Source organism: Streptomyces aurantiaciflavus (genome assembly GCF_049808595.1).
In the GTDB taxonomy this organism is placed as follows: domain Bacteria; phylum Actinomycetota; class Actinomycetes; order Streptomycetales; family Streptomycetaceae; genus Streptomyces.
In genome coordinates this window covers 1-57,014 of the sequence record NZ_JBNCAQ010000004.1, presented here as the reverse complement: position 1 = coordinate 57,014, position 57,014 = coordinate 1, and the positions used below count along the sequence as shown (strand labels likewise).

Here is a 57,014-nt window from a genome sequence, read left to right as displayed (position 1 = left end):
GTCGCACCTCCGGTCGGGAAGCGCCTCTCCAGGGGGCTCCGCACGGGCACGCGTGTGTGCCGGAGGATGACGCTGTTCCCGCTCGTTGCCGGTGTACGGCACGATGAAGGTATGGCACCCAGTAATGATCATCCCGGTGAGCAGGCGGCGCAGGACCCCATCAAGTTGATCGCGATCCGGGAGACCGCGCTCTCCCTGGACGAGGTCTTCACGGCCGTCGGGGACGACGCGGCCGGTGGGACGGCGCTGTTCGTGGGGACGGTGCGGAACCACGACGGGGGTGCCGACGTCGACGCGCTCGGGTACTCCTGCCATCCCACCGCCGAGGCGGAGATGCGGCGGATCGCGGAGAAGGTGGTCGCCGAATACCCGGTGCGGGCGCTCGCGGCCGTGCATCGTGTGGGGGACCTGGGGGTGGGGGATCTCGCGGTCGTCGTCGCCGTGTCGTGTCCGCACCGCGGGGAGGCCTTCGAGGCCTGCCGGAAGCTGATCGACGACCTCAAGCACGAAGTGCCCATCTGGAAGCACCAGAAGTTCTCGGACGGGACCGAGGAGTGGGTCGGAGCCTGCTGAGTGGCGACTGGAGAGTGACGGGCCTCGTCCTCCAGCGGGCTCCGGTTGCGTAACCGCACCCCTGGCGTGAGCGTTGTCAGTGCGGATGGTTAATCTGCTGATCAGTCAGTTGCGGTCGCTCGATTGGGGTTGGGAGGTCGGCATGGCGGCGCTCGCCTGGTTGCTCATTCCGCTGGTGGCTGCGATCGGTGCCGGTCTGTGGGGAAGTTGGGCCAACCGGACCCGCAGGGTCCGCGGCGACGGTCCCGAGCTGGACGGGTACGCCAGGTTCCGCGCGGCCATGGAGAGGTCGCACTCCGGTACCTGAGGTGCGGGACTGCGTGAGGTGCTCGATGTACGGCACCCGGGCGGTCGCCCTGGCGTGGTGGCCCTGACGGTGCGCCGACAGAAGCGTCCCGTACTGTCGAAGCATGCCACGCCGCACCGCGACGATGCTCGCCTCCACCCTGATGCTGATCGCGCTCCTGTGCGCGGGAGTACTCATCCCCGTGCCGTATGCGGAGATGTCCCCGGGGCCCACGGTGAACACCCTCGGTGAACACGGCGGCGAGCCGGTGCTGCAGATCTCCGGGCGGAAGACCTACGCCACGAGCGGCCACCTCAACATGACCACCGTGCGGGTCACCAGCGCCGACTACCGGATGAACCTCGTCGAGGCCGTCTACGGATGGCTCGCGCACGACAACAAGGTCGTACCGCACGACACGCTGTACCCCGACGGCAAGACCGAGGAGGAGTCCACCCAGGAGAACGCCGAGGAGTTCAGCCAGTCCCAGGAGAGCGCCAAGGTCGCCGCCCTGAAGGAACTGGACATCCCGGTGAAGTCCTGGGTGATCGTCTCGACCGTGGTGAAGGACTCGCCCGCCGAGGACCGGCTGCACGCCGGTGACGTGATCAAGGCCGTGGACGGTACGGCGGTGAAGGAGCCGGCCGACGTCGCCAAGCTGGTGACCAAGCACAAGCCCGGCGAGGACGTCGTCTTCACGATCGTGCCGGCGAAGGAGCAGGCCGCCGCCGAGAAGGCGAACCGGACGGCGACCAGGACCCAGGACGTCAAGATCACCACCGCGACCTCCGACGACAGCGGCGAGAAGCGGGCCATCGTCGGGATCTCCGCCGGGACCGACCACACGTTCCCGTTCCACATCGACATCAAGCTCGCCGACGTGGGCGGGCCGAGCGCCGGTCTGATGTTCGCCCTCGGCATCTACGACAAGCTCACCCCGGGCAGCCTGACCGGCGGCAAGTTCGTCGCCGGCACCGGGACCATCGACGACGCCGGCAAGGTCGGGCCGATCGGCGGCGTGGAGATGAAGACCGTCGGCGCCCGCGACAAGGGCGCCCAGTACTTCCTCACGCCCGCCGACAACTGCGCCGCCGCTGCCGAGGACACCCCGAGCGGGCTCACGCTCGTCAAGGTGAACACCATCGAGGACGCCCTCGGCGCCCTGAAGGACATCCGCAGCGGCGACACGGCCGACCTGCCGAAGTGCACCACGAAGTAGCCGCCCGGGTTACTCCTCGAACGTCGCCGACAGCGCCTCCGCCAGGCCCGGGACCAGGTCCCCGCCCGTGAGGACCTCCGTCGGAGCGTCCTTCTCACGCAGCCGCAGCGCCGACTCGCGGCTGCCGTCCCGCAGGACCGCGACCGTCATCCGGACCTCCTGGCGGTCGGGGTGGTCCGCCACCCACTTCGCCAGCTTCGCCTCGCTGAGGCCCTGCGGGACCTGGGCCTCGGCGGACGGGGGCAGCATCAGGCGCTCCACGGTGAGGGCGCAGCCGGTGACCGCGTCGGGCCAGGCGATCGTGGCCAGGAACTCGTCGAGCGGCTTGTCCGTTGGCACTTCGTCCTGCTCGATCGGGGTGAGACCGGTGGTCTCGGGCTCGTCCTGCAGACCGAGCTGGGCGGCGAGCGAAGGTTCCTGAGCCCGCAGTCGTGCGGTGTCTACGAGGGCGAAGAGGCGGGCGGGCTGGTCCCAGCCGAGGCCGGAGGCGTACTCGTCGATCTCGAGCACGGCCCGGGTGAGCGGGTTCGCTGCCATGGGAGTGTTGGACATGGTCACAATCCTGCCTCGTTCCCGGCCGGAATCGGGAACCGAGTAAACGGTGAGTAAGTTGCATAGGTGGGGGCCCACGATCACGGGGGGCCGCCCACGGTCCACGAACACGCGGGCCTGACGGATCAACAGCGACTTTCGAGGTGCGCACCTTGGCTTTCCAGATGCCGGACCGCGGCGGAGGCCCGACGGGGCCGCGGATCAGAGTGGGCCGCCCGTCCCGGCGCGTCCGGACCCTGCTCATGACACTGGGCGTCCTTGCCGTCCTCGGCATGGCGTTCACGATGTTCGCCGGGTTCTGGACGGACTGGCTCTGGTACCGGTCCGTGAACTACTCGTCGGTGTTCACCACCACCCTGTGGACCAAGATCGGGCTCTTCTTCGTCTTCGGCCTGCTGATGGCCGTCGCCGTCGGCTTCAACATCTGGCTGGCCCACCGGCTGCGTCCGCCGCTGAGCGCCATGTCGATGGAGCAGCAGAGCCTCGACCGCTACCGCATGGGCATCGCGCCGTACAAGAAGTGGCTGCTGTTCGGGATCACCGCCCTGGTCGGGCTGATCGCCGGCGCCTCGGCCTCGGGGCAGTGGCGGACCTGGCTGATGTGGGTCAACGGCGTGCCCTTCGGTCAGAAGGACCCGCAGTTCCACCTCGACGTCTCCTTCTACGCCTTCGACCTGCCCTGGTACCGGTTCCTGCTCGGCTTCGGCTTCGCCGCCACGATCCTCTCCCTGATCGCCGCCGCGCTCACCCACTACCTGTACGGCGGGCTGCGCGTCACCAGCCCCGGCGCCCGTGCCACGGCCGCGGCCACCGGGCACCTGTCGGTGCTGCTGGGGATCTTCGTCGCGCTGAAGGCGGTCGCGTACTGGCTCGACCGGTACGGCCTGGCGGTGAAGTCCAGCGACTTCAAGGCCACCGACAACTGGACCGGTCTGAGGTACGTCGACGCCAACGCCTACCTGCCGGCCAAGACGATCCTGTTCTGCATCGCCGTCATCTGCGCCCTGCTGTTCTTCGCCACCCTGTGGCGTCGCACCTGGCAGCTCCCGGTGATCGGCTTCGGCCTGATGGTGCTGTCCGCGATCCTCATCGGCGGCCTCTACCCGGCGATCGTCCAGAAGTTCCAGGTCCAGCCGAACGAGCAGGCCAAGGAAGCGCCGTACGTCGAGAAGAACCTGAAGGCGACGCGTGAGGCCTACGGCATCGACGACGCCCAGGTCACCGAGTACTCGGGGACGAGCAAGACCGAGGACAAGACGAAGCTGCGCGACGACGTCGACGCCACGGCGAGCATCCGCATCATGGACCCGAACATCGTCTCGCCGACGTTCCAGCAGCTCCAGCAGATGCGGAAGTACTACGCCTTCCCGAACAACCTGGACGTCGACCGCTACAGCGTGAACGGCGCCGACCAGGACACGGTCATCGGTCTGCGCGAGCTGAACCTCGCGGGCGTGGACAAGCAGAACTGGATCAACAACCACTTCCGTTACACCCACGGCTACGGCGTGGTCGCCGCCAAGGGCACCACCGCCGACCCCGAGGGCCGCCCGGCCTTCACCGAGTCGAACCTGCCGTCGCAGGGTGTCCTCGGGCAGTACCAGCAGCGGATCTACTACGGCGAGAAGACGACCACGTACTCGATCGTCGGCGGTCCCCAGAAGGAGATCGACTACTCCGACGACGACGGCGAGAAGACCACCACCTACACGGGCAAGAGCGGGGTCAACCTCTCCAATCCGGTCAACCGGGCAGCGTACGCGGCGGCGTTCGGCGAGCCGCAGATCCTGTACTCCGGCGCGATCGGCGAGGGCTCGCGGATCCTGTACAACCGCACGCCGAAGGAGCGCGTCGAGGCGGTCGCCCCGTGGCTGACCATCGACGGCGACGCCTACCCGGCGGTCGTGGGCCACAAGATCCAGTGGATCGTCGACGCGTACACGACCACCAACGGCTACCCGTACGCCTCCCGTACGACCCTCGGCGACACGACGGCCGACTCGCTGACCGCCACCAACGACAACCGCACGGTGGTGGCCCAGCAGAACCAGGTCAACTACATCCGCAACTCGGTGAAGGCGACCGTCGACGCGTACACCGGCGAGGTCAAGCTCTACCAGTGGGACACCCAGGACCCGGTCCTGAAGACCTGGATGAAGGCGTTCCCGGGCACGGTGGAGAAGAAGTCGGCGATCTCCGCCGATCTGATGGCCCATCTCCGGTACCCGCAGGACCTGTTCAAGGTCCAGCGCGAACTGCTCACCCGCTACCACGTGAAGGACGCGACGACGTTCCTCAGCGGCAGCGAGGTGTGGCAGGTGCCGAACGACCCGACCAACCAGTCGGGCGACGCGGTGCCGCCGTACTACCTGAGCATGAAGATGCCCGACCAGACGGCACAGTCGTTCTCGCTGACGACGACGTTCACGCCCAACGGCCGGGACAACCTCAGTGCGTTCATGTCGGTCGACTCCGAGGCCGGCACGCCCGGCTACGGCAAGATCAGAGTGCTGAAACTGCCGACGAGTACGACCGTCGACGGACCCAAACAGGTCCAGAGCCAGTTCAACTCCGAACAGGACATCGCCGAATCCATCAGGCTGCTGAAGGGCGGCGACTCGGAGGTCGAGTACGGCAACCTGCTGACGGTGCCGCTCGACGGAGGACTGCTCTACGTGGAGCCGGTCTACGTCCGCGGTGGCGGCCTCAAGTACCCGCTGCTGCGCAAGGTGTTGGTGACCTACGGAGGCAACACCGCCTTCGAGGACACCCTCGACGAGGCCCTCAACAAGGTCTTCGGAGCGGAGGCCACGAATCCGACGCCGCCGGACGACGGGGGCACCACCACCCCGCCGCCGACATCCACCAACCCGACGGTCCAGGAGGCGTTGAAGGACGCCCAGGAGGCCTTCACCGCCGGCCAGGAAGCGCTGAAGAAGCCCGACTGGGAGGCGTACGCCAAGGCGCAGAAGGACCTCGAGGCCGCGCTGCAGCGGGCCCAGGAGGCGCAGGCCGAGGCGGACAAGAGCGGCGGCAGTGGCAGCAGCGGCGGCAAGGCCACCAGCAGCCCGAGTCCGAGCACCAGTCCGCGTGCGAGCGGCAAACCGAGCAGCAGCCCCAGTCCCAGCAGTAGTCCCAGCGGCTGATCAACAAGCCCCGCCCGCGCCGTGGTACGGTTACGAAACACGGCGCGGGGTGGAGCAGCTCGGTAGCTCGCTGGGCTCATAACCCAGAGGTCGCAGGTTCAAATCCTGTCCCCGCTACTGAAGGCGAAGGCCCGGATCCTGAAAAGGGATCCGGGCCTTCGTGGTGTGCGAACGCATGTGCTCGGGGCCCGGATCGACGTGCCGCCTCCGGGAGTTGGGGGAACTGTGTTTGACTTGTCTCTCTGTGGGCAAGTCGACAAAACGCTGAAGTGACCTTACGGGCTGCGGTATACCAGGTGTACCCGGGTTGCAGGTGGTGCGACGATGGACGTTATGGGGGACAAGGCAACTCTGTTCGAGACAGGGCGATTTGTGCAGCCTTCCGGTGAGGAAGCGACCCCGGACCAGACTCCGGAGGACAACGACGAGAGTCGGGACGAGAACCGGGACGAGACGGGGGAGGCCGTCGAGGAGGCACGACAGCGACTCGCCGCCGAGGCCGGCGACGTCGAGGCGATGAGCGTCCTCGGGGCCATGCTGCTGCGCCGCGGCGATCTCGACGGTGCCGAGCCCCATCTGCGTGCCGCCACCGCGGCCGGCGACCGGGCCGCCGCCAACAACCTGGGCGTCCTCCTCCACCAGCGGGGCTACGCCGACGAGGCCGCCGGATGGTGGCGGGTCGCCGCCGTCGCCGGCTCCGCGGCCGCCGCGCACGCACTGGGCCGCCACCACCGTGAGCGCGGGGACGAGCCCGCCGCCGAGTACTGGCTGCGCCAGTCCGCCGAACAGGGACACGTGCTGGGCGCCTACGCCCTCGCCGACCTGCTGGAGCACCGCGGGGACGGCGCGGCCGAGCGGTGGATGCGGGCCGCGGCCGAGCGGGGGCACCGGGAGGCGGCGTACCGGCTGGCGCGCGCGCTGGACCGGCGAGGGGCGCAAGCCGCCGACGGCGGCAAGGGTGTCGCGGACAGCGGTGTCTCCGCCTCGGCGGAGGCCGAGCAGTGGTACAGACAGGCCGCCGCGCGCGGACACCGGCGGGCCGCGCTGCACCTCGGGGCGATCCTGGAGAAGCGGGGTGACCTCAAGGAGGCCGGGCGCTGGTACCTGACGTCCGCCAAGGACGGCGAGCCGCGGGCCGCCTGCGCGCTCGGGTTCCTGCTGCGCGACGCCGGCGACACCGAGAACGCCGCCATCTGGTGGCTGCGGGCCGCGCAGGACGGCGACGGCAACGCGGCGAACGCGCTGGGCGCGCTGTACGCCGAGCGGGGCCAGACCCAGACCGCCGAGCGCTGGTACCGGGCCGCGATGGACGCCGGCGACGACAACGGCGCCTACAACCTCGGGCTGCTCTGCGCCGAGCAGGGCCGCACCGCGCAGGCCGAACAGTGGTACCGGCGGGCCGCGTACGCCGGGCACCGGGAGGCCGCCAACGCGCTCGCCATCCTGCTGCTGCAGGGCGGGGACACGGCCGGGGCCGAGCCGTGGTTCTCCAAGGCCGCGGAGGCGGGGAGCGTGGACGCCGCGTTCAACCTGGGGATCCTGTTCGCGGGACGGGGCGAGGAGGTTGTAGCGCTGCGCTGGTACGAGCGGGCGGCGGCCGCCGGGCACACGGAAGCCGCGTTGCAGGTCGGCATGGCGCGGCTGCGGGACGGGGACGAGCTGGAGGCCGAACGGCATCTGCGGTGCGCCGCCGGCGGGGGGAGCGCGGAGGCGGCGTACCGGCTGGCGGCCGTGCTCGACGCGCGGCGCCCGCCGGCGCCCGCGCACGAGCTCGGGGAGTCCGTGCACGAGAAGACCGAGTGCGAGGAGTGGTACGAGCGGGCGGCGTCCCAGGGGCATCGGCGGGCGCAGGTGCGGGTGGGCATGCTGGCCGCCGCGCGGGGCGATGTGGTGGAGGCGGCGCGGTGGTACCGGGAGGCCGCGGAGGCCGGGTCGCGGAACGGGGCCTTCAACCTGGGGCTGCTGCTGGCGCGGGAGGGCAGCGAGCCGGAGGCGGCTGTGTGGTGGACGCGGGCCGCTGACGCGGGGCACGGGCGGGCGGCGCTGCGGCTGGCCCTGGTCTACGCGCGTCGGGGTGAGCTGGCGGAAGGGCAGCGGTGGGCGGACCGGGCGGTGTCTCTGGGGCCGGAGGAGGTCGCGGAGCGGGCGGCTCGGTTGCGGGACGCTCTGCGGGAGGAGTTGTCGGCGTGAGGGTGGCTGCGTGAGGGGTGGCCGGGGGTGAGCGGACCCGGCGTCGCGGTTGCCGCCGCGTTTTCCGCCCCCGCCGCCCTTACCCTTCCCATCCCCAGGGGCTCCGCCCCTTCGACCCCGCCGGGGGCTCCGCCCCCTGGACCCCGGGCGGAGCTGCGCCCCTGCACCCCCTGCGGGGCTGCGCCCCTGCACCCCCTGCGGGGCTGCGCCCCTGCACCCCCTGCGGGGCTGCGCCCCTGCACCCCCTGGCTGGTGTGCCTCTGGGGTGGGTCCTGGCCTGGGCTGATCAGGTGCTGGTTAATCGATTTGCCTCCGTGTGCGTCCTTCACGTAACGTTGCATTCATCGACGCGGGGTGGAGCAGCTCGGTAGCTCGCTGGGCTCATAACCCAGAGGTCGCAGGTTCAAATCCTGTCCCCGCTACTGAAGGCCGAGGGCCGGAATCCGGAAGGGTTCCGGCCCTCGGTGTTTGTGGGGGCGGTGGTCAGTGGCGGTGGCCCACTGCTTCCTCGTAGAGGAGGCGGTTCACCGTGCGTGACTCCGGGAGGGGTGAGCCGGTGGTGACGCCCTGGGCGCGATAGGCCGCCTGGAGGCGGTCCGTGGTGCCTGCGCGGATCTCCCAGTCCATGCGGAGGGCGGGCGTGGACCTCAGGACGGCTTCGTCGATCTTCAGGAGTTTCGCCAGGTAGGTGACGAAGCCCCGGTCCGTCTTGTAGGCGGAGGCGAAGTACGTGTTCACCGTGCGCAGATAGGCCCGCAGCAGGGCCACGCCCGCGTCCACGTCGGCGTCCAGGAGCGAGGGGCCGTAGAGGAAGCCGCCCAGGGGTTCGCCCAGGGGCTGGCCGCCGAGGAAGGCGTAGCCGGGCTTGCCGTCGACCCTGCGCCAGACCGGGTCGAGCAGCCAGGCCGAGTCGACGCCGCCGTTCTGGAGGGCGGTGAGGACGTCGGCGGAGCCGAGCTGCTGGTAGCGGATGCGGTCGAGGCCGCCGCCGCGGGGCTCCAGGGCCTTCTCCATGGGGTACGCGATCACCGAACCCTTGCCGATCATCGTGCCCAGGCTCCGGTCGGCCATCCGCACGTCGGCCGCCGTCTCGCCGTCCTTCAGCCGTACCCACAGGCCGCTGCGGGAGGCCGGGTCGGGCGAGAAGTTCCCCGCGACCCAGCGGATGTCGAAGCCGCCCCGGATGCCGTTCATCACCGCCGCCTCCGGAGCCGCCCACAGGGCGTCCACGTCCCCCTTGGCCAGGAGGGGCAGGGCGTCGGGTGTGGGCAGCACCTTGAGCGTGACGTCCAGGCCCTCCCGCTCGAACTCGCCCTTGTCGAGGGCGACCTGGAGCGGGGCGACGTACTCCGCGCTCAGGGTGCCCGTGGCGATGGTGAGTTTGCGGGTCTTCGGCAGGGGGACAGGGGACGGGGCGCCGGGTCGGCAGCGGGCCGGGGAGCGGGTGGGGGAGAGGTTCGCCGGGTCCGTCCAGGAAGCCGCGCCGCAGCCTTCCACCGGTCTGACGGTGCGTGCCTCTGCCGAAACCCGCGCGTCCGCGTCGTCGGCGTACGGGGAGGAGCAGGCGGCCGACGTGAGCAGTGCGCCGAGGAGCAGGACGATGCCGTACGCGCGTCGGGTCATGACTGGCCCCGTCCCCGGTCTCTCGGCGCCCATGGGGTGAGCAGACGGCCGGCCAGGCGGACCAGTTCGGAGAAGAGCACGCCCAGGGCGGCCACGCAGACGATGCCGACGAACATCACGTCGTTCTGGAACAGGGCGCGCGAGTCGAAGATCAGATGCCCCAGACCGTTCGTCGCGGCGATCTGTTCCGAGGCGACGATCACCAGCACCGCCACGCCCGCCGCGATCCGCGCGCCCACCAGGACCGACGGCAACGACGCCGGCAGCAGCACATGGCGGAACATCTGCCACGGGGAGGCGCCGAAGACGCGGCCCGCGTCGCGGTGGCCGGAGGGGATGGCGATCACCGCCGACATCGTGGAGATCCACACGAAGAAGAAGACGGTCGCCGCCACCAGCGCCACCTGGGGGCCCTCCCCCAGACCGAACATGTTCAGGAAGATCGGCAGGAGGGCCAGTTTCGGTACGACGTACAGGGCGTCCAGCAGGGGTTCGAGGGCCGCCCTGATCAGGGACAAAGAGCCCATCAGCAGGCCCAGGGCGTAGCCGGCCGCCGTGCCGATCGCATAGCCGGCCAGGACGCGCCGGAGCGTCGCCCACACGTCCGGCCACAGGTCGCCGGCCGCGGCACGGTCCCAGCCGTCGGCCAGGATCGCCGACGGGGCCGGGTAGACGCGGTCGTCGATCCAGGCCTGGGTGGCGGCCAGCTGCCAGAGCAGGAGCAGGGCCAGCGGGACGGCCGCCGCCAGCGACAGCTCCAGGGCCCTGCGGCGGCGGTGGGCGCGTACGGGGTGCAGTTCCTCGGGACCGGGGCGGCGGACCAGGACCGACTCGCTCCGGTGCGGGGCGACCGTCGTCATGCCGGCACCGCCTCCTTGCGCAGCAGCTCCCACAGCTCGCCCTTGAGGGCGGTGAACTCGGGCGTGGAGCGGATGTCGCCGGTGCGCGGGCGCGGAAACGGCGGGCGGTGCTCGGCGATGATCCGGCCGGGACGGGCGGACATCACCAGGACGCGGTCGCCGAGAACGAGCGCCTCCTCCAGGCTGTGCGTGATGAAGAGGGTGGTCGTGCGGGTGGCCTGGGTGAGGTCGAGGAGCTCGTCCTGGAGGATCGTGCGCAACTGGGCGTCGAGGGCGGCGAAGGGCTCGTCCATCAGGAGGAGCTCGGGTTCGACGGCCAGGGCGCGGGCGATGGCGACCCGTTGGCGCATGCCGCCGGAGAGCGTCGCGGGATAGGCGTGCGTGAAGTCCGCGAGGCCCAGCCGGGCCAGCCAGTCGTCGGCGCGGGCGTTCGCCTCGCGGCGCGGGACGTGCTGGACGTCCAGGCCGAAGCGGACGTTCGCGCGGACCGTCTTCCAGTCGTAGATGCCGTAGTCCTGGAAGATCATGGCGGCCGGGCGGGGGGTCGTGGCGCGGATCAGCAGGGTGCCGGCGCTCGGCCGGAGCAGGCCCGCGGCGATCCGCAGCAGGGTGGACTTGCCGCAGCCCGAGGGGCCGACGACACAGACGAACTCGCCGGGGGCGACGGTGAGATCGAGCGGCCCGAGGGCCTCGACCGTGTGCGGGGCGCGGCCGAACACGCGCGTGAGGCCGTCGGCCTCGAGTTTCGGATACGGCTCTCCCACGGGGTCTCCTCGCGGAGTGCGGAACGGACTGGTGGGCGCCGTCGACGATATGACGGCCCGTCAGATTCGGGAACCCCGCGCGTCGGCGCCCCTGCGCGTCGGCGGCCCTGTGTGTGGGCGCCCCTGCGCGTTGGCGCCCCTGTGTGGGCGCTCACGTGTGCGGGCGCCCCTGTGTGGGCGCCCCTGTGCGTAGGCGGCCCCGCGCGTCGGCACCCCGCGTGCGCGGCACGAAGTCCGGGCCCCTGGGTGCAGCAAGAAGCCCCGGCTCCCTGGGGGATGCCGGGGCTTGCGGGGGGTGTGGCTTACGCCGCCGCGCAGCTCGGGCAGATGCCGCGGTAGGTCACCTCGACGTCCGAGACCGTGAAGCCGAAGCGCTCGGAGTCGGGGAGGTCGGCGAGCGGGTTGCCGCTCGGGTGCACGTCGCGGATGGCGCCGCACCGGGCGCAGACCAGGTGGTGGTGCGGGCGGTGGGCGTTGGGGTCGTACCGCTTGGCGCGCTTGTCGGTCGCGACCTCGAGCACCTCGCCGAGCGAGACCAGCTCGCCCAGCGTGTTGTAGACGGTCGCACGGGAGATCTCGGGCAGCTTGGCGACGGCGCGGGCATGCACCTCGTCGGCCGTCAGGTGGACGTGATCGCCGTCGAGGACCTCGGCCACGACACGCCGCTGCGCGGTCATCCGCCATCCGCGACCGCGCAGCCGTTCCAGAAGGTCACTCATACAGATCAGCCTAACAGCAGGGGGACCAGGTCCCGAACGGGTGTGACTTTGGAGTCTCACTTGACTTAGACATTGTCCATTGTAGGATCGATCTCGGCTTCGGCCAAGTGACAGGAACAGACAGAAGTGACCTTTGGTACGTGAGTGAGTCCCAGACTCCGGCCACCGCCGAGAAGCCGTGCGGTGCCGGTCTGCGGGTGGCGGCCGCCTCCGGGGTGCGCGACCGCGGGGCCGGGTTTCTCTCACGACGAGGCCGAGGGTCGTCCACCGGGACCCGAGACCCGGACGTACCACCGCTGGCAGTTCCTCGCACTGTGATCCGCCCCGTCCTCCCAAAAGGATTCCCCCATGACTGAGAACCACGACGCGATCGTCACCGACGAGAAGCCGGAGGAGGCAGGTCGCTGCCCGGTCGCGCACGGGCGCGCCCCGCATCCGACTCAGGGCGGCGGAAACCGCCAGTGGTGGCCGGATCGTCTCAATCTGAAGATCCTCGCGAAGAACCCCGCCGTGGCGAACCCGCTCGGTGAGGAGTTCGACTACGCCGAAGCCTTCAAGTCCCTGGACCTGCCCGCCGTGAAGCGGGACATCGCCGAGGTGCTGACCACCTCGCAGGACTGGTGGCCGGCCGACTTCGGTCACTACGGCCCGCTGATGGTCCGCATGGCCTGGCACAGCGCGGGCACCTACCGGATCAGCGACGGCCGCGGTGGCGGCGGCGCCGGCCAGCAGCGCTTCGCCCCCCTGAACAGCTGGCCGGACAACGCCAACCTCGACAAGGCCCGCCGTCTGCTGTGGCCGGTCAAGAAGAAGTACGGCCAGAGCCTGTCCTGGGCCGACCTGATGATCCTCGCGGGCAACGTCGCGCTGGAGTCGATGGGCTTCGAGACCTTCGGCTTCGGCGGCGGCCGCGCGGACGTCTGGGAGCCCGACGAGGACGTCTACTGGGGTCCCGAGACCACCTGGCTCGACGACCAGCGCTACACGGGCGACCGTGAGCTGGAGGAGCCCCTCGGCGCGGTCCAGATGGGCCTCATCTACGTCAACCCCGAGGGCCCGAACGGCAACCCGGACCCGATCGCCGCGGCCCGCGACATCCGCGAGACGTTCCGCCGCATGGCGATGAACGACGAGGAGACGGTCGCCCTGATCGCGGGCGGTCACACCTTCGGCAAGACCCACGGCGCGGGCCCGGCCGACCACGTCGGCAACGACCCCGAGGCCGCCTCGCTCGAGGAGCAGGGCCTGGGCTGGAAGAGCACCTACGGCACCGGCAAGGGCGGCGACACCATCACCAGTGGCCTCGAGGTCACCTGGACCGCCACGCCGACCCAGTGGAGCAACGGCTTCTTCAAGAACCTCTTCGAGTTCGAGTACGAGCTGTCCGAGTCCCCGGCCGGCGCCAAGCAGTGGGTGGCCAAGGACGCCGAGGCCATCATCCCCGACGCGCACGACTCGTCGAAGAAGCACCTCCCGACGATGCTCACCACGGACCTGGCGCTGCGCTTCGACCCGGTCTACGAGCAGATCTCGCGTCGCTTCTACGAGAACCCCGACCAGTTCGCGGACGCCTTCGCCCGTGCCTGGTACAAGCTGACCCACCGTGACATGGGCCCGAAGTCGCTGTACCTCGGCCCGGAGGTCCCGGAGGAGACGCTGGTGTGGCAGGACCCGCTGCCGGAGCGCACCCACGAGCTGATCGACGCCGCGGACGTCGCCTCCCTCAAGGCGAAGCTCCTCGAGTCGGGCCTGTCGGTGTCCGAGCTGGTGTCCACCGCGTGGGCGGCGGCCGCCTCCTTCCGCGGCAGCGACAAGCGCGGCGGCGCCAACGGCGCCCGCATCCGCCTCCAGCCGCAGCTCGACTGGGAGGTCAACGAGCCCGACCGTCTGCGCTCGGTGCTGCGCACCCTGGAGGGCGTCCAGGAGTCCTTCAACGCCGCCCAGGCCGGTGGCAAGCAGGTCTCGCTGGCCGACCTGATCGTGCTCGCCGGTGCGGCGGGCGTCGAGAAGGCCGCCAAGGACGCCGGCTTCGACGTCGAGGTGCCGTTCACGCCGGGCCGGGTGGACGCCTCGCAGGAGCAGACGGACGTGGAGTCCTTCGCCGCGCTCGAGCCGAAGGCCGACGGGTTCCGCAACTACGTCGGCAAGGGCCAGCGCCTGCCCGCCGAGTACCTGCTGATCGACAAGGCGAACCTGCTGAACCTCAGCGCGCCCGAGCTGACGGTCCTCGTCGGCGGCCTGCGCGTCCTGGGCGCCAACTACCAGCAGTCGAAGCACGGCGTCCTCACCGAGACGCCGGGCGTCCTGACGAACGACTTCTTCGTCAACCTGCTCGACCTGGGCACGACGTGGAAGTCGACGTCCGAGGACCAGACCACGTTCGAGGGCCGCGACGCGGCCACGGGCGAGGTCAAGTGGACCGGCACCCGTGCCGACCTGGTCTTCGGCTCGAACTCCGAGCTGCGCGCGCTCGCGGAGGTCTACGCGAGCGACGACGCCAAGGAGAAGTTCGTGAAGGACTTCGTCGCGGCGTGGGTCAAGGTGTCGAACCTGGACCGGTTCGACCTGGTCTGAGACTGATCCGAGCGGCGGGCCGGATTTCCCCTCGGGGAAGTCCGGCCCGTCCGTTCGTGCGTGCGGAGGGCCCCGGACCGGTCAGGCCGGGATCTGCTGCCGTGCCGGTACCCAGCAGCGGATGATGTCGCGGACCGAGACGATGCCGGCCGGCTCGCCCCGGTCGAGGACGACGAGGTGCCGGAAGCCGCCGTGGGTCATCGCGTGGGCCGCCTCCTCCAGGGTCCAGGTCGGGGCGGCGAAGACGACGTCGGTGGTGGTGTGGGCGTGGGTGTGTTCCGTGTCCGGGTCCTGCCCCAGGCCGACGGAGTTGAGGATGTCCCGTTCGGTGAGGATGCCGAGGCCGCCGGCGTCCGGGTCGAGGACCACGGCCGCGCCGACGCGGCGTGCGGACATCAGGGCGGCGGCCTGGCGGAGGGTGTGGGCGGGGCCGATGGTGAGGACCAGCGTGCTCATGGCGTCGCGGACGAGCATGGGTTCCGAGTCACCTCCTGGGAATCACCGGGACCACCGGGGTGGTTCGGTGATTCACAAGTTCACAAATTGAGGGTGCTCTCAGCGTCCCAGGTAAAGCGAGGGTCAACAAGAGGGCGCGCGCGGCCAATTGAGGGCGTGCGCGCTCATCTGTGTCGATCAGTCGCGCTGGTTGAGATACCCCAGCAGCTCGTCGTGGAGCAGACCGTTGGACGCGGCCGCGTTGCCGCTGTGCGGGCCCGGACGGCCGTCGAGACCGGTGAAGGTGCCGCCGGCCTCCGTCACGACGATGGCGTTGGCAGCCATGTCCCAGAGGGAGAGCTCCGGTTCGGCGCACAGGTCCACCGAACCCTCGGCGACCATCATGTACGGCCAGAAGTCGCCGTACGCGCGCGTGCGCCACACCTCGCGGGTGAGGTCGAGGAAGCCGTCGAGCCTGCCCTGCTCCTCCCAGCCGCTCAGCGAGGAGTACGCGAAGGAGGCGTCGGAGAGCCGGGAGACGCGGGAGACGTGCAGGCGGGTGGCCGAGGACAGGCTGCGGCCGGTGTAGGCGCCGTGGCCCTTCGCGGCCCACCAGCGTCGGCCCAGGGCGGGGGCGGAGACGACGCCGACGACGGGCTGGTAGCCGCCCTCCGCCGCTTCCATGAGCGAGATGAGGGTGGCCCAGACGGGGACGCCGCGTACGTAGTTCTTCGTGCCGTCGATCGGGTCGATCACCCAGCGGCGGGGGCCGGTGCCCTCGATGCCGTACTCCTCGCCGAGGATCGCGTCGCGGGGGCGGGCGCGCTGGAGCTGGCCGCGGATGAGTTCCTCGGCCGCCTTGTCGGCCTCGCTCACCGGGGTCATGTCCGGTTTGGTCTCGACCTTGAGGTCGAGGGCCTTGAAGCGGTCCATGGTCGCGGCGTCGGCGGCGTCCGCGAGGACGTGCGCGAGGCGGAGGTCGTCGAGGTAGTCCGGCATGGAAGGAACGGTATCCGCCGAGATGGGGGTGGGGCCACAGGGGATCGGGGAGTGGACGTGGGGGTGGTGGAGGCGGGTTGTGCGGGTGGGGTCGTGGGTCGGGGCCGGCCGGTGCGGGATGGGGACGACGTGCGGGTCGGTCGGTGCTGGGGGGTCCGGCGCTGCGGGGTGGGCGCTGCCCTGGGTGGTACGCGTGGGTGCCCGGAGCTCGGCGGTGTGCGTGTTCGCCGAGTCAAGGGAGGCGGGTCGGGGCTTGGGTCCGCTGTTGTCGGGCACCCTGTGTTTGTCGGGTGGGCCGGCTCGGTCGGATCTCGTCCCACCCGACGGCACCCCTGTCGTCGACCCTCACCGTTCCATGGCAAACAGCCGCCCCCACTCCTCCCGCGAACCCTTGACAGTGCATCCGGTCGCGTCAAATCTGGGCGCAGAGTCGGTCGCCCCAGGGAGGCGATGATGCCTGCTGCCCGGGAATCCCTACTGGACGCCGCCTTCACGGCGCTTGTGCGTCGGCCGTGGGCCGCGGTGCGCATGGTGGACGTCGCCGCGGCGGCCGGGGTGTCCCGGCAGACCCTGTACAACGAGTTCGGCAGCAAGGAAGGGCTGGCCCGGGCGCTCGTCAGGCGGGAGGCCGACGCGTATCTCGCCGGCGTCGAGCGGGCGCTGGCGGTGCACGGGGACGCCCGGGAGAGGCTCACCGCGGCCGCCGAGTGGACGACGTCGGCCGCCCGGGGCAACGTGCTCGTACGCGCCATACTCACCGGCTTCTGGAGCGAGCGCCTGCCGTCGCCGACGCTCTCGGCGGTGCCGTCCTCCTCGTCCGTGCCGGCGCAGCGGCGGGCCGACGGGCCGCTGCCCTCACCCGGCGATCTCGTGGCGACCGTCCGCGACCGGGCCGTGGCCGCGCTCACCGGTCCCGGCGCGACGCCCGACACCACCGAACTGGCCCGGTCCTGCGAACTGGCCGTCCGGCTCGCCCTGTCCTGCGTGGCCGCGCCGCCCGAGGAGGGCGGCGTCGCGGAACTGGTGCGCGGCGCCCTGCACCGGCAAGTCGCCGGTTAGCTGTATCAATCACGAGCGTTGTTGACACTGGTGGGTCTTGAACATGGCGACGTTCGAACAACCCCGCCCGGGGCACCCCCGTCGCCCCCGCTCACCCGCGCTGACGAGACGAGCCGCCGTCACTTCCTGCGGCCTGATCCGCCGGGCAGGCCCAGTAGGGCGTGTTTCTAAAGTCCCGTCTGCCCGGCGACGCCTGGCACGCACGCTCGCCCCGATACAACCAGTATCGGGGCGACCCTCCGCCTTGCGATCGCACGCACCAGACGCCGCCGGGCCTGCCCTTCGGGCAGACGACGCTACTTTCGAAACACGCCCTAATGCGCCGACCCCGACAGCTGCAAGCCGATCACCCCGATGATCACCAGGCTGATCGAGACGATCTTCAGGGTCGACACCAGGTCGCCGAGGAAGATCATTCCGTAGATCGCGGTGCCCGCCGCGCCGATGCCGGTCCACACGGCGTACGCCGGGCCGACGTCGAGCTTTCTCAGCGCCAGGGTCAGCAGGCCGAAGCTGCCGAGGGCGAACACACAGAAGGCGATCGTCGGCCACAACCGGGTGAAACCGTGCGACAGCTTCAGGCAGACGGCGAAGCCGGTCTCGAGCAGTCCCGCGACGATGACCAGCAGCCACGCCATGTGCTGTCCTCCCGTGTGTGCGGCTCGGTGCGATTATGCACTTACCGGGCTCACGCACCGACAAACAACGCGGAGGTCAGTCGCCCTCCGTGCGCTCCCGCGTGGACAGCAGCCGCCGCAGCGAGTACAGCCGCGCCGGGTCCGCGTGGCCCTCCGCCACCCAGGCGTCCAGCGCGCAGTCCGGCTCGTCGTGACTGCAGGCGCGCGGGCAGCCGACCGTGCCCGGCTCGAGGTCGGGGAAGGCGTGGATCACCCGGGACGGGTCGATGTGGGCGAGGCCGAAGGACCGTACGCCCGGGGTGTCGATGACCCAGTCGTCCGTGCCCTCCAGGGGGAGGGCGAGGGCCGACGTGGTCGTGTGGCGGCCGCGGCCCGTCACCGCGTTGACGTGGCCGGTCAGCCGCCGCCGTTCCTCCGGGACCAGCGCGTTGACGAGGGTCGTCTTGCCGACGCCGGAGTGGCCGACGAACGCCGTGATCCGCCCGGTCAGATGCTCGCGCACCCGGTCCGCCGCGCCGCCGTTCTCCAACTCCTCGCGGCTGGTGACGACGTACGGGATGTCAAGGTTGCCGTACAGCTCCAGCAGCTTGTCCGGCGACGCCAGGTCCGACTTCGTCATGACCAGCAGGGGAGTGAGGCCGCCGTCGAAGGCGGCCACCAGGCAGCGGTCGATCAGGCGGGGGCGGGGCTCGGGGTCGGCGAGCGCCGTGACGATCGCCAGCTGGTCGGCGTTGGCGACCACCACCCGCTCGTACGGGTCGTCGTCGTCCGCCGTGCGCCGCAGCACCGACGTGCGTTCCTCGATGCGGACGATGCGCGCGAGGGTGTCCTTCTGCCCGGACAGATCGCCGACCAGGGCGACCCGGTCGCCCACGATCGCCGCCTTGCGGCCGAGTTCGCGGGCCTTCATCGCCAGCACGATCCGGTTGTCGACCAGGCACGTCAGACGGCCGCGGTCGACGGTGAGGACCATGCCCTCGGCGGCGTCCTCGTGCTTGGGCCGGATGTTCGTACGCGGTCGGTTGCCCCTGCGGTTCGGGCGGGAGCGGATGTCGTCCTCGTCGGTGTGCTTGCCGTAGCGGCGCATGGCTGTTTCCTGCCGTCCCTATCCCGCGAGCATCCCGGCCCACAGCTCCGGGAAGTCCGGCAGGGTCTTCGCCGTCGTCGCCACGTTCTCGATCCGCACGCCGTCCACCGCCAGGCCGATGACCGCGCCGGCCGTGGCCATGCGGTGGTCGTCGTAGGTGTGGAAGGTCCCGCCGTGCAGGGGGCGCGGGCGGATGTGCAGGCCGTCGGCGGTCTCCGTCACGTCCCCGCCGAGCTCGTTGATCTCCTTCGTGAGCGCGGCCAGCCGGTCCGTCTCGTGCAGGCGCAGATGGGCCACGCCCCGCAGGGTGGAGGGGGAGTCCGCGAGGGCGGCGACCGCGGCGACGCCCGGGGTCAGCTCGCCGACGTCACCGAGGTCGACGTCGATGCCGTGGATCGAGCCCGAACCGGTGAAGACCAGGCCGTACTCGGTCAGCTCGCAGGATCCGCCCATCTCGGTGAAGATCTCGCGCAGCCGGTCGCCCGGTTGGGTGGTGCGGGCCGGCCAGTCCGGGATGACGACCCGGCCGCCGGTGACCAGCGCCGCCGCCAGGAACGGCTGGGCGTTGGACAGGTCCGGCTCGATCGTCAGGTCCCGGCCGAGCAGGGCGCCCGGCGTGACCCGCCAGACGTTGGGCTCGCCGCCCGACTCGGGGGTGTCCACCTGGGCGCCGACCGCGCGCAGCATGTCCACCGTCATACGGATGTGCGGCAGGGAGGGAAGCGTCGAGCCGATGTGGCGGACCTCGACGCCCTGGTTGAAGCGCGGGCCGGAGAGGAGGAGCGCCGAGACGAACTGGGACGAGGAGGACGCGTCGATCTCCACCGGGCCGCCCTCCAGAGCGCCCCCGCCGTGCACCGTCAGCGGCAGCGCGCCCCGGCCGTCGTCGTCGATCCGGGCGCCGAGAACCCGCAGCGCGTCGATGACGCCGTTCAGGGGACGCTCGTAGGACCGGGGGTCGCCGTCGAAGCGGACGGGGCCGTCGGCGAGCGCGGCCACCGGCGGCAGGAACCGCATCACCGTGCCGGCGTTGCCGACGTCGACCGTGGCCGGGCCGCGGAAGCCCGCCGGCAGCACGCGCCAGGCCTCGCCGGTGCCCTCGGGGCCGCCCGCGACGGAGGAACTGGACGACACCGTCTCCTCGATGCCGACGCCCATCGCGCGCAGCGCCTCGGCCATCAACAGGGTGTCGCGGGACCGGAGGGGGCGGCGCAGCCAGCCCGGTTCCGAGGCCAGGGCGGCCAGCACGAGGGCGCGGTTGGTGACCGACTTGGACCCCGGCACGTGGACCGTCGCGTCGACGGCTCCGCTCGCGTGGGGGGCGGGCCAGAGGGCGGTGTGGGCGGGGGTTTCGGGCATGCGCCCACTTTAGTCTCCGACGGGGTGGGCCGACGTTCGGGTGCGGCGCCGTCGGGGCTGGTCGCTCCCCCGCTCCCGGCGTTGTCCGAGCCGGGGGGACCTCAGCGCGGCGCAGCCGCACACCGACGCGCCGAGCGCCCCGGAGCAGGGCGTTTCACGTCTCCAGCAGCCAGCGGCCGCCACCCATCAGTGAGCACAGCGACACCGCGTGGAACAGGAACAGCCACAAGCCCGCCGGCACATGCGTCAGCCGCGACAACTGGTCCGCGTCCGAGTCCCCGGCGCCGCCGCGCGCCCTCTTCGCCTGGAGCTCGAACGCCGGCCGCACCCCGCCCAGCAGCAGGAACCACACCACCGCGTACGCGAACGCCGCCTGCACCTGGGGGCCCGCCAGCCAGGACACCAGCAGGAAGGTGCCGCCCGTGAGGACCACCGTCAGCGCCCCGTACGCGTTGCGGATCATCACCAGCATCGCCACCAGCAGGACCGTCGCCAGCCACAGCAGCAGCGTGATGCGGCCGGCGCCCAGCAACGCGGCGCCGCCCAGGCCCAGCAGCGGGGGAGCGGTGTAGCCGGCGGCCGCGGTGAGGATCATCCCGAGGCCGTGCGGCTTGCCGCGGCTCAGGGTCAGGCCGCTGGTGTCGGAGTGCAGGCGTATCCCGGTGAGCTGCCGGCCGGTCAACAGCGCGACCAGGCCGTGGCCGCCCTCATGGGCGATGGTGATCGCGTTGCGCGACACGCGCCACAGGTTGTGCGGCACGACGACGGCGAGGGCGGCGGCCGCGGTGGCGATCACCACCCACAGGTCGGGGTCGGGCTGGGTGCCGACGAGCCGGTCCCAGAGGTCGGGCAGCGCGGTGGATGCGGTGCTGTCCATGTTTCCTGGTGGCTCCCTCTGCTCTCGGTCAACAGGCGTCGGCGCGTAGCGCCGTCGTCGGGGGGTGGTGGTCGGGTGGCGGGTGGGCCTGGCAGTGTGGCACGTATGTGCGGACGGTATGCAGCGAGTCGCAGGCCCGAGGATCTCGCAGGAATCTTTGAAATCGAGAAGTGGGAGCCCGAGGAGACCCTCGCGCCCGACTACAACGTGGCCCCGACCAAGGAGGTCCACGTCGTACTGGACCGTCCCTTGAAGGACGCGGAGACCGCGTCCACCAGTTCCTCCGTCACGGGGCGCCCGGTTCGTCAGCTGCGCACGCTGAAGTGGGGACTGGTCCCGTCCTGGGCGAAGACCCCCGAGGGCGGCGCCCGGATGATCAACGCGCGCGCGGAGACCGTCCACGAGAAGCCGTCCTACCGCCGCGCCTTCGCCGCCCGGCGCTGCATCATCCCCGCCGACGGCTACTACGAGTGGGTCACCGGGCAGCAGGAGCGCGAGCTGGAGGTCGAGGGCAGGAAGAAGCGGCCCCGCAAGCAGCCCTACTTCGTCCTCCCGGCCGACGGCTCGGTCTTCGCGATGGCCGGGCTGTACGAGTTCTGGCGGGACCGGACACTGCCGGACGACCACCCGCGGTCGTGGTGGGTGACCTGCTCGGTCATCACGACGGAGGCCGAGAGCACCCCGCTGGCCGTGGCCCCCGCCGACGGCCCGCGCACCCTGGCCGACATCCACCCCCGGATGCCCCTGATGCTCACCCCCGACCGCTGGGACGCCTGGCTCGACCCCTCCCGCACCGACGTCGAGGACCTGCGCCCGCTTCTCGAACCGCCGCCCGCCGGCCTGATGCGCGCCTACCCGGTCTCCACGGCCGTCAGCAACGTCCGCAACAACGGCCCGGAGCTGCTGAAGGAGCTGGAGGGGCCCGAAGAGGGCACACTCTTCTGACGTGACCACCGAGATCATCGCCACGGAGGCGGGGGACGCCCGCATCACCTGGCACAGGGCGAAGAAGCCGGAACTGACCCTCGCCGTCAGCCACGGCGCCGGAGGCGGCGTCGAGGCGCGCGACCTCCAGGCGCTGGCGCGCGTCCTGCCGGAACACGGCGTGACCGTCGCCCTCGTCGAGCAGCCCTGGCGGGTGGCCGGGAAGAAGGTGGCGCCGGCGCCGAAGACGCTCGACGTCGGCTGGCGCGGGATCTGGCCGGCCCTGGCGAAGGCCGGGCCGCCGGTGATCTCCGGCGGGCGCAGCGCGGGTGCGCGCGTGGCCTGCCGTACGGCCACCGAGCTCGGCGCCCACGCCGTCCTCGCGCTCGCCTTCCCGCTCCACCCGCCGGGCAAGCCCGAGCGGTCCCGCGCCGACGAGCTGCTCGGCGCCGGGGTGCCCACGCTCGTCGTACAGGGCGGCAACGATCCCTGGGGGCGGCCGGAGGAGTTCCCCGATTTCAGGAGGGGCCGCGCGAAGCGCGTCGGTGCAAGGGCGGTGGTGGGAGACGGGTGGGCGTATGAACTCGTGGAGGTGCCGTACGGCGATCATGGCCTCGCCGTGCCCAAGCGGGCCACGATCAGCCAGGAGCAGGCCCTGGAGGTCGTGACCGCCGGTGTCGTGCGGTGGGTCGCGTCACTGAGGTAAAGGGCGGGGAATGTTGCGGGGCGGGTCGCTGTTGAGGCGGACAGAAGTGCTGAACCACCAGCACCGACGTCGTAGGAGAGGAAGTCCGCCGCATGGGTTCGACCATATGCCCGAGCCGCAGCAGCCGCACTGACCTGGACTGGACGGTGCTGCACGCGGCCAGGACCGCTTCTTTTGGAGCGGCGGGAGGCACCGGTCGTCGTCTATCCTCCGATGCGAGTGGGACCGGTTTCGGTCCTGCCCGCAATCTTGAGGAGGTGGGTCCGGTCACCGGTACCGACGCAGGGACCGACAACGGCCAGGCGGAGCTGCCCGAGGGCCAGGGCATGGGCGCGGAGACGGGCAACGAGTCCTCCGCCGAGCGCAGCGCGCGCTTCGAGCGGGACGCGCTCGAGTTCCTCGACCAGATGTACTCGGCGGCGCTGCGCATGACGCGCAACCCGGCCGACGCCGAGGACCTCGTGCAGGAGACGTACGCCAAGGCGTACGCGTCCTTCCACCAGTTCCGTGAGGGCACCAACCTCAAGGCCTGGCTGTACCGGATCCTCACCAACACCTTCATCAACTCGTACCGCAAGAAGCAGCGCGAACCCCAGCGCAGCGCGGCCGAGGAGATCGAGGACTGGCAGCTCGCGCGCGCCGAGTCGCACATGTCGACGGGGCTGCGCTCGGCCGAGTCCCAGGCGCTGGACCACCTGCCCGACTCGGACGTGAAGGAAGCGCTTCAGGCCATTCCCGAGGAGTTCCGCATCGCCGTGTACCTCGCGGACGTCGAGGGCTTTGCGTACAAGGAGATCGCGGACATCATGGGGACACCCATCGGTACGGTGATGTCCCGGCTGCACCGGGGCCGCCGTCAACTGCGCGGCATGCTCGAGGACTACGCCCGTGAGCGCGGGCTCGTCCCGGCCGGCGCCGGAGAGTCGGACGAGAAAGGCTCGGGCTCATGAGCTGCGGAGACCCGCACGAGACGGACTGCAGTGAGGTCCTCGATCATCTCTACGAGTTCCTCGACAGTGAGATGCCGGACGTCGATCGCGACAAGTTCAAGCAGCACTTCAGCGAGTGCTCGCCGTGCCTGGAGAAGTACGGACTCGAAGAGGCCGTGAAGAAGCTGGTCAAGCGGTGCTGCGGCCATGACGAGGTGCCGACCGACCTGCGGGCCAAGGTGCTGGGGCGGCTCGACCTGATCCGCTCCGGAGGAGCCGTGCCCGAGCACGACGTGACAGCCACCCCTCAGGAATCCTGACACCGCAGCTGTCACCCGAATGTGCTAATCCGCGGGTGATGCCCGCGCCGCCACCCCTCGCCACCCTAGGCTCCGGAGCCTGAACCGGAGCCTGGAGAAGGCGTGGTCGGGGGAGGCGACATGGAGGGGATCCCGACGCGGGCGCGCGCGTACCTCGTCTGTGTCGTCCTCGGCGCGCTGCTCTGTCTGTCCCCGCTGCCGTCCGTGCGCGCGCCCTGGTGGGCGGTCCTGCTGCTCGCCGCGCTGTACGCCGGCGGTGAGCGGATCGCCCGTCGCCGGTTCGCCGGCACCTGCTACCCCGTGCTGCTCGCCGGGGCCTTCCTGCTGCCGCCGTCCGCCGCCGCGCTCGTCCCGCTGCCCGGCGCGTTGTTCTCCCTGGTCGAGCAGCGGCCCTTCCTGCTGCGGCGCATCTGGCGCGCCGCCCATCTGGTGATCGGCGTCTGGGCCGCCTCCCGGGTGCACGAGGCGCTGGACGGGCAGGACGCCGTCGAGGCCTCGGACGTCCCCTACGCGCTGCTGCCCGCCGGGACCGCCGTGCTGGTGTTCTGCCTGGTCTTCGCCGCGCTGGACGGCGGGATCCTCGCGCTGGCCGAGGGGCTGCCGCCGCTGCGGTGCTGGCGCGGGCTCTTCCTGCGCTCGCTCGCACCCGTAGGGGTGCACGGGCTCGCCGGGCTGATGATGGCCGTCCTGTGGCGCAGCCCCTACGGGCCGGTCGCCGCGCTGCTGGTGCTGTTCCCGATGGGCGTCTCCTGGTGGGTGTTCGCGCAGTACCACCGGGAGCGGGCCGCCCACCAGGCCACCATCCGCGCGCTGGTGCAGGCCGTCGACATCAAGGACGGCTACACCCGCGGCCACAGCGAGCGCGTCGGACAGGCCTCGATGCTGATCGCTCGCGAGCTCGGGATGGACGAGGGGCGGATCGAGGTGCTCCGCTTCGCCGGGATCCTGCACGACGTCGGCAAGCTCGGCGTGCCCACCCGGCTGTTGCGCAAGGACGGGCCGCTGACCCCCGAGGAACGGCGCGTGATCGAACTGCACCCCGAGTACGGGCACGAGATCACCCGGGGCATCTCCTTCCTCGGCGAGGCCCGCTCGGCGATCCTCCACCACCACGAGCGGATCGACGGCAGCGGCTACCCCTACGGGCTGGCGGGGAGCCAGATCCCGGAGTGCGCACGGGTGGTGGCGGTCGCGGACGCCTTCGACGCGATGACCTCCACCCGGTCCTACAGCAGGGCCCGTCCGGTGGAGGTGGCCCTGGAGGAGCTCCAGCGGTGCGCAGGGGCCCAGTTCGACCCCCGGATGGTCACCGCGCTGGTCCGGGTCATCGCCCGGGACGGATGGCATCCCGTGGTGACCGCCGACGAGACACGGCCCACCGTGCCGCCCCCGGCCCACGTCCCCGACCGGCCCGGAGCACGCCGATGACCTCCCGCCGCCCCCTGCTCGCCCTCCTCCACACCGCCGCCGCCCTGCTCGTCGCCGTCTCCCTCCTCGTCACCCTCCGCACGGGCGTCGAGGAGCGGCCCCTCGCCCTCGCCTTCGGCGCACTGATCGCCGTCGGCGAGCTGACCCTTCCCCGCTGCCGGCTTCAGGAGCGCTCCCGACCACGCCCGAGCGGCGGGACCTCCCTGAGCGGGAGCACCCCCCTGAGCGGCCCGGGCCTGCGCGAGGCCGCGCCGCTCGGGACCGCCGGGTCGCTGTCGTACGCGCTGCTCGGGGAGCACGCCGGGCAGGCCACGCACCACGGGGTCACGCAGGTCGTGTCGGTCGTGGCCGCCGCCTCCCTGCTCGGCAGCGTGCCGCAGCTGGCGCGCGGGCAGGGGCCCGTCCTGGACCACCTGGTGAGGCGGGTGCTGGCCGTCGGCTTCACCGCCGTGTGCTTCCAGCCCCTCTACAACCACGGCGTGTTCGACCACTGGAGCGGCCTCGCGTACGCGCTGCTGCTGCTCGCGCTGCTCGTCCTGACCGTGCTGTGCGACGCCGTGGTCGCCGCCGCGCTCGCGCACTCCCGCACCTGCTGGCCGTTCACCCCGCTGCTCCGCGACGAGCTGCGGTGCGCGCCCGGGATCGGGTCGGCCGTGTGCGCGACGGGCGCGGTGATGGCGCTCGCGGTGGCCGTCGTCGGGCTGTGGGCGCTGCCCGTGTTCTCGGTGCCGCTGCTGCTGACCCAGCACTCCCTGCGCCGGTACGCCGCCGTCCGTGCCACCTACCGGCAGACCATCGCCTCCCTCGCCCGCGCCACCGAGATCGCCGGGTACACCCCCGCCGGGCACGCCCGCCGGGTCGCCGCCCTCAGCCAGGACGTGGGACGCGACCTGGGCCTCACGGAGCCCGAGCTGACCGTGCTGGAGTACGCGGCCCTGATGCACGACATCGGGCAGCTCAGTCTCGTCGACCCGGTCCCGGCCGGTGCCACGTCCGGGCTGCCGCTCGCGGAACAGCGGCGGATCGCGCTGCTCGGTGGGGCCGTCGTCCGCCAGACCGGGGCGAGCGCCCAGGTCGCCACCGTCGTGGAGCGCCAGGCCGACCCCTACCCCGAGCAGCCGGTGGCCGCCCGGATCGTGCGGGTGGTCAACGCCTACGAGGAGAAGGTGCGCGACGCCGGTCCCGGCGGGCCGCTCACCGCCCTGGAGGAGCTGCGGCTGGGGACGGGCGGGGAGTACGCGCCGGACGTGGTGGAAGCGCTGGCCAGAGTGCTGTCGAATCAAAGGTGCGGCGCGGTGGCGGCGCCCCCGGGCGTTCGGCTCCGGGGGAGGCTCGGATGAGGGTGGTGGCGGGCCGGCGGGACTGTCTGACCCTCCCTGCCGGTGGGTAACCCATGGGTAATGAGCGCTGTTCCAGCCACACGTGGTTGGATGCGAGGGAGAGAGTCCGGGGGCACGGCCAGCCCACGTCACGGAACTGGCAGGCGGGAATCGTGAGGATCTTCGGCAAGGGACGGCACCGGCCCTCCGCCTCCTGGCGGCAGGCCACCGACCGCGCGTTCACGTTGATCGGCGACGGCCGGTACGAGGACGCGGGCGCGCTGCTGACACGTGCCGCCGATCTGGAGCCCTGGCTGTCGGAGTCCTGGTTCAACCTCGCCCTGCTGCACAAGTTCCGGCACGACTGGGAGCAGGCCCGTGCCGCGGGTCTGCGCGCGGTCGCCCTGCTCGACCGGGAGACCGGCGCCCCCGACTGGTGGAACGTCGGCATCGCCGCCACCGCCCTGCAGGACTGGCCGCTGGCCCGGCGCGCCTGGCAGGCCTACGGGCTGTACGTGCCGGGCGGCGCGACCGCCTCCGGCGAGCCCCTCGGCATGGAGCTGGGCAGCGCGGCCGTACGGCTGTCGCCCGAGGGGGAGGCCGAGGTGGTGTGGGGGCGGCGGCTGGACCCCGCCCGGACAGAGGTGCTGTCGATTCCGCTGCCGTCCTCGGGGCGGCGCTGGGGCGAGGTCGTGCTGCACGACGGGGTGCCGCACGGCGAGCGGACCACGTCCGCCGGGCACGCCTACCCCGTCTTCGACGAGATCGAGCTGTGGGCGCCGTCGCCCGTGCCGACCTGGGTGGTCCTGCTGGAGGCCGCGACGGAGGCCGACCGGGACGCGCTGGAGCAGCTCGCCGCCGACGCGGGGTTCGCCGCCGAGGACTGGTCGTCCTCCGTGCGGCTGCTGTGCCGGATGTGCTCGGAGTCGCGGATGCCGGCCGACGAGGGCGACGGCGAGCATCTCGACCCGCACGACCACAGTGAGCCGGGGCATCCCGGGCCGCTCGGTCACCGGACGGACGGGCAGTTGTGGGTGCCGGAACGGGAGTGCGGGGTGGCCGCGCCCGCTTCGCTGGTGAGGGGGTTGCTGGACGGGTGGGTCGCCGACAGCCCCGACTCCAGGGACTGGCGGGATCTCGAGGAGGTCTGCTGACGTCCTCCGGCTGCGGGTTCGTCGCCGCTGGTGGCTCCCCCGTCGCGGCGGAGCCGCACATCGATGCAGCGCCGCGCGCTGAAGGGGCGCGTTCCCCGTACCCTGTATCGAGCATTCATCCCCTGTTTTTCTGAGGAAGGCATACGTCGGTCATGGCGCAGCAGGACACCGATCAGCAGCACGCGGGCGTGCTCCCCGTGGACGACGAGGGCTTCGTCATCGACACCGAGGAGACGGAGGAGCGGGAGCAGGCCTGGCGGGACGCCGGGACCTCGCGGCCGATCACCGTCGTCGGCAACCCGGTGCTGCACAAGGAGTGCAAGGACGTCACCGAGTTCGGCGAGGAGCTCCAGCAGCTGGTCGCGGACATGTTCGCCTCGCAGCGCACCGCCGAGGGCGTGGGCCTGGCCGCCAACCAGATCGGCGTCGACCTGAAGGTGTTCGTCTACGACTGCCCCGACGACGAGGGCGTGCGGCACGTCGGTGTGGTCTGCAACCCGAAGCTGGTGGAACTGCCCGCCGAGAAGCGCCGGCTGGACGACAGCAACGAGGGCTGCCTGTCGGTGCCGACCGCGTACGCGCCGCTCGCGCGGCCGGACTACGCCGAGGTGACCGGGCAGGACGAGAAGGGCAACCCGATCAAGGTGCGCGGCACCGGCTACTTCGCTCGGTGTTTGCAGCACGAGACCGACCACCTGTACGGGTACCTCTACATCGACCGCCTCTCCAAGCGCGAACGCAAGGAAGCCCTGCGGCAGATGGCCGAGAACGAACCGCGCTACCCCGTGGTCGCGAACGACTGAACCACCTCCCTTTCCCAAGAGGCCTGGCCGGGATCGCTCCCGGCCAGGCCTCGTTCGTGTGTCCGACGCACGTTCGATCGCTTATGTGCAGCCGCTGAGCCATAACCAGTCATCCCAGGGGTGGATTCTCGGCATCTCGGGATGACGAATACAGCAAATCCGTTCCCAGAGCGGTCAGTTGTAGTGCTGAATGGGAAGTGCGGGGATACGCGACGGCGCACGCCCGGCACGGCGGGAGGGGCGTGCGACCACTGGCGGCTGAGAGGGGTTGTTCGTGCCAGCTTTCCCATACAGCACCACATACCGCACCACAGCGACGGTGACCGCGGTCGCGGTTCCTCCCTCGCTCTCTCTCCCGGTCATCGAGGCGGCCTTTCCCCGGCAACTGCATCCATATTGGCCGCGGTTGCAGGAGAAGACGCGCTCATGGCTGCTGGAAAAGCGGCTCATGCCGGCGGACAAGGTCGCGGAATATGCCGACGGACTGTGCTACACCGATCTGATGGCGGGCTACTACCTCGGCGCATCCGACGAGGTGCTCCAGGCGATCGCCGACTACAGTGCCTGGTTCTTCGTCTGGGACGACCGGCACGACCGTGACGTCGTGCACGATCGGGCCGCCGCCTGGCGGCAGTTGAGGTTCCGCTTGCATGCCGCGCTGGACGCGCCGACGGCTCATCTGCACCACGAGGACCCACTGGTCGCGGGACTCGCGGACAGTGTGGGCCGGCTGTACTCCTTCCTTCCCGGAACGTGGAACGCGCGGTTCGCCCGGCACTTCCACGAGGTGATCGAGGCGTACGACCGGGAATTCCGCAATCGTGTCGAGGGACGGATCCCGACCGTCGCCGAGTATCTCGCGCTGCGTCGGCTGACCTTCGCGCACTGGATCTGGACGGACCTGCTGGAACAAAGCGCGGGATGCGAACTCCCGGACGCGGTACGGAAACACCCGGCCTATCGGCGGGCGGCCCTGCTCAGCCAGGAATTCGCCGCCTGGTACAACGACCTCTGCTCGCTTCCCAAGGAAATAGCGGGCGACGAGGTCCACAATCTCGGAATCAGTCTCGTCACCCATGAGGGGCTGACCCTGGAAGAAGCTGTCGACGAGGTCCGGCGGCGCGTCGAGGAATGCATATCCGAGTTCCTCGCCGTGGAAAAGGACGTCCTGCGGCTGGCCGATCGGCTCGACGACGGGACGGTCCACGGAAAGCAGTTGGGCACCGCCGTACGTGACTGCGTGGAGAACATGCGGAACTGGTTCAGCTCGGTCTACTGGTTCCATCACGAATCCGGCCGCTACATGGTCGACAGCTGGGACGACCGGTCCACCCCTCCGTACGTCAACAACGAAGCGGCAGGTGAGAAATGACCATCGAGTCGGTGAAACCAGAGACCCCCGGGTCGGCGGAATTACGTGAGCCGCCCCTGGCCGGTGGCGGGGTTCCGCTCCTCGGCCACGGCCTGCGGCTCGCCCGCGATCCGCTGGCCTTCATGGCCCGGCTGAGCGACCACGGCGACGTCGTCCGCATCAAGCTCGGCCCGAAGACGGTGTACGCCGTCACCCACCCGGATCTCACCGGGGCCCTCGCCCTCAGCCCCGACTACATCATCGCCGGACCCCTGTGGGAGTCCCTGGAAGGCCTGCTGGGCAAGGAGGGCGTGGCCACCGCCAACGGCCCGCTGCACCGCCGGCAGCGGCGCACCATCCAGCCCGCGTTCCGGCTCGACGCCATCCCCGCCTACGGGCCGATCATGGAGGAGGAGACGCACGCGCTCACCGAGCGCTGGAAGTCCCGGGAGACGATCGACTGCACCTCGGAGTCGTTCCGCATCGCGGTGCGCGTCGCCGCCCGCTGTCTGCTGCGCGGGCAGTACATGGACGAGCGGGCCGAGCGGCTGTGCATCGCGCTCGCCAGCGTGTTCCAAGGTATGTACCACCGCATGGTGGTGCCGCTCGGACCCCTGTACAAGCTGCCGCTTCCGGCCAACCGCGAATTCAACCGGGCCTTGGCCGATTTGCATCTCCTGGTCGACGAGATCATCGCCGAACGCCGGTCGTCCGGTCAAAGGCCGGACGATTTGCTGACGGCATTGCTGGAAGCGAAGGACGACAATGGCGACCCGATCGGGGAACAGGAGATCCACGACCAGGTCGTCGCGATACTCACCCCCGGCAGCGAAACCATCGCGTCCACGATCATGTCCCTGCTGCTGGTGCTCGCCGACCATCCCGAACAGGCGGACAAAGTGTGCGCCGAGGTCGACGCCGTAACCGGAGGTAAGCCCGTCGCATTCGAGCACGTACGCCGGCTGACGCACACCAACAACGTCGTCATGGAAGCGATGCGGTTGCTCCCCGCCGTATGGATATTGACGCGGCGGGCGGTCGCCGACACCGAACTCGGCGGGTATCGCATTCCCGCCGGTGCCGACATCGTGTACAGCCCGTACGCGATCCAGCGCGATGCGCGTTCCTACGAACGCCACCTCGAGTTCGACCCGGACCGGTGGCATCCGCAGCGGTCGAAGGACATCCCCAAGTACGCCATGCGGCCGTTCGGCGTGGGCAACCGCAAGTGTCCCAGTGACCACTTCTCGATGGCCCTGCTCACGTTGGTCACGGCGGTGCTCGCCGGGTCGTTCCGCTTCGAGCAGGTCCCGGGCTCCGACGACGCCACCCGGGTGGGCATCACCCTGCACCCGAAGCAGCTGCTGCTGAAGCCGCTGCCCCGATGAGAGGTCCGCTCCCGGCGTGCGTTCAGGCGGCCTCCGGGCCCCGGAACGTACGCCGGTAGGCGTTCGGGGTGGTGCCCAGCGCCCGCACGAACTGGTGCCGCAGCGCCGCCGCCGTACCGAAGCCGGTGCGCCCGGCGATCGCGTCGACCGTCTCGTCCGTCGCCTCCAGCAGATGCTGGGCCAGCAGGACGCGCTGGCGCAGGATCCAGCGGTAGGGGGTCGTGCCGGTCTCCTGCTGGAAGCGGCGGGCGAAGGTGCGCGGCGACATGTGGGCGCGGGCCGCGAGCTGCTCGACGGTCACCTCCTGGTCGAGGTGCTGCTCCATCCACGCGAGCACCTCACCGACGGTGTCGCAGGGCGACCGGGGCAGCGGCCGCTCGATGTACTGCGCCTGACCGCCGTCCCGGTGCGGCGGTACGACCATCCGCCGGGCGATCCTGTTGGCGACCTCGGGCCCCTGCTCCTTGCGGACGAGGTGCAGACAGGCGTCGATGCCGGCCGCCGTCCCCGCAGAGGTGATCACGGGATCGTCGTCGACGTAGAGCACGTCGGGCTCGACGGTCGTCCGCGGATACCGCCGGGCCAGCTGCTCGGCGTGCCGCCAGTGCACCGAGCAACGCCGCCCGTCCAGGAGTCCCGCCGCGCCCAGCACGAACGCCCCGGAACAGACGCTGAGCACCCGCGTCCCCCGGTCCACGGCCCGGCGCAGCGCGTCGAGCAGCTCGGGCGGGTACTCCCGCTCCGCGTACGTCTGTCCGGCCGGTACGGCGATCAGGTCGGCGCTCTCCAGCCGCTCCAGCCCGTGTTCCGTACGCAGGCTGAAGCCCGCGTGGGTGGTCAGCGTCGGCCCCTCCGCCGAGGCGACCGCGAAGTCGTAGACCGGCAGCCCCTCGTCGCTGCGGTCGATGCCGAACACCTCGCAGACGACGCCGAGTTCGAAGGGGTGCACGCCGTCGAGGAGGATGACGGCCACGTTCTGCAGCATGCCGCCAGTGTGCCGCCGAGTGGCAGGAAATTGAAGGTGTGCGGCAGTCCTGCCACTGTCAGGAGTCATGCGGGCGCATGATGCTTACCTCATGAACGCACTCACCGCATACATCCCGGTCCTGGTCATGTTCCTGCTCCTCGCGGGTCCGGCGCTCGTGGGGCTGGCCCACGAACGCCGGATCGACCGTCAGTTGCGGGAGGCGGGGACTCAGAAGTCCTCGTCCAGGTCGACCGTGCCCTCCACCGCGACCTGGTACGCCGACGGCCGGCGCTCGAAGAAGTTGGTCAGCTCCTGAACACCCTGCAGCTCCATGAAGGAGAAGGGGTTCTCCGAGCCGTACACCGGGGCGAAACCGAGCCGCGTGAGGCGCTGGTCGGCGACGCACTCCAGGTACTGCCGCATCGAGTCGGTGTTCATGCCCGGCAGGCCGTCACCGCACAGGTCGCGCGCGAACTGCAGCTCGGCCTCGACGGCCTCCCGCAGCATGTCGGTGACCTGCCGCTGGAGCTCGTCGTCGAAGAGGTCCGGCTCCTCCTTGCGGACGGTGTCGACGACGTCGAACGCGAAGCTCATGTGCATGGTCTCGTCGCGGAACACCCAGTTGGTGCCGGTGGCGAGGCCGTGCAGCAGACCCCGGCTGCGGAACCAGTAGACGTACGCGAAGGCGCCGTAGAAGAACAGCCCCTCGATGCACGCGGCGAAGCAGACGAGGTTGAGCAGGAAGCGGCGGCGGTCGGCCTTCGTCTCCAGGCGGTCCAGCTTCTCGACCTCGTTGATCCACTTGAAGCAGAACTCGGCCTTCTCGCGGATGGAGGGGATGTTCTCGACGGCGGCGAAGGCGGCCGCGCGGTCGTCCGGGTCGGGCAGGTAGGTGTCCAGCAGGGTCAGATAGAACTGGACGTGGACGGCCTCCTCGAAGAGCTGGCGCGACAGGTACAGGCGCGCTTCCGGGGAGTTGATGTGCTTGTACAGCGTCAGCACCAGGTTGTTCGCGACGATCGAGTCGCCCGTCGCGAAGAAGGCGACCAGACGGCCGATGAGGTGCTGCTCCGCCGGCGTGAGCTTCGCGAGGTCGGCGACGTCCGAGTGGAGGTCGACCTCCTCCACGGTCCAGGTGTTCTTGATGGCGTCCCGGTAGCGCTCGTAGAAGTCCGGATAGCGCATGGGACGCAGCGTCAGCTCGAAGCCCGGGTCGAGCAGGTTGGCGTTACGGGTCATCACTGGCAGGCCTCGCAGGACTCGGGGTTTTCCAGGGAGCAGGCGACGGCCTCGGGGTCCGGGGTCGCCTGGACGGGGATGGCGGCCTGGGCCGCGCGGGCGATGCGGGTCGCCGGACGCGAGCGCAGGTAGTACGTCGTCTTCAGGCCCGACTTCCAGGCGTACGCGTACATCGAGGAGAGCTTGCCGATGGTCGGCGTCTCCATGAACAGGTTCAGGGACTGGGACTGGTCCAGGAACGGCGTCCGGGCGGCGGCCATGTCGATCAGGCCGCGCTGCGGAATCTCCCAGGCCGTGCGGTACAGGGCGCGGACGTCGGCCGGGATCCAGGCGAAGTCCTGCACCGAGCCGTTCGAGTCGCGCAGCGCCTCACGGGTGCGGGCGTCCCACACGCCCAGCTCCTTCAGGTCCCGCACCAGGTACGAGTTCACCTGGAGGAACTCACCGGACAGCGTCTCGCGCTTGAACAGGTTGGACACCTGCGGCTCGATGCACTCGTACACGCCCGCGATGGACGCGATGGTCGCGGTCGGCGCGATGGCGAGGAGCAGGGAGTTGCGCAGGCCGACGGCCGCGATCCGCTCGCGCAGGGCCGCCCAGCGCTCCGGCCAGGTGAACTCGACGCCGTAGTGGTCGGGGTGGAGGACACCCCGGGCCGTACGGGTCTTGTCCCAGGCCGGCAGCGGGCCGCTGCGCTCGGCGAGGTCGGCGGAGGCCTCGTACGCGGCGAGCATGACGCGCTCGGCGATCCGGGTGGAGAGGGCCTTGGCCTCGGGCGAGTCGAAGGGCAGGCGCAGCTTGAAGAAGACGTCCTGGAGGCCCATCGCGCCGAGACCGACCGGGCGCCAGCGGGCGTTGGAGCGGCCCGCCTGCTCGGTCGGGTAGAAGTTGATGTCGACGACGCGGTCGAGGAAGGTGACGGCGGTGCGGACGGTCTCGTCCAGCCGCTCCCAGTCGATGTCCCCGGTCGCCGTGTCGACGAACGCGCCGAGGTTGACCGACCCCAGGTTGCAGACCGCCGTCTCCCCGTCGTCCGTGACCTCCAGGATCTCCGTGCAGAGGTTGGAGGAGTGGACGACACGGCCCGGCTCGGCCGTCTGGTTGGCGGTGCGGTTGGCGGCGTCCTTGAAGGTCATCCAGCCGTTGCCGGTCTGCGCGAGGGTGCGCATCATGCGGCCGTACAGGTCACGGGCGGGGACGGTCTTCTTCGCGAGCCCCGCCTCCTCGGCCCTGCGGTAGGCGGCGTCGAACTCCTCGCCCCACAGGTCGACCAGCTCGGGCACGTCGGCCGGGGAGAACAGCGACCACGGCCCGTCGGCGTTGACCCGGCGCATGAACTCGTCCGGGATCCAGTGCGCGAGGTTCAGGTTGTGCGTACGGCGGGCGTCCTCACCCGTGTTGTCGCGCAGCTCCAGGAACTCCTCGATGTCGGAGTGCCATGTCTCCAGGTAGACCGCGGCGGCGCCCTTGCGCCGGCCGCCCTGGTTCACGGCGGCGACCGAGGCGTCGAGGGTCTTCAGGAACGGGACGATGCCGTTGGAGTGCCCGTTGGTGCCGCGGATCAGCGAACCGCGCGAGCGGATCCGGGAGTACGACAGCCCGATGCCGCCGGCGTGCTTCGAGAGGCGGGCGACCTGGTGGTAGCGGTCGTAGATGGAGTCCAGCTCGTCCTTGGGGGAGTCGAGGAGGTAGCAGGACGACATCTGGGGGTGCCGGGTGCCGGAGTTGAAGAGCGTGGGGGAGGAGGGGAGGTAGTCGAGGCGGCTCATCAGCCCGTAGAGCGAGGCGACTTCGTCGACGGAGCGGGCCCCCGTCTTCGCGTTGAGCGCGGTGTCCTCGGCGAGACCGGCGGCGACCCGCAGCAGGAAGTGCTGGGGCGTCTCGATCACCTTGCGGGTGATGGGGTGGCGCAGGAGGTAGCGGCTGTGGAGCGTGCGCAGGCCGAAGTAGCCGAAGCGGTCGTCGGCGTGCGGGTCGATCAGGGCGTCGAGGCGGGCCGCGTGCAGGCGGACGAACTCGGCGGTGCGGTCGGCGATCAGCCCCTCGCGGTGGCCGACGGCGATCGACTCCGTGAAGGAGGTGACGCCCTGTGAGGCGGCCTCGGCGCGGATTCCGACGGTCAGCAGACGCGCGGCCAGCCGGGAGTAGGCGGGGTCCTCGGAGATGAGGCCGGCGGCCGCCTCCGTGGCCAGTTCGCGCAGCTCTGCGGTGACCTCGTCGAAGGTCCCCCGAGCGGACCGGCCGCGCAGGGCGGCGGCGGCGACCCGGCCGGGGTCGGCGTCGGGGAGGTCGGCGGTCAGCTCGGTCAGGGTCCGCAGCAGCGCGGCTCCGGGACCGTCGGTCTCCGGGACTGCTGAAGCCGGGTCGGCTGGCGCGATGGTCACGTGGAGGCTCTCCCTCGCTCGGCGGGGGCCTTGCGGAGGGCAGGGGGCAGCACACGAGCGCACGGCGCTTCGCGTCCACCGGCCCATTCCACGAGGCCCGGACGTCAGGCACCCGAACCGGACGGACCGGGTGCGCTGTCGGCAGGTCCTCGGACTGAACAGGCGTGCGGAAACACGCAAGTACACCGTTGCGGGACAGTTCCGGATTCACACCGGATTCCCCTGCGGCGACAGCGAGCATGAGCATACATCTTGTGCCCGCCCGTCACGCCACCCCCAGATGTTGTGTCGAGCTGGTTTCAGAGCGTCAACCGGTAGGTGAGGAGAGTGATGTCGTCCAGCTGCGGGACGGGGTTCCAGTCCCGCTCGGGTGTGCGGACGAAGCCGAGGCGTTCGTAGAGGCGGTGGGCGGTGTGCATGGCCCGCTGACTCGACAGCACGACGGCTGTGCAGCCCTCCGTGGCCCGCGCGCGGTCGAGGCAGGCCCGTACGAGGGCCTCCCCGGCGCCCCGGCCGCGGGCCTCGTGCGCGACCGCGAGCGCCCTGATCTCGGCCTCGCCGGGGCGGGCGATGTCGGCCACGGGGCCGCCGGCGGGGACGAAGGTGACTCCTCCGAGCAGTCTGTCGCCCTCCACGGCGACGAGGACCTCGGCGGCGGCCGCCCGCGCGGCCACGTCCTTCAGCACCGGCAGGTACGGGTCGCTCTCGCCGAAGTCGAGGAGACCGTCGTCGAGGTAGGCGCGGGCGGTGAGGTCGCCGAGGGCGGTGTGTTCGGTGGGGTTCGCTTCCCTGATCCGGATGTCCATGCGGCGCAGTGTGCCCCACCCGCACGGCAACGGGCCGCCGGATTTCTCCGACGGCCCGCCGATGCCCGTGTCGAACCGAGGCCCGTGTCGCCTAGTGGGACGTGCCCGCCGTCGCCGGCGGCAGCTCCACCTGGACGCCCGGGTCGCCGGCGTCCGCCGTGTAGTCCTCCGGGCTCGTCTCGTCGATGCCCTCGGGAGCCTTGACCGCCTTCAGGACGAAGGTCAGGACCACCGTCACCGCCAGGTTCAGGACGAACGCCGTCAGGCCGATGTAGCCGATCTCGCCGATGCCGGGGATCTCCTTCGACGAGCCGCCGAAGTGCTTCTGCGTCGGGGAGGCGACGCCGTACGCGGCGACCGTGCCGTACACCATGCCGACCGCCCAGCCGGCGAGCAGCGCCCAGCGGTGGAACCAGCGGGTGAACAGACCGCCGACCAGGGCCGGGAAGGTCTGCAGGATCCAGATGCCGCCCAGCAGCTGGAAGTTGATCGCGACGGTCTTGTCCATCGTCAGGACGAAGGCCAGCGCGCCGACCTTCACCAGCAGCGAGACCAGCTTGGAGACGCGGGTCTCGTCCTTGGGCGTGGCGTGCGGCTTGATGAAGTCCTTGTAGATGTTGCGGGTGAAGAGGTTCGCGGCCGCGATGGACATGATCGCCGCCGGGACGAGCGCGCCGATGCCGATCGCCGCGAAGGCCACGCCCGCGAACCAGTCCGGGAACATGTCCTCGAAGAGCTGCGGGATCGCCAGCTGCCCGTTGGTGACCTTGACGCCGGCCGCGATCGCCATGAAGCCCAGCAGGGCCAGCAGGCCGAGCATGAGGGAGTACAGCGGCAGGATCGTGGTGTTGCGGCGGATCACCTCACGGCTGCGCGAGGACAGCGTCGCGGTGATGGAGTGCGGGTACATGAACAGCGCCAGCGCGGAGCCAAGCGCCAGCGTGGCGTAGGTCCACTGGTTCGCCTCCGGCGGCACCAGGGCGCCGCGCGGCTTCTCCGTCGCCGGGTTGATCTGCGCGTAGGCGTCACCCGCCTTGGCGAAGATGTCGTCGAACCCGCCCAGCTTGATCGGGATGTAGATGATGGCCACCGCGATCACGATGTAGATCAGGGTGTCCTTCACGAACGCGATCAGCGCGGGGGCGCGCAGACCCGACGAGTACGTGTACGCGGCCAGCACGCCGAAGGCGATCAGCAGCGGCAGGTCCTTGACGAACCAGTTCGTGTTCTCGCCGCCGCCGACGCCCATCACGTCCAGCACGGCCTGGATGCCGACGAGTTGGAGCGCGATGTACGGCATGGTCGCGAGGATGCCGGTGAGGGCCACGGCCAGGGACAGGCCCTTGGAGCCGAAGCGGCCGCGCACGAAGTCCGAGGTCGTCACGTATCCGTGCTTGTGCGAGACCGACCACAGGCGCGGCAGGAACGTGAAGATGAGCGGGTAGACGAGGATCGTGTAGGGCACCGCGAAGAAGCCCGCCGCGCCCGCCGCGTAGATCGCCGCCGGGACGGCGACGAAGGTGTACGCCGTGTAGAGGTCGCCGCCCAGCAGGAACCAGGTGATCCAGGTGCCGAACGACCGGCCGCCCAGGCCCCATTCGTCGAGGCTGTGCTCGTTCTCGGCCCTGCGCCAGCGCGCGGCCAGGAAGCCCATGACCGTGACGGCCAGGAAGAAGAAGATGAAGACGGCGAGTGCGACGCCGTTCACGCCGTCGTTCACTTCGACGCACCCCCGTTCGCGGCCTCGCGGGCGCGCTGGTCACGCTGCCACAGCTTGTAGGCGACCATCGTGAGCGCGGTGGAGATCAGCACCCACGCCATCTGGTACCAGTAGAAGAAGGGGATGCCGATGAACTTCGGGTCCACCTTGGCGTACGAACCCACCCACAACATCGCCACGAAGGGCGCGAACAGGCAGAGGGCGATGACGACGCGTACCGGCGTCACCACCGGTCCTCTGGTCACTTCTGGGGCATCTGACATCGAACGGCTCCGTCCCCTCACTGATCAACGTGTAGTGCGCACGAAATCTAAGCGACGGTTCCGTCCCGGGAAACCCCTTGCGGAGCGAGGGTTCCGGCGCGCTTCGCTTCCTTGGCGACGCGCACCGGGAGCCCTCCCGTCCCTCAAGAGTTGCCCACTCACCGCCATCGGTTGACAGCGAGTTTCGAGCCGCTGCGCGACCCGGCGGGGTTCACTCCCCCTGGGGCCGCTTCAGCCGCGCGACGAACTTGTACCGGTCCCCCCGGTAGACCGACCGCACCCACTCCACCGGCTTGCCCTCCTTGTCCAGGGAGTGCCGGGAGAGCATCAGCATCGGCAGGCCCACGTCGGTGCCGAGCAGGCCCGCCTCGCGCGGGGTGGCCAGCGAGGTCTCGATGGTCTCCTCGGCCTCCGCGAGGTGGACGTCGTAGACCTCGGCGAGCGCGGTGTAGAGGGACGTGTACTTGACCAGGCTGCGCCGCAGGGCGGGGAAGCGCTTCGCGCTCAGGTGGGTCGTCTCGATCGCCATCGGCTCGCCGTTGGCCATGCGCAGCCGCTCGATGCGCAGCACGCGCCCGCCGGGGGCGATGTCGAGCAGACCGGCGAGGGTGTCGTCGGCGGTGATGTAGCCGATGTCGAGGAGCTGCGAGGTGGGTTCGAGGCCCTGGGCACGCATGTCCTCGGTGTACGAGGTGAGTTGGAGCGCCTGGGAGACCTTCGGCTTGGCGACGAAGGTGCCCTTGCCCTGGATGCGCTCCAGCCGGCCCTCGACGACCAGTTCCTGCAGGGCCTGACGCACGGTCGTGCGCGAGGTGTCGAACTCGGCCGCCAGCGTCCGCTCGGGCGGCACCGGCGTACCGGGCGCCTGCGTCTGCGTCATGTCGAGCAGGTGCTTCTTCAGGCGGTAGTACTTGGGCACACGCGCGGTACGGACGGTCGCCCCACCCTCGTTCTCCGCACTGCTGACGTCGGTGCTCATGGCCTGCCTTCCCGGCTCCGGGTGCCGATACGACCGACATCCCCATCGGCCGCGGCTCACATCGTGGCACGGACGCGGCAAGGACTGCCCCGCCGTTCCGTGATCCCCTCTGTATACCGTCGCAGCTTTTGCTGGTCTAGTCCAACACGGTAAGTGGTCTACCGGGCTCTCGCCGCCCAGGGTCGATGTTTTCGACGGCTTCTTACTTAAAGGTTCCTGCATATGTAGGTCCCATAACGGCTGGTCAAAGCGCATTCGACCACCCTTGACAGCCGTATTGGTCTGAGCCAAGCTCTGCGCACTGGTCTACACCATTGGTCCAGGTCCCGGTATGTGGGCGGGGGGTGTGGGCATCCCTGAGGAGGGTGGCGTGAAGCGCAAGCTGACAGCCGCGATCGGTATCGCGGGCATGATGGTCTCCATCGCGGCGTGCGGGGGCGACAAGGACAGCGGGGACGCGAAGGGTTCCGACGCCAAGGAACTCACGGTCTGGCTCACCGTCGACGCGCAGAACAACTGGCCCGACCTGGTGAAGGCCGCCGACGCGGCGGTGCAGAAGAAGCACCCCGGCCTCAAGATCAACCACGAGTACTACGGCTGGCCCGACAAGAACACCAAGCTCGACGCCGTCCTCGCCACCGACAAGGCCCCCGACGTCGTCGAGATGGGCAACACCGAGATGCTCGGCTACATGGTCAAGGGCGCCTTCGCCCCCCTCGACGCCTCCAAGTTCGACAACTCCTCCGCCTGGCTGGACGGCCTCAAGGCCTCGGTGACCTACGAGGGCAAGACCTACGGCGTCCCGTACTACGCGGGCGGCCGCGTCGGCAACTGGCGCAAGGACCTCTTCGCCTCCGTCGGTGCGAAGACCGCCCCGACCACGTACGCGGAGCTGACCGCCGCCCTGGACAAGGTCCAGAAGAAGGAGGGCGACAAGTTCAGCGCCTGGTACCAGCCCACCCGCGACTGGTACGCGGCCATGTCCTTCGTCTACGACGCCGGCGGCTCCATCGCGAAGGAGGAGGGCGGCCAGTGGAAGGCCAACCTCTCCTCGCCGGAGTCCGTCAAGGGCCTCAACGAGTTCAAGAACGTCGTCGACAAGTACATGCACGGCGACAAGACCAAGGACGAGTCCGACCGCTACATCGTCTACGGCCAGGGCAAGTCCGGCATGATCTTCGGCGCCGCCTGGGAGGGCGCGACCGCCGAGGACCCGAAGAACGACAAGACCGGCAAGCTCAAGGGCAACCTCGAGAACTTCGTGATGCCCGGCCCGTCGGGCAAGAACCTCCCCGTCTTCCTGGGCGGCTCCGACCTCGCCGTGCCGGTGAAGTCCGGCGCGCAGGCCCTCGCCGCCGAGTGGATCAACGCGTTCACCGGCTCCTCCGGTCAGAAGGGCCTGATGGCCAAGGGCAACCTGCCCAACAACAAGACCGACCTCGCGACCCTGAAGAGCGACCCCAAGACGGCCGTGCCGGCCACCGCCGCCGAGTCCAACTGGTTCGTCCCCATGGCCCCCGGCTGGGGCCAGGTCGAGAAGGCCCAGGTCCTGCAGACCATGCTGCAGAACATCGGCACCGGCAAGAAGACGGTCGAGGAAGCCGCGAAGGAAGCGGACGCCGCGATCGACAAGGTGATCAACACCAAGTGAGGCGCAGCGGGGCTCCGCCGCGGCGGAGCCCCGCTGTCCGCAGACCTACGGGTCTTTGCCTTCGTACGACCTGAGGGACCGCTGAGGAGCGCGCGATGAGTGCCGCAGACACGACCATCCCTGCCAAGGTGCCGCCGCCGCGGTCGGCACCGCCACCGCCCGCACCGCCGCGGCCCCCCGCGAAGCGGCCCTCCGGCGCCGCCGGCACCCCGTGGCTGCTGCTCGCCCCCTGCCTGCTGGTCCTCCTGCTGGTGATGGGCTATCCGCTGGTCCGCCTGGTCACCCTCTCCTTCCAGAAGTTCGGGCAGTCCCAGCTGTGGGGCTTCCAGCCGGCCGAGTCGGTCGGCTTCGAGAACTTCACCAACGTGCTGGGCGACGGCGAGTTCTGGGCGGTCGTGCTGCGCACGATCGTCTTCGCGGCCGGCTGCGTGATCTTCACGATGGTCCTCGGCATGCTGATCGCGCTGCTGCTCCAGCGGGTCTCCGGCTGGGTGAGGACACTGGTCAACGTCGCCCTGGTGGCCAGCTGGGGCATGCCGGTCATCGTCGCCACCACCGTCTTCAAATGGCTGTTCGACGCCGACTACGGCATCCTCAACGCGGTCCTGAGCAAGCTGCCCGGCGTCGAACTGATCGGCCACAACTGGTTCGCGAGCGGACCGCAGGGCCTCGCCGTGATCATGCTCCTGGTGGTCTGGGGAGCCGTCCCCTTCGTCGTGATCACCCTCAGCGCCGGCCTCACCCAGGTCCCCAAGGAACTGGAGGAGGCCGCCCGCCTCGACGGCGCCGGCGCCTGGGGCGTCTTCCGGTACGTCACCCTGCCCATCCTCAAGCCGATCATCGTGATGCTCACGACCCTGTCGGTCATCTGGGACATGGGTGTCTTCCCGCAGGTCTTCGTGATGCGAAACGGGCACCCGGAGGCCGAGTTCCAGCTCCTGACGACGTACTCCTACGACCGCGCCTTCGTCGTCAACGACTACGGCCAGGGCTCGGCGATCGCCCTGATCACCGTGCTGCTCCTGCTCGGTGTGGTCGCCGTCTACATGCGTCAGATGCTGAAGATCGGAGACGTGGAATGACCAGCACGATCACCGTCGCCGAAGCGAGCGACCCGGGACGCCGGACGTCCAGGCTCGGCTGGAACCTGCTCGGCCTCCTCGTCTTCCTCATCGCCGGCTTCCCCGTCTACTGGATGCTCAACACGGCGTTCAAGCCGGCGAAGGACGCCATCGACCCGGACCCGAGCCTGCTCCCCACGGGTCTCACCCTGTCCAACTTCAGCCGCGCACTGGACATCGCCGACTTCTGGGGCCCGGTCGGCCGCAGCCTCGTCGTCTCCCTCGCGGTCGTCGCGATCGGCATCGTCGTCGGCATGCTGGCCGCCCTCGCCATCTCCCGGTTCGCCTTCCGCGGCCGCAAGATCGTGATCGTCGGCATCCTGGCCGTCCAGATGGTCCCGCTGGTCGCGATGATCATCCCGGTCTTCCTGCTCCTGAACGACCTGGGCCAGTACGACCGGCTGACCGGCCTGATCATCACGTACCTGACCTTCATCCTCCCCTTCACGGTGTGGACGCTGCGCGGCTTCATCGTCAACATCCCGAAGGAACTGGAGGAGGCCGCGATGGTCGACGGCTGCTCCCGCACGGGCGCCTTCCTGCGGATCGTGTTCCCGCTCCTCGCCCCCGGCATGGTCGCCACCTCGGTCTACGGCTTCATCCAGGCCTGGAACGAGTACCTCTACGCCCTGATGCTGCTCAGCCAGAAGAACCAGACCGCGACCGTCTGGCTCGGCAACTTCACCACCAAGCACGGCACCGAGTACGCCCCGATGATGGCCGGCGCCACCATGATGGCCGTACCGATCGTCGTCCTCTTCCTCCTCGTCCAGCGCAAGATGGCCGCGGGTCTGACCGCGGGCGCCGTGAAGGGATAACGCCCTCCGATGACGACAATCGCCAGCGGCACCGACACTCTGACGCGCGACGTCCTGACGGTGCTCCAGCCCGGTTTTCCCGGCACCACCGCCCCCGACTGGCTGCTGCGCCGCCTCGGTGAGGGCCTCGCGTCGGTCGGCCTGTTCGGCCGCAACATCGCCTCGCCCGAGCAACTGGCCTCGCTGACCGCCCAGTTGCGCGCCGAACGCGAGGACGTGCTCGTCGCGATCGACGAGGAGGGCGGCGACGTGACCCGCCTGGAGGTGCGCACCGGTTCCAGCTTCCCCGGCAACCTCGCGCTGGGCGCGGTGGACGACGTGGAGCTGACCCGAGAGGTCGCCTTCGAGCTGGGCCGCCGGCTCGCGGCCTGCGGGGTCGACTTCAACTGGGCCCCGTCGGCCGACGTGAACTCCAATCCGGGCAACCCGGTGATCGGCGTACGCTCCTTCGGCGCCGACCCCGACCTGGTCGCCCGCCACACCGCGGCCTACGTCACCGGCCTGCAGTCGGCGGGAGTGGCGGCCTGCACCAAGCACTTCCCCGGCCATGGGGACACGGCCGTCGACTCCCACCTCGCCCTGCCCCGCATCGACGCGAACCCGGCGGTGCTGGCCGAGCGGGAACTGGCCCCCTTCCGCGCGGCCATCGCCGCCGGCACGCGCGCGGTGATGAGCGCCCACATCCTCGTCCCCGCCCTGGACCCCGACCGCCCGGCAACGTTGTCCCGCCCCGTCCTGACCGACGTCCTGCGCGGCGACCTCGGCTACGACGGCCTGATCGTCACCGACGGCATGGAGATGCAGGCCATCGCCGCGACCTACGGCATCGAACGGGGGAGCGTCCTCGCCATCGCGGCAGGCGCGGACGCGATCTGCGTGGGCGGCGGCCTCGCCGACGACGAGACGGTACGCCGTCTGCGCGACGCCCTCGTCGCCGCCGTCCGCGCGGGCGAACTGTCGGAGGAACGCCTGGCGGACGCGGCGGAACGGGTCCGGGCGCTGGCCCGCTGGACCGGCTCGGCGAAGGCTTCCCCCTCCGCGGCGGATGTGACGCGCGTCGACATCGGCCTCCTCGCCGCCCGCCGCGCCCTGCGTCTCACCGGCGCCGACCGCTTCACCCCGCTCACCGAGGCCCCGTACGTCGCCGCCCTCACCCCGGTCGCCAACATCGCCGTCGGCGACGAGACCCCGTGGGGCATCACCGCGGAGCTCACCCGGCTGCTGCCCGGCACGGAGACGGGCAGCTTCGCCGGCGAGGAGGCGGGGCACGCGGCGCTGGCCGCGGCGGGGGAGCGCAGGATCGTCGCCGTGGTCCGCGACGAGCACCGCCACCCCTGGATGGCGTCGGCCCTGGACACCCTCCTCGCCGCCCGCCCCGACACCCTCGTCGTCGAGATGGGCGTCCCCCAGGCCCCGCCCCGTGGCGCCCTCCACCTCGCCACCCACGGCGCGGCCCGCGTCTGCGGCCGGGCGGCGGCGGAGGTCATCGCGGGCGTGCGGTAGTCCCTACGACGCCGAAGGCGCCGGGCTCCCTCCTGGGAACCCGGCGCCTTCGTGTCGTCCGGGGTGTGCGCGGCCGGTGCTCAGATCCCCTGCCACCGCGGCTTGTTGGCGTAGGTGTGCCGGAAGTAGTCCGCGAGCTTCAGCTTGGACGCGGCACCCTCGTCGACGACGACCGTCGCATGCCGGTGCAGCTGGAGCGCGGAGGCGGGGCACACCGCGGCAACCGGCCCTTCGACCGTCGCCGCGACCGCGTCCGCCTTCCCCTCGCCCGTCGCCAGCAGCACCAGATGCCGCGCCTCCAGGATCGTCCCGATGCCCTGCGTGATGACGTGGTGCGGGACCTGCTCGATGTCCCCGTCGAAGAAGCGCGCGTTGTCGACCCGGGTCTGCTCGGTCAGCGTCTTGATCCGCGTCCGCGAGGCCAGCGAGGAGCACGGCTCGTTGAACCCGATGTGCCCGTCGGTCCCGATCCCGAGCAACTGCAGGTCCACCCCGCCGGCCTGTGCCAGCGCCCTGTCGTACGCCTCGCACGCCGCCTGGACGTCCTCGGCGGTGCCGTCCGGGCCCAGGAACGCCTCCATGCCGATGCCGAGCGGCTCCAGCACCTCCCGCCGCAGGACCGAGCGGTAGGACTCGGGGTGGTCGGCGGGCAGCCCCACGTACTCGTCGAGCTGGGCGATCCGCGCCCGTGAGGTGTCCACGGCGCCGGAGCGCGCCTTGGCCGCGAGCGCCTGGTAGATGGGCAGCGGGGTGGAACCGGTGGCCACGCCGAGCAGGGCGTCGGGCTTGCGCCGCAGGAGCTGCGCCATGGCCTCGGCGATGAGCTCGCCGCCCGACCTGGCGTCCGGAACGATGACAACTTCCACGCTGGCCTGCCGTTCTGAGAAGGGGAGGGAGAAGGAGGGAAGGGGGGTCCGCGGCTATGTGGTTTAGACCAATCTAACAGAGTCGGCCCCCTCCGGCCGGGCGCCGCCCCTCGGAATTCCCGCCCCCGCCGCCCACTCTTCACCTCGCACGCGAACCTCGCCGAAATTGGCCTCCCATCCGGTCCCGCACAGGAACCCACACAGGCTAGGCTGCGTTGTGAATGTCAGGGCCTTCGACCAGTCCGCCCGGGCCGGGCGACCGGCTCGCGAACTGACAGCAACAAACAACCTCCGACGCATGGACACACGCAAGTGGTCTAGTCCACAATCTCAAAGGACTTCCGTCTTCCCCGCACAGGAAGGCGGACCGAGGATCCGGAGCTCTCTGCCCTGACTGCCCCGGTTCCTCACCTTCGGCCGACCGGGACCGCACACCCCGCGGCCGATATTGCTCCGGGCTGCGGTGCCGGGAGGGTTGAGGGTCCCTCTCAGGCGCCGCGGCCCGCGGGTGTTTCCGGGGGCGGCCACAGGCGCTTTTCGGACAGCTCCGACCGCCCGGGTACGCTCGCAGACGTGCCCTCCATGAACGAACTCGTACGCCAGCACACCGCACTCGGCGACTCCGACCTCGAGTGGCTCCATCTGCTGGTCTCGGAGTGGCAGCTGCTCTCCGACCTCTCCTTCGCCGACCTGGTCCTGTGGGTCCCCACCCGCGACGGCACCCGCTATGTCTCCGTCGCCCAGATGCGCCCCAACACCGGCCCCACCTCCTATCAGGACGACATGGTCGGCCACCTCGTCCCCCGCGGCCGCCGCCCCCTGCTGGACGCCGCGCTGGACGAGGGCCGGATCGTGCGCGAGGGCGACCCGGAGTGGCGCGAAGAGGTCCCCGTCCGGGTCGAGTCGATCCCCGTACGGCGCGAGGGCCGCGTCCTGGGCGTCATCGCCCGCAACACCAACCTGCTCACCGTGCGCACCCCGAGCCGTCTGGAGCTGACCTACCTCCAGAGCGCCTCCGACCTCGCGCAGATGATCGCGGCCGGCTCCTTCCCCTTCCCCGACCAGCAGATGGACATGGACGCGGCGCCCCGGGTCGGTGACGGTCTGATCCGCCTCGACGCGGACGGCATCGTCCAGTACGCCTCCCCGAACGCGCTCTCCGCCTACCACCGCATGGGCCTCGCCTCCGACCTGGTCGGCCAGCACCTCGGCCAGACCACCGCCGAACTCGCCCCGACCCGGGGGCCGGTGGACGAGGCGCTCGCCAAGGTCGCCAGCGGCTGGGCGCCCCGCGAGTTCGAGATCGAGGCCAACGACGGGGTCATCCAGTTCCGGGCGATTCCGCTCAAGCCCAAGGGCACCCGTATCGGCTCGCTCGTCCTGCTCCGGGACGTCACCGAACTGCGGCGCCGCGAACGCGAGTTGATCACCAAGGACGCGACCATCCGGGAGATCCACCACCGGGTGAAGAACAACCTCCAGACGGTGGCCGCCCTGCTGCGCCTTCAGGCCCGCCGTATCGAGTCCGAGCGGGGCAGGGAGGCCCTGGAGGAGGCGGTCCGCCGCGTCGGCTCCATCGCCATCGTCCATGAGACGCTGTCCCAGAACCTGGACGAGCGGGTGGAGTTCGACGAGATCGCCGACCGGGTCCTCGCGATGGTCGCCGAGATCTCCCCGGGCAAGGTCACCGGCCGGCGCACCGGGCGTTTCGGCATCCTGGACGCCGAGGTCGCCACCCCGCTGTCCATGGTGCTGACCGAGATCCTCCAGAACGCCCTGGAACACGGCTTCCGTGAGGGCGACACCGGCACGGTCGAGGTCTCCGCGGTGCGTGGCGGCACCACCAAGGAGGCCCGCCTGCTGGTCACCGTCCAGGACGACGGTGTCGGCCTGCCCGCCGGCTTCGACCCGCACACCTCCGGCAACCTCGGCCTGCAGATCGTAAGGACGCTGGTGGAGGGGGAGTTGGGGGGGACCTTCGACATGGTCCCGGCGCCGGAGCGCGGCACGCAGGTGATCCTGGACCTCCCGGTGCGCGCGCAGAAGTAGGCCCGGTTGCGGGCGGTGGGGCGAGTGCCGGGGCGGCGCCGGCGGTCGCGCACAGCAAGAAGCCCCGGACCGTTCAGGGGTCCGGGGCTCAACATGCTCGTTGCCAGCAATTGCTGCGCATCGGGGGTACTGCGCGCTGCGGCTCGGGGGCGGGAGATGCGTACTCGCTGTACGCGCCGCCAAGCTCAGGCTGTGTGCGGGGCGGGTGTTGTCAGGCGGAGGCCTGACGGGCCCGGTTGCGGGCGGCGCGGCGCTTCATGGCGCGGCGCTCGTCCTCGCTGAGACCACCCCAGACGCCGGAGTCCTGGCCGGACTCGAGCGCCCACTGCAGACACTGCTCCATAACCGGGCAGCGACGGCAGACGGCCTTGGCTTCCTCGATCTGCAGCAGCGCAGGACCGGTGTTGCCGATGGGGAAGAAGAGCTCGGGGTCTTCCTCGCGGCAAACGGCGTTGTGACGCCAGTCCATGGCTGCTACCTCTCCTTGGTATTACGTGCAGGTTGCTTGTGAATGTGAACGCTTTCACGAATCCCTCAACAAGTGAAGGGTCACCAGCCAGGTTTCCTGGCGCGGTCCTGGTGTTTGAAGAGGGGTTCCGGTGATCAGCGGATGCCGGTGTTGCGGGCTGTCCCGATCGCCACGTAGAGACTCGCAAACCTCAGCGGCGGATACAACCCCTTCCGGAAAGTTTTTTCTGATTCCTCGGTGTCGACTAGGTCACAGCCGTACTTCCATGGGGTGGATCCTGGCCTAAACGTTCGAGTGAAAGGACTTTAGCCCCTTCTGCTCACACAATCACACGCAGTGCACGGCGTACGCCTGTGAACGTCACGCTGGTACGCAGCCCCAGGTGGTCACCGTCCATCTGGAGGGGCAAGGGGACCTTCGAATGCAAGGTGAACTGGTCCAGGTCGTGCAGTGAGACGGCGTGCTTGCCGTGGGGGCCCCGCTCGGGGGACGAAGTGAGCAACTGGGTGCCATACCGGACAACCGCGGCCGTGGACAGGCGGCTCAGACCGAATACGTCGAGCGCGGTATCGAACGACGCCTTAGGCGACGCGTACACCGGGCGATTGCCCAGATAGGTCCACGGAGCCGTGTTGCAGACGATGGACAGCACCAAATCGGTCACCGGCTCGGCCTCCGGCCGCTCCAGGGTGATCGACCCGTGCCGGCGCTGCGGCTCACCGAGCAGCTGGCGCACGGCCTGGCGGACGTAAAGAGCGTGTGTGGATTTCTTGCCCCGCTCGCGGTGCTGCTCGACCCGGCCGACCACGCCCGCGTCGAAGCCGAGCCCGGCGTTGAAGGTGAACCACCGCGAGGGAACGGCCTCGTCCTCCGTGCCCGGGGTGCCCGAGGTCAGGCCGAGCCCGACCGTACGCTCACTGCCCTCACGCAGCGCGTCCAGCAGGGCGCCGGTGGCCTCGACGGGGTCGTTGGGCAGGCCCAGGGCGCGGGCGAAGACGTTGGTGGAGCCGCCGGGGACCACGGCGAGACCGGGCAGGCGCTCGGGGTCGGGCCCGGCGTGCAGCAGCCCGTTGACGACCTCGTTGATCGTCCCGTCGCCGCCGAGGGCGACGACCAGGTCTATGTCCTCGCTCTGCGCCGCCTGCCGCCCCAGATCACGCGCGTGCCCCCGGTACTCGGTGGTGACCGCCTCGAGCTTCATCTCACTCGCGAGCGCGTGGATGAGCACGTCACGCGTCCGTGCACTCGTAGTGGTTGCTGCCGGATTGACCACGAGAAGTGCACGCATGCATGGCAGCGTACCTACTGGGTGGTACCAGGGCACAGGCCGAGTAGGGATCAGGTAAGACATCGCCCCGTGAGCCTCGCCACGGCGCCTGTGCGCCGCCGCTCGCACGCCCCTGCGGGTGCCCGGAAGCGGGCCCGGTGCGAGGGCTACCCTTCAGGGGTGAGCAGTGAGCAGAACCCCGTCGCCCAGGAAACCGCAGGCCCGCGCCCGCGTCGTCTGACGTACGCCGCCGGGCTCACCGCCCTGGAGGGGCTGGCGCTGCTCGTCGGCGGGGTGTGGGTGCTCGTGCTCGGGATCACCGGCGACCCCGACGACCGGCAGCAGGCCATCACCGGCGGGGTGACGCTGATGGTGCTCGCGCTGCTCCCGCTGCTGGCCGCCCGCGGACTCCTGGGCCGCCGCGGCTGGAGCCGGGGCCCGGCCGTCATCACCCAGATCCTGGCGCTGCCCGTCGCCTACAACCTGCTGCAGGCCGACAGCATGGCGATCCCGGCCGGGATCGCGCTCGCGGTCGTCGCCGTCACCGCGCTGGTCCTGCTCGTCAACGCCGAGACGACCCGCGCCCTCGGGATCCGGGGGCCCGCAAACCCCGACCCCGGCGCCAAGATGTTGTGGGCGCTCCCGGACACGCCCCCACTGCCCGAACGTAGCCCTTACTGCCCGACGCAGCCCTCACTGCCAGAACGCAGCCATCGCTCTCGGACGTAGCCGTCGCCACCCGAAGGTGATCGTCACTCCTCGACGAGCAGCTTCTCCCGCAGCTGTGCCAGCGTCCGCGCCAGCAGGCGCGAGACGTGCATCTGTGAGATGCCGACCTCCTGCGCGATCTGCGACTGGGTCATGTTGCCGAAGAACCGCAGCAGCAGGATCCGCTTCTCGCGCGGCGGGAGGTCCTCGAGCAGCGGCTTGAGGGACTCGCGGTACTCCACGCCCTCCAGCGCCTCGTCCTCGGCGCCGAGGGTGTCCGCCACGGCCGGCGACTCGTCGTCGGTGTCGGGGACGTCCAGCGACAGCGTGGAGTACGCGTTGGCCGACTCCAGGCCCTCCAGGACCTCCTCCTCCGAGATCGACAGCTTCTCGGCGAGCTCATGGACGGTGGGGGAGCGGCCGTGCAGCTGCGACAGCTCGGCCGTCGCCGTCGTCAGCGCCAGCCGCAGCTCCTGCAGTCTGCGCGGCACCCGCACCGCCCAGCCCTTGTCGCGGAAGTGCCGCTTGATCTCGCCGACGACCGTCGGAGTCGCGTACGTGGAGAACTCCACCCCGCGGTCCGGGTCGAAGCGGTCGACGGACTTGATCAGGCCGATGGTGGCGACCTGGGTCAGGTCGTCCAGCGGCTCGCCACGGTTGCGGAAGCGGCGCGCGAGGTGCTCGACGAGCGGCAGATGCATCCGGACGAGCTTGTTGCGCAGCTCCGCGTACTCCGGGCTGCCCTCCTGCAGCGTGCGCAGCTCGACGAACATCGCCCGCGCCCCGCTGCGGTCCTGCGGCTCGCGGTCGCGAGGCGCGCGGTCCTGAGGCTCGTGCCGCGTGCCCGGCACGCCCTGGTCGTCGTCTCGCTCGTGCTCGCTCATCGTCCCGCCCGTCGCCCTCTGTCGAGCCTTCACCTCAGCCCGGCCGGGGGTACCCCCGATCCGCCTCTCCCGAGGCGAGTCCTGCGCGGCACTGTCCGGCAAGCCGGCCTCCACGGAGGCCGAGTCGTCCTCCGGATGCGGCCGAGCCTGCTCGGGAATGCCGTCGATGCCGTCCGCCATGTGTCGGGAACCGCCCGGAGAGACTGGATTCCCGGCGCCCTCGGCCGACAGCTCTCGTGTGCCGCGCTCTTCGTCCCGCACCGGCCCGTCCCCGTTCCTCACGCCGGCCCGGGTCCCGCGCCGCGCTGTTTGTAGAGGCTGATCGAAACGGTTTTGTCCTTGTCCACGGCGGAGGAGACCTTGCCCGCGAGGGCGGACAGCACGGTCCAGGCGAAGGTGTCCCGCGAGGGTGCGTGGCCGTCCGTGGTCGGCGCCGAGACGGTGACCTCCAGCGAGTCGTCGACCAGGCGGAAGACACAGCTGAGCACCGAGCCCGGCACGGCCTGCTGGAGCAGGATCGCGCAGGCCTCGTCCACCGCGATGCGCAGGTCCTCGATCTCGTCCAGGGTGAAGTCCAAACGGGCCGCGAGGCCGGCCGTGGCCGTCCGCAGCACCGACAGGTAGGCACCCGCAGCCGGCAGCCGGACTTCCACGAAGTCCTGGGTCGCGGGCTCGCCTGCGATCTGGGACACCCTCACCTCCAAGGTGGTACAAGCTTTTCGGGGCCGAGGGTCGCCCCCCGGGGTAACGCGTGTGTGGTGCAGCGGTGACGCTATCGCGCTCTCAAGTGTCCTGTCCCCGGGACCCCAACCCCCTGGCGTCACTCACAGTAAAACTGTGAATACGCTCCGTGTCTAGGGGTTTGCGAGCCTCAAAAGGAACAGGGCGCGCCGGGTTGACGTACCCAGGCGCCAGATGCTCGAACCGTACCCGCTGGACGAGCGGCCCGTCCTCGGACCTCCTCATACGAGGACGTGGTCGACGAAGCACCAGCGCCAGCTCTCCCCGGGTTCGAAGGTCCGCATGACAGGGTGGCCCGAGTTCTTGTGGTGCTCCGTGGCGTGCCGTCCCGGCGAGGAGTCGCAGCAGCCGACGTGGCCGCACGTCAGACACAACCGCAGCTGCACCGGGTGGGTGCCGTCCCGAAGGCATTCCGTACAGGTCTCGCTGAGCGGATCCGGATCGGGGTGCGGCAGCGCGTCGGCGTGCGTGCACTGTTTCATGATGGCCAGGTTACGACGGGCGTGCGGACGCCCGCGCGGAAAAACGAGGGCGGGCGGGACATGGACGTGATGCCACTGCTGTTGCTGGTGGCGGGCAGTGCGGCGATAGCGGCGGCCGCCCGGCGCACCCCGGTGCCCGCCCCGCTGCTCCTGGTCGCCGTCGGCCTGGCCGTCTCGTACGTCCCCGGCGTCCCGGACTACACCCTCGACCCCGACGTCGTCCTGCCCCTCCTGCTGCCCCCGCTGCTGTACACGTCGGCCACCGACAGCTCCTACCTCGACCTGCGCGCCCAGGTGCGGCCCGTGGCGCTGCTGTCGGTCGGGTACGTGCTCTTCGCGACCGTCGTCGTCGGCTGGGCCGCCTACCTGCTCGTTCCCGGACTCCCGCTGACCGCGGCGCTGGTGCTGGGCGCGGTGGTGGCGCCGCCGGACGCGGTCGCGGCGACGGCGGTGGCACGCCGGGTCGGACTGCCGTCGAGGATCACCACGATCCTCCAGGGCGAGTCCCTCCTGAACGACGCCACCGCGATCACCGCCTACAAGGTGGCCCTCGCGGTCGTGGTCGGCGAGGGCGCGTCCTGGGCGGGCGGCATAGAGGAGTTCCTGCTGGCGGCGGTGGGCGGCGTGGCCGTCGGTCTGATCCTCATGGCCCCGCTCCACTGGCTGCGCACGCATCTCAAGGAGCCCCTGCTCCAGAACACGCTCTCCCTGCTCATCCCGTTCGTCGCCTACTCGGCCGCCGAACAGTTCCACGCCTCCGGCGTCATCGCCGTGGTCGTCGTCGCCCTCTACCTCGGCCACCGCGCGTGGGAGGTCGACTTCGCCACCCGTCTCCAGGAGGAGGCAGTGTGGAAGATGGTCGCCTTCGTCCTGGAGTCGGCGGTCTTCGCCCTGATCGGCCTGCAACTCCCGGTCGTCCTGAAGGGCCTCGGCGCCTACGAGGGCGCGGCGGCCGCCTGGTACGCCGTCGCCCTCTTCCTCGTGGTCGTCGCGGCCCGCTTCCTGTGGGTGTACCCGGCGACCTTCCTGCCGCGGCTGCTGTGGGCCCGCATCCGTGAGCGCGAGGACAACCCGACCTGGCGGGGGCCGATCGTCATCGCCTGGGCCGGCATGCGGGGCGTGGTCTCGCTCGCCATCGCCTTCTCCATCCCGCTCACCGCCGACCACGGCGACGCGCCCTTCCCGCACCGCAACCTCATCCTCTTCCTCACCTTCACCACGGTCATCGGCACGCTGGTCGTCCAGGGCCTGACCCTGCCCCCGCTGATCCGCCTGCTGAAGTTCCCCGGCCCCGACCCGCAGGCCGCGACGCTCGCCGAGGCCAACGCCCAGGCGCAGGCCTCCCGGGTCGCCGAGGAGCGCCTCGACGCCCTCCTCGCCGACGAACGCAACGCCCTGCCCCCACCCCTCGCCGACCGCCTCCGCGACGTCCTGGAGCGCCGCCGCAACGCCGTCTGGGAACGCCTCGGCCAGACCAACCCGGTCACCGGGGAAACCGTCGACGACACCTACCGCCGCCTGTCCCGCGAGATGATCGGCGCCGAACGCGAGGTCTTCGTCCGCCTGCGCGACGGCCGCTACATCGACGACGAAATGCTCCGCGTACTGCTGCGCAGACTGGACCTGGAGGAGGCGGCGGCCTACCGGGAGGCGGGGTAGGGGCACCGGCGACCGGCCGCCGGGCCGACGCGGCTCGGGGCGCACGCGCCGTTGTTCCACACGCGCGCGTGCGTGCCGGGCCAGACGTTGGCGAGGTCCGCTGTTCCGCACGCGCGCGTGCGGCAGCCTCCGCCGTGCGGCGTCCGCTGCACGCGCACCGCGACGGCCCCGTGCGCGCCGGTGCTCGTCGAGCACCTCGCCACGACCCTTCGCCGACGAGCCTCAGCCGACGAACGGCGCCCCCGTCACCACCGCCGCGAGGCGCGTGCCGCACGGGAAGGCGCCCTCGTCGGCGAGAGCGACAAGTGCGTACAGCAACTTGGCGACATAGAGACGCTCGACGGGCAGTCCGTGGCGCTTCCCGAAGTCCTCGGCGAAGGCGTCGAGGGCGGGGGTAGTGCGGGCGTAGCCGCCGAAGTGGAAGCGTTCGTCGAGGTGCCAGTCGCCGCGAGGGCCGCCGAAGGCCTCCGTCTGCAGTGCCCGTGTCTCGGCGGTCAGGAACCCGCCCTTCAGGACCGGTATCCCGAGAGCCCGCCGGCCGGGGCCCAGGCCGGCGGCGAGGCCCGCGAGGGTGCCGCCGGTGCCGCAGGCGAGGGCGACGACGTCGGCATGGTCGCGGAGCTCCTCGCCGAGCGCCCGGCAGCCGCGCACGGCCACCGCGTTGCTGCCGCCCTCGGGGACGACGTACGCGTCCTCGGCGCCGGCCGCGCGCAGGACGGCCGCGAGGGTGTCGGGGTGGGTCTTGCCGCGGTAGGTCGACCGGTCGACGAAGTGCAGCCGCATCCCGTCGGCCGCACAACGGGCCAGGGAGGGGTTCAGCGGCCGGTCGGCGAGCTCGTCGCCGCGCACCACGCCCACGGTGGTGAGGCCGAGGAGGCGCCCGGCGGCGGCCGTGGCCCGCAGATGGTTGGAGTAGGCGCCGCCGAAGGTCACGACCGGCCGGCCGGCCGCCGCCTCCAGGTTCGGCACCAGCTTGCGCCACTTGTTGCCGATCAGGTCCGGGTGGATCAGGTCGTCCCGCTTCAGCAGCAGCCGAACGCCGTGCCGGGCGAACCGGTCGTCGGACACCTCCTGGAGAGGGGAGGGGAGCCGGGGGCGCAGGGCGGCGGGATCGAAGCGGGCGGGGCCGGTCACCAGGCCATTGTCGAACACCGTTCGGTGCGAAAGCACGCTCTGCCCAGACCGGCGATGATCCATTCCCGCTCGTTCGTGTAATGGTGCGAGCACGTTGAGTGATGGAAGGCTTGTCCGCGAGAACAGTGCGTCGGCGCAGTACGGCGCCTGTGCATGACTGGGAGGGCAATTCTCTATGTCGGTAGGCGAAGAGGTCCGCACCGGGCAGGTCAAGCCGCAGCAGAGTCTCGGCACCGCGGCCGCGCGGAACCTGGCCACCACGACCAAGTCCGCACCGCAGATGCAGGAGATCAGCTCCCGCTGGCTGCTGCGGATGCTGCCCTGGGTGGACGTGCAGGGCGGCACGTACCGGGTGAACCGGCGGCTGACGTACGCGATCGGCGACGGCCGGATCACGTTCGTCAAGACCGGTGACCGCGTCGAGGTCATCCCCGCCGAGCTGGGCGAACTGCCCGCGCTGCGCTCGTACGACGACGAGGAGGTGCTCTCCGAGCTGGCCCAGCGCTGCAGCCAGCGGGAGTACGCCCCGGGCGAGGTCATCGCCTCCTTCGGCAGCCGGACCGACTCGGTCTACCTGCTGGCGCACGGCAGGGTCGAGAAGGTCGGCACCGGCCCCTACGGCGACGACCAGGTCCTCGGGGTCCTCGCCGACGGCGCCTACTTCGGCGACCAGGCGCTCCTCGACGGGGACTGCATCTGGGAGTACACCGCCCGCGCCCACACGGCCAGCACGGTGCTGATCCTGTCCCGCCAGGACTTCGAACAGGTCGCGGAACGCGCCGACTCCCTGCGCGCGCACATCCAGCGCCAGCGCGCCATTCCCCACCAGCGCACCAACAAGTACGGCGAGAAGGCCGTCGACCTGGCCGCGGGCCACGCCGGCGAGCCGGACATCCCGCACACGTTCGTCGACTACGACGCGCGGCCGCGCGAGTACGAACTGAGCATCGCCCAGACCGTGTTGCGCATCCACACGCGGGTGGCCGACCTCTACAACCAGCCGATGAACCAGACCGAGCAGCAGCTGCGGCTGACGGTCGAGGCGCTGAAGGAGCGCCAGGAGCACGAGCTGGTCAACAACCGCGAGTTCGGACTCCTCCACAACTGCGAGTACGACCAGCGGATCCAGCCGCACGACGGCGTGCCCAGCCCCGACGACATGGACGAGCTGCTCAGCAGGCGCCGCGGCACCAAGCTGTTCCTCGCCCACCCGCGCGCGATCTCCGCGTTCGGCCGCGAGCTCAACAAGCGCGGGCTCGTCCCCGAGACGATCGACGTCGGCGGCAACCGGATCCCCACCTGGCGCGGAGTGCCGATCTACCCGTGCAACAAGATCCCGGTCACCGAGGCCCGCACCAGCTCGATCATCGCGATGCGTCTCGGCGAGCAGGACCAGGGCGTCATCGGCCTGCGCCAGTCCGGCATCCCGGACGAGATCGAGCCGAGTCTGTCCGTGCGGTTCATGGGCATCAACGAACAAGCCATCATCAAGTACCTGGTCACGGCCTACTACTCGGCCGCCGTGCTGGTACCGGACGCGCTGGGCGTCCTGGAGAACGTCGAGATCGGCCGCTGGCGGTGACCTCGCCCGTGCGCACGCCGTGTCCCCGCCCGCCGGAGCGGGTACAGCCAGGGCGTACGCGCCGGGTGGCAGCGCATCCGCCACCGCCCGCGGACCCTGCGAGGGGGACTCCATGACCGATTTCGTGGCGGAGACCAGGCCGCACTCCGCGAAGACCCGCGACAGGCGGGGGCCCGTGGGGGCCCGAAGCGGGCCGGGAGCGTTCGACGGGCAGGAGGCGGCGGCGATCCTGGAGGACGCCCGCGCGTCGGTGGACCCGGCGCTGCGCGCGGCCCTCGACTCGCTGCCCGGCTCGATGCGCCGGATCGCGCTCTACCACTTCGGCTGGGAGCACGCGGACGGCACACCGGCCGCGGGCAACGCGGGCAAGGCGATCCGGCCCGCCCTCGTCCTCGCCGCGGCCGCCGCCCTCGGCGGCCCGGCGGCCCGCGCGGCGGCCG

General features: G+C 70.7%; 48 protein-coding genes, 2 tRNA genes, 2 pseudogenes and 1 riboswitch. Of the genes and pseudogenes, 27 read left to right on the top strand and 25 right to left on the bottom strand.

Going from position 1 to position 57,014, the window contains the following annotated elements; genetic code table 11:
* The first annotated feature begins 111 nt into the window (after positions 1-111).
* Both ACPT94_RS05255 and ACPT94_RS05250 read left to right on the top strand, forming a co-directional pair.
* Positions 112-573, top strand: coding sequence for a molybdenum cofactor biosynthesis protein MoaE (locus ACPT94_RS05255; RefSeq protein ID WP_360336060.1), 462 nt, complete (start codon positions 112-114; stop codon positions 571-573).
* A 410-nt stretch (positions 574-983) separates the two neighbouring features.
* On the top strand, positions 984-2,078 hold the full coding sequence (locus ACPT94_RS05250; RefSeq protein WP_360336059.1) for a YlbL family protein: 1,095 nt from the start codon (positions 984-986) through the stop codon (positions 2,076-2,078).
* Positions 2,079-2,087: 9 nt separating this feature from the next.
* On the opposite strand, the gene ACPT94_RS05245 is transcribed toward ACPT94_RS05250, so the two are convergent.
* Positions 2,088-2,630, bottom strand: coding sequence for a PPA1309 family protein (locus tag ACPT94_RS05245; RefSeq protein ID WP_360336057.1), 543 nt, complete (start codon positions 2,628-2,630; stop codon positions 2,088-2,090).
* 164 nt (positions 2,631-2,794) lie between these two features.
* On the opposite strand from ACPT94_RS05245, the gene ACPT94_RS05240 reads away from it, so the two are divergent.
* The 4 genes from ACPT94_RS05240 to ACPT94_RS05225 all read left to right on the top strand — a co-directional run bounded on the left by ACPT94_RS05240 (position 2,795) and on the right by ACPT94_RS05225 (position 8,388).
* Positions 2,795-5,776 (top strand): UPF0182 family membrane protein, encoded by a 2,982-nt coding sequence (locus tag ACPT94_RS05240; RefSeq protein WP_425245324.1) that lies wholly within the window; start codon positions 2,795-2,797, stop codon positions 5,774-5,776.
* Positions 5,777-5,819: 43 nt separating this feature from the next.
* Positions 5,820-5,893 (top strand) — tRNA-Met (locus ACPT94_RS05235).
* Positions 5,894-6,100: 207 nt separating this feature from the next.
* Positions 6,101-7,966, top strand: a complete 1,866-nt coding sequence (locus tag ACPT94_RS05230) for a tetratricopeptide repeat protein (RefSeq protein ID WP_360336055.1) — start codon at positions 6,101-6,103, stop codon at positions 7,964-7,966.
* A gap of 348 nt (positions 7,967-8,314) precedes the next feature.
* Positions 8,315-8,388: transfer RNA gene (locus ACPT94_RS05225), tRNA-Met, on the top strand.
* 61 nt (positions 8,389-8,449) lie between these two features.
* Here the strand turns inward: ACPT94_RS05225 and ACPT94_RS05220 are convergent.
* The 4 genes from ACPT94_RS05220 to ACPT94_RS05205 all read right to left on the bottom strand — a co-directional run bounded on the left by ACPT94_RS05220 (position 8,450) and on the right by ACPT94_RS05205 (position 11,932).
* Complete coding sequence (locus ACPT94_RS05220; RefSeq protein WP_425245226.1) at positions 8,450-9,589, bottom strand: ABC transporter substrate-binding protein; 1,140 nt, start codon at positions 9,587-9,589, stop codon at positions 8,450-8,452.
* Entirely contained in the window at positions 9,586-10,449 is an 864-nt protein-coding gene (locus tag ACPT94_RS05215; protein ID WP_425245225.1) for an ABC transporter permease, read from the bottom strand. The genes ACPT94_RS05220 and ACPT94_RS05215 overlap by 4 nt, the downstream gene beginning before the upstream one ends.
* Positions 10,446-11,213: an ABC transporter ATP-binding protein gene (locus tag ACPT94_RS05210; RefSeq protein WP_425245224.1), complete on the bottom strand. Its 768-nt coding sequence runs from the start codon at positions 11,211-11,213 to the stop codon at positions 10,446-10,448. Before ACPT94_RS05210 ends, ACPT94_RS05215 begins: the two co-directional genes overlap by 4 nt.
* 302 nt (positions 11,214-11,515) lie before the next feature.
* A complete protein-coding gene (locus ACPT94_RS05205) occupies positions 11,516-11,932 on the bottom strand; it encodes a Fur family transcriptional regulator (RefSeq protein WP_360336047.1) in 417 nt (138 codons plus the stop codon).
* Between the two features lie 348 nt (positions 11,933-12,280).
* On the opposite strand from ACPT94_RS05205, the gene katG reads away from it, so the two are divergent.
* Positions 12,281-14,506 (top strand): catalase/peroxidase HPI, encoded by a 2,226-nt coding sequence (gene katG, locus ACPT94_RS05200; protein WP_360336045.1) that lies wholly within the window; start codon positions 12,281-12,283, stop codon positions 14,504-14,506.
* A gap of 81 nt (positions 14,507-14,587) precedes the next feature.
* On the opposite strand, the gene ACPT94_RS05195 is transcribed toward katG, so the two are convergent.
* Both ACPT94_RS05195 and hisN read right to left on the bottom strand, forming a co-directional pair.
* The gene (locus tag ACPT94_RS05195; RefSeq protein ID WP_360336043.1) at positions 14,588-14,980 is read right to left on the bottom strand and encodes a CBS domain-containing protein; all 393 of its coding nucleotides are present in this window, start codon (positions 14,978-14,980) and stop codon (positions 14,588-14,590) included.
* 159 nt (positions 14,981-15,139) lie between these two features.
* Positions 15,140-15,940: a histidinol-phosphatase gene (gene hisN, locus ACPT94_RS05190; RefSeq protein ID WP_425245223.1), complete on the bottom strand. Its 801-nt coding sequence runs from the start codon at positions 15,938-15,940 to the stop codon at positions 15,140-15,142.
* Positions 15,941-16,390: 450 nt separating this feature from the next.
* Between hisN and ACPT94_RS05185 the strand changes: the two genes are divergently transcribed.
* The gene (locus tag ACPT94_RS05185; protein ID WP_425245222.1) at positions 16,391-16,999 is read left to right on the top strand and encodes a TetR/AcrR family transcriptional regulator; all 609 of its coding nucleotides are present in this window, start codon (positions 16,391-16,393) and stop codon (positions 16,997-16,999) included.
* A 314-nt stretch (positions 17,000-17,313) separates the two neighbouring features.
* Here the strand turns inward: ACPT94_RS05185 and ACPT94_RS05180 are convergent, their stop codons facing one another.
* From ACPT94_RS05180 to ACPT94_RS05165, 4 genes are all read right to left on the bottom strand, one after another.
* A complete protein-coding gene (locus tag ACPT94_RS05180) occupies positions 17,314-17,637 on the bottom strand; it encodes a DMT family transporter (protein WP_360336037.1) in 324 nt (107 codons plus the stop codon).
* Between the two features lie 76 nt (positions 17,638-17,713).
* Entirely contained in the window at positions 17,714-18,724 is a 1,011-nt protein-coding gene (gene rsgA, locus ACPT94_RS05175; protein ID WP_360336035.1) for a ribosome small subunit-dependent GTPase A, read from the bottom strand.
* Between the two features lie 18 nt (positions 18,725-18,742).
* Complete coding sequence (aroA, locus tag ACPT94_RS05170; RefSeq protein WP_360336033.1) at positions 18,743-20,083, bottom strand: 3-phosphoshikimate 1-carboxyvinyltransferase; 1,341 nt, start codon at positions 20,081-20,083, stop codon at positions 18,743-18,745.
* 154 nt (positions 20,084-20,237) lie between these two features.
* Positions 20,238-20,960, bottom strand: coding sequence for a M50 family metallopeptidase (locus ACPT94_RS05165; protein WP_360336031.1), 723 nt, complete (start codon positions 20,958-20,960; stop codon positions 20,238-20,240).
* 105 nt (positions 20,961-21,065) lie between these two features.
* On the opposite strand from ACPT94_RS05165, the gene ACPT94_RS05160 reads away from it, so the two are divergent.
* The 10 genes from ACPT94_RS05160 to ACPT94_RS05115 all read left to right on the top strand — a co-directional run bounded on the left by ACPT94_RS05160 (position 21,066) and on the right by ACPT94_RS05115 (position 31,282).
* The gene (locus tag ACPT94_RS05160) at positions 21,066-21,905 is read left to right on the top strand and encodes an SOS response-associated peptidase (RefSeq protein ID WP_360336029.1); all 840 of its coding nucleotides are present in this window, start codon (positions 21,066-21,068) and stop codon (positions 21,903-21,905) included.
* 1 nt (position 21,906) lies between these two features.
* Positions 21,907-22,590 carry an alpha/beta hydrolase family protein gene (locus tag ACPT94_RS05155; protein WP_360336027.1) on the top strand — a complete coding sequence of 228 codons (684 nt, stop codon included), beginning with the start codon at positions 21,907-21,909 and terminating at the stop codon, positions 22,588-22,590.
* A gap of 257 nt (positions 22,591-22,847) precedes the next feature.
* The gene (locus ACPT94_RS05150) at positions 22,848-23,540 is read left to right on the top strand and encodes a sigma-70 family RNA polymerase sigma factor (protein WP_360336025.1); all 693 of its coding nucleotides are present in this window, start codon (positions 22,848-22,850) and stop codon (positions 23,538-23,540) included.
* Positions 23,537-23,839 (top strand): mycothiol system anti-sigma-R factor, encoded by a 303-nt coding sequence (gene rsrA, locus ACPT94_RS05145; protein WP_360336023.1) that lies wholly within the window; start codon positions 23,537-23,539, stop codon positions 23,837-23,839. The genes ACPT94_RS05150 and rsrA overlap by 4 nt, the downstream gene beginning before the upstream one ends.
* Before the next feature lie 120 nt (positions 23,840-23,959).
* Positions 23,960-25,267 (top strand): HD-GYP domain-containing protein, encoded by a 1,308-nt coding sequence (locus tag ACPT94_RS05140; RefSeq protein WP_425245221.1) that lies wholly within the window; start codon positions 23,960-23,962, stop codon positions 25,265-25,267.
* Entirely contained in the window at positions 25,264-26,607 is a 1,344-nt protein-coding gene (locus ACPT94_RS05135; RefSeq protein ID WP_425245220.1) for an HD-GYP domain-containing protein, read from the top strand. Before ACPT94_RS05140 ends, ACPT94_RS05135 begins: the two co-directional genes overlap by 4 nt.
* Before the next feature lie 152 nt (positions 26,608-26,759).
* Positions 26,760-27,740 (top strand): tetratricopeptide repeat protein, encoded by a 981-nt coding sequence (locus ACPT94_RS05130; protein WP_360336017.1) that lies wholly within the window; start codon positions 26,760-26,762, stop codon positions 27,738-27,740.
* Between the two features lie 152 nt (positions 27,741-27,892).
* Complete coding sequence (def, locus tag ACPT94_RS05125; protein ID WP_425245219.1) at positions 27,893-28,543, top strand: peptide deformylase; 651 nt, start codon at positions 27,893-27,895, stop codon at positions 28,541-28,543.
* A gap of 274 nt (positions 28,544-28,817) precedes the next feature.
* Positions 28,818-29,915, top strand: coding sequence for an epi-isozizaene synthase (gene cyc1, locus ACPT94_RS05120; protein ID WP_360336013.1), 1,098 nt, complete (start codon positions 28,818-28,820; stop codon positions 29,913-29,915).
* Complete coding sequence (locus ACPT94_RS05115; RefSeq protein WP_425245218.1) at positions 29,912-31,282, top strand: bifunctional albaflavenone monooxygenase/terpene synthase; 1,371 nt, start codon at positions 29,912-29,914, stop codon at positions 31,280-31,282. Before cyc1 ends, ACPT94_RS05115 begins: the two co-directional genes overlap by 4 nt.
* 22 nt (positions 31,283-31,304) lie before the next feature.
* Here the strand turns inward: ACPT94_RS05115 and ACPT94_RS05110 are convergent, their stop codons facing one another.
* The 7 genes from ACPT94_RS05110 to ACPT94_RS05080 all read right to left on the bottom strand — a co-directional run bounded on the left by ACPT94_RS05110 (position 31,305) and on the right by ACPT94_RS05080 (position 39,640).
* Positions 31,305-32,267 carry a GlxA family transcriptional regulator gene (locus tag ACPT94_RS05110; protein ID WP_360336009.1) on the bottom strand — a complete coding sequence of 321 codons (963 nt, stop codon included), beginning with the start codon at positions 32,265-32,267 and terminating at the stop codon, positions 31,305-31,307.
* A 210-nt stretch (positions 32,268-32,477) separates the two neighbouring features.
* A complete protein-coding gene (locus tag ACPT94_RS05105; protein ID WP_425245217.1) occupies positions 32,478-33,488 on the bottom strand; it encodes a ribonucleotide-diphosphate reductase subunit beta in 1,011 nt (336 codons plus the stop codon).
* Positions 33,488-35,872, bottom strand: coding sequence for a ribonucleoside-diphosphate reductase subunit alpha (locus ACPT94_RS05100; RefSeq protein ID WP_425245216.1), 2,385 nt, complete (start codon positions 35,870-35,872; stop codon positions 33,488-33,490). The genes ACPT94_RS05105 and ACPT94_RS05100 overlap by 1 nt, the downstream gene beginning before the upstream one ends.
* A gap of 123 nt (positions 35,873-35,995) precedes the next feature.
* A riboswitch (cobalamin riboswitch) is annotated at positions 35,996-36,119 on the bottom strand.
* A gap of 52 nt (positions 36,120-36,171) precedes the next feature.
* Positions 36,172-36,678: a GNAT family N-acetyltransferase gene (locus ACPT94_RS05095; RefSeq protein WP_425245215.1), complete on the bottom strand. Its 507-nt coding sequence runs from the start codon at positions 36,676-36,678 to the stop codon at positions 36,172-36,174.
* Between the two features lie 91 nt (positions 36,679-36,769).
* Complete coding sequence (mctP, locus tag ACPT94_RS05090; protein WP_360336001.1) at positions 36,770-38,398, bottom strand: monocarboxylate uptake permease MctP; 1,629 nt, start codon at positions 38,396-38,398, stop codon at positions 36,770-36,772.
* Entirely contained in the window at positions 38,395-38,661 is a 267-nt protein-coding gene (locus ACPT94_RS05085; RefSeq protein ID WP_360335999.1) for a DUF3311 domain-containing protein, read from the bottom strand. The genes mctP and ACPT94_RS05085 overlap by 4 nt, the downstream gene beginning before the upstream one ends.
* Positions 38,662-38,872: 211 nt before the next feature.
* A complete protein-coding gene (locus tag ACPT94_RS05080) occupies positions 38,873-39,640 on the bottom strand; it encodes a GntR family transcriptional regulator (protein ID WP_360335997.1) in 768 nt (255 codons plus the stop codon).
* A gap of 370 nt (positions 39,641-40,010) precedes the next feature.
* Here ACPT94_RS05080 and ACPT94_RS05075 point away from each other — a divergent pair, with 370 nt between their 5' ends.
* The 4 genes from ACPT94_RS05075 (at position 40,011) to ACPT94_RS05060 (ending at position 44,733) form a co-directional block, all read left to right on the top strand.
* A complete protein-coding gene (locus ACPT94_RS05075) occupies positions 40,011-41,291 on the top strand; it encodes an extracellular solute-binding protein (RefSeq protein WP_360335995.1) in 1,281 nt (426 codons plus the stop codon).
* 95 nt (positions 41,292-41,386) lie between these two features.
* Entirely contained in the window at positions 41,387-42,373 is a 987-nt protein-coding gene (locus tag ACPT94_RS05070) for a carbohydrate ABC transporter permease (protein WP_425245214.1), read from the top strand.
* Entirely contained in the window at positions 42,370-43,230 is an 861-nt protein-coding gene (locus ACPT94_RS05065) for a carbohydrate ABC transporter permease (protein ID WP_360335991.1), read from the top strand. Before ACPT94_RS05070 ends, ACPT94_RS05065 begins: the two co-directional genes overlap by 4 nt.
* Before the next feature lie 9 nt (positions 43,231-43,239).
* A complete protein-coding gene (locus tag ACPT94_RS05060; protein WP_425245213.1) occupies positions 43,240-44,733 on the top strand; it encodes a glycoside hydrolase family 3 protein in 1,494 nt (497 codons plus the stop codon).
* Between the two features lie 80 nt (positions 44,734-44,813).
* On the opposite strand, the gene nagB is transcribed toward ACPT94_RS05060, so the two are convergent.
* Entirely contained in the window at positions 44,814-45,599 is a 786-nt protein-coding gene (gene nagB / locus ACPT94_RS05055; protein WP_360335987.1) for a glucosamine-6-phosphate deaminase, read from the bottom strand.
* A 573-nt stretch (positions 45,600-46,172) separates the two neighbouring features.
* On the opposite strand from nagB, the gene ACPT94_RS05050 reads away from it, so the two are divergent.
* Positions 46,173-47,648 (top strand): sensor histidine kinase, encoded by a 1,476-nt coding sequence (locus ACPT94_RS05050; protein WP_360335985.1) that lies wholly within the window; start codon positions 46,173-46,175, stop codon positions 47,646-47,648.
* A 211-nt stretch (positions 47,649-47,859) separates the two neighbouring features.
* Here ACPT94_RS05050 and ACPT94_RS05045 read toward each other — a convergent pair whose 3' ends face one another.
* Both ACPT94_RS05045 and ACPT94_RS05040 read right to left on the bottom strand, forming a co-directional pair.
* Positions 47,860-48,117, bottom strand: a complete 258-nt coding sequence (locus ACPT94_RS05045; protein WP_016639615.1) for a WhiB family transcriptional regulator — start codon at positions 48,115-48,117, stop codon at positions 47,860-47,862.
* Positions 48,118-48,436: 319 nt separating this feature from the next.
* Entirely contained in the window at positions 48,437-49,405 is a 969-nt protein-coding gene (locus ACPT94_RS05040) for a diacylglycerol/lipid kinase family protein (RefSeq protein ID WP_425245212.1), read from the bottom strand.
* 159 nt (positions 49,406-49,564) lie between these two features.
* Between ACPT94_RS05040 and ACPT94_RS05035 the strand changes: the two are divergent.
* Positions 49,565-49,999 (top strand): annotated as a pseudogene (locus ACPT94_RS05035) (hypothetical protein); the annotation flags it as partial.
* A gap of 137 nt (positions 50,000-50,136) precedes the next feature.
* On the opposite strand, the gene ACPT94_RS05030 reads toward ACPT94_RS05035, so the two are convergent.
* From ACPT94_RS05030 to ACPT94_RS05020, 3 genes are all read right to left on the bottom strand, one after another.
* Positions 50,137-51,237: an RNA polymerase sigma factor SigF gene (locus tag ACPT94_RS05030; RefSeq protein ID WP_360335979.1), complete on the bottom strand. Its 1,101-nt coding sequence runs from the start codon at positions 51,235-51,237 to the stop codon at positions 50,137-50,139.
* 17 nt (positions 51,238-51,254) lie between these two features.
* Positions 51,255-51,668 carry an ATP-binding protein gene (locus ACPT94_RS05025; RefSeq protein ID WP_003992877.1) on the bottom strand — a complete coding sequence of 138 codons (414 nt, stop codon included), beginning with the start codon at positions 51,666-51,668 and terminating at the stop codon, positions 51,255-51,257.
* Between the two features lie 270 nt (positions 51,669-51,938).
* The gene (locus ACPT94_RS05020; RefSeq protein WP_360335977.1) at positions 51,939-52,199 is read right to left on the bottom strand and encodes a UBP-type zinc finger domain-containing protein; all 261 of its coding nucleotides are present in this window, start codon (positions 52,197-52,199) and stop codon (positions 51,939-51,941) included.
* 60 nt (positions 52,200-52,259) lie between these two features.
* On the opposite strand from ACPT94_RS05020, the gene ACPT94_RS05015 reads away from it, so the two are divergent.
* Positions 52,260-53,858 (top strand): Na+/H+ antiporter, encoded by a 1,599-nt coding sequence (locus ACPT94_RS05015; protein WP_360335975.1) that lies wholly within the window; start codon positions 52,260-52,262, stop codon positions 53,856-53,858.
* A gap of 222 nt (positions 53,859-54,080) precedes the next feature.
* On the opposite strand, the gene ACPT94_RS05010 is transcribed toward ACPT94_RS05015, so the two are convergent.
* Complete coding sequence (locus ACPT94_RS05010; RefSeq protein ID WP_425245211.1) at positions 54,081-54,992, bottom strand: 1-aminocyclopropane-1-carboxylate deaminase/D-cysteine desulfhydrase; 912 nt, start codon at positions 54,990-54,992, stop codon at positions 54,081-54,083.
* A 175-nt stretch (positions 54,993-55,167) separates the two neighbouring features.
* Here ACPT94_RS05010 and ACPT94_RS05005 point away from each other — a divergent pair, with 175 nt between their 5' ends.
* Positions 55,168-56,574: a family 2B encapsulin nanocompartment shell protein gene (locus ACPT94_RS05005; RefSeq protein WP_360335971.1), complete on the top strand. Its 1,407-nt coding sequence runs from the start codon at positions 55,168-55,170 to the stop codon at positions 56,572-56,574.
* 112 nt (positions 56,575-56,686) lie between these two features.
* Positions 56,687-57,014, top strand: a pseudogene (locus tag ACPT94_RS05000) (polyprenyl synthetase family protein); the annotation flags it as partial.

Coding starts and splice junctions, on each gene's coding strand:
- ACPT94_RS05255 (WP_360336060.1), top strand. CDS start 112: ATGGCACCCAGTAATGATCATCCCGGTGAGCAGGCGGCGCAGGACCCC.
- ACPT94_RS05250 (WP_360336059.1), top strand. CDS start 984: ATGCCACGCCGCACCGCGACGATGCTCGCCTCCACCCTGATGCTGATC.
- ACPT94_RS05245 (WP_360336057.1), bottom strand. CDS start 2,630: ATGTCCAACACTCCCATGGCAGCGAACCCGCTCACCCGGGCCGTGCTC.
- ACPT94_RS05240 (WP_425245324.1), top strand. CDS start 2,795: ATGCCGGACCGCGGCGGAGGCCCGACGGGGCCGCGGATCAGAGTGGGC.
- ACPT94_RS05230 (WP_360336055.1), top strand. CDS start 6,101: ATGGACGTTATGGGGGACAAGGCAACTCTGTTCGAGACAGGGCGATTT.
- ACPT94_RS05220 (WP_425245226.1), bottom strand. CDS start 9,589: ATGACCCGACGCGCGTACGGCATCGTCCTGCTCCTCGGCGCACTGCTC.
- ACPT94_RS05215 (WP_425245225.1), bottom strand. CDS start 10,449: ATGACGACGGTCGCCCCGCACCGGAGCGAGTCGGTCCTGGTCCGCCGC.
- ACPT94_RS05205 (WP_360336047.1), bottom strand. CDS start 11,932: ATGAGTGACCTTCTGGAACGGCTGCGCGGTCGCGGATGGCGGATGACC.
- katG (WP_360336045.1), top strand. CDS start 12,281: ATGACTGAGAACCACGACGCGATCGTCACCGACGAGAAGCCGGAGGAG.
- ACPT94_RS05195 (WP_360336043.1), bottom strand. CDS start 14,980: ATGCTCGTCCGCGACGCCATGAGCACGCTGGTCCTCACCATCGGCCCC.
- hisN (WP_425245223.1), bottom strand. CDS start 15,940: ATGCCGGACTACCTCGACGACCTCCGCCTCGCGCACGTCCTCGCGGAC.
- ACPT94_RS05185 (WP_425245222.1), top strand. CDS start 16,391: ATGATGCCTGCTGCCCGGGAATCCCTACTGGACGCCGCCTTCACGGCG.
- ACPT94_RS05180 (WP_360336037.1), bottom strand. CDS start 17,637: ATGGCGTGGCTGCTGGTCATCGTCGCGGGACTGCTCGAGACCGGCTTC.
- rsgA (WP_360336035.1), bottom strand. CDS start 18,724: ATGCGCCGCTACGGCAAGCACACCGACGAGGACGACATCCGCTCCCGC.
- aroA (WP_360336033.1), bottom strand. CDS start 20,083: ATGCCCGAAACCCCCGCCCACACCGCCCTCTGGCCCGCCCCCCACGCG.
- ACPT94_RS05165 (WP_360336031.1), bottom strand. CDS start 20,960: ATGGACAGCACCGCATCCACCGCGCTGCCCGACCTCTGGGACCGGCTC.
- ACPT94_RS05160 (WP_360336029.1), top strand. CDS start 21,066: ATGTGCGGACGGTATGCAGCGAGTCGCAGGCCCGAGGATCTCGCAGGA.
- rsrA (WP_360336023.1), top strand. CDS start 23,537: ATGAGCTGCGGAGACCCGCACGAGACGGACTGCAGTGAGGTCCTCGAT.
- ACPT94_RS05140 (WP_425245221.1), top strand. CDS start 23,960: ATGGAGGGGATCCCGACGCGGGCGCGCGCGTACCTCGTCTGTGTCGTC.
- ACPT94_RS05135 (WP_425245220.1), top strand. CDS start 25,264: ATGACCTCCCGCCGCCCCCTGCTCGCCCTCCTCCACACCGCCGCCGCC.
- def (WP_425245219.1), top strand. CDS start 27,893: ATGGCGCAGCAGGACACCGATCAGCAGCACGCGGGCGTGCTCCCCGTG.
- ACPT94_RS05115 (WP_425245218.1), top strand. CDS start 29,912: ATGACCATCGAGTCGGTGAAACCAGAGACCCCCGGGTCGGCGGAATTA.
- ACPT94_RS05110 (WP_360336009.1), bottom strand. CDS start 32,267: ATGCTGCAGAACGTGGCCGTCATCCTCCTCGACGGCGTGCACCCCTTC.
- ACPT94_RS05105 (WP_425245217.1), bottom strand. CDS start 33,488: ATGACCCGTAACGCCAACCTGCTCGACCCGGGCTTCGAGCTGACGCTG.
- ACPT94_RS05095 (WP_425245215.1), bottom strand. CDS start 36,678: ATGGACATCCGGATCAGGGAAGCGAACCCCACCGAACACACCGCCCTC.
- ACPT94_RS05085 (WP_360335999.1), bottom strand. CDS start 38,661: ATGTCAGATGCCCCAGAAGTGACCAGAGGACCGGTGGTGACGCCGGTA.
- ACPT94_RS05080 (WP_360335997.1), bottom strand. CDS start 39,640: ATGAGCACCGACGTCAGCAGTGCGGAGAACGAGGGTGGGGCGACCGTC.
- ACPT94_RS05070 (WP_425245214.1), top strand. CDS start 41,387: ATGAGTGCCGCAGACACGACCATCCCTGCCAAGGTGCCGCCGCCGCGG.
- ACPT94_RS05065 (WP_360335991.1), top strand. CDS start 42,370: ATGACCAGCACGATCACCGTCGCCGAAGCGAGCGACCCGGGACGCCGG.
- ACPT94_RS05060 (WP_425245213.1), top strand. CDS start 43,240: ATGACGACAATCGCCAGCGGCACCGACACTCTGACGCGCGACGTCCTG.
- ACPT94_RS05045 (WP_016639615.1), bottom strand. CDS start 48,117: ATGGACTGGCGTCACAACGCCGTTTGCCGCGAGGAAGACCCCGAGCTC.
- ACPT94_RS05040 (WP_425245212.1), bottom strand. CDS start 49,405: ATGCGTGCACTTCTCGTGGTCAATCCGGCAGCAACCACTACGAGTGCA.
- ACPT94_RS05020 (WP_360335977.1), bottom strand. CDS start 52,199: ATGAAACAGTGCACGCACGCCGACGCGCTGCCGCACCCCGATCCGGAT.
- ACPT94_RS05015 (WP_360335975.1), top strand. CDS start 52,260: ATGGACGTGATGCCACTGCTGTTGCTGGTGGCGGGCAGTGCGGCGATA.
- ACPT94_RS05005 (WP_360335971.1), top strand. CDS start 55,168: ATGTCGGTAGGCGAAGAGGTCCGCACCGGGCAGGTCAAGCCGCAGCAG.